55 protein-coding genes (2 of these 55 running past the window's edge) are annotated in these 56,567 nt (G+C 56.1%); 20 read left to right on the top strand and 35 right to left on the bottom strand.

Annotated elements, in window-relative coordinates:
• Positions 1 to 121: the start of a hypothetical protein gene (locus tag RQI55_RS18005; RefSeq protein WP_192066005.1), read on the bottom strand. 140 nt of this gene lie to the left of the window's left edge; only the first 121 of its 261 coding nucleotides appear in the window; its start codon is at positions 119 to 121; its stop codon lies beyond the left edge, outside the window.
• Positions 122 to 413: 292 nt separating this feature from the next.
• Positions 414 to 1,232 carry a DUF1206 domain-containing protein gene (locus RQI55_RS18000; protein WP_311273082.1) on the bottom strand — a complete coding sequence of 273 codons (819 nt, stop codon included), beginning with the start codon at positions 1,230 to 1,232 and terminating at the stop codon, positions 414 to 416.
• A 250-nt stretch (positions 1,233 to 1,482) separates the two neighbouring features.
• Between RQI55_RS18000 and RQI55_RS17995 the strand changes: the two genes are divergently transcribed.
• Complete coding sequence (locus RQI55_RS17995) at positions 1,483 to 2,844, top strand: enoyl-acyl carrier protein reductase FabMG (protein WP_311273081.1); 1,362 nt, start codon at positions 1,483 to 1,485, stop codon at positions 2,842 to 2,844.
• A 250-nt stretch (positions 2,845 to 3,094) separates the two neighbouring features.
• On the opposite strand, the gene RQI55_RS17990 is transcribed toward RQI55_RS17995, so the two are convergent.
• Together RQI55_RS17990 and RQI55_RS17985 are read right to left on the bottom strand one after the other, a co-directional pair.
• A complete protein-coding gene (locus tag RQI55_RS17990; protein ID WP_311273080.1) occupies positions 3,095 to 3,523 on the bottom strand; it encodes a glyoxalase superfamily protein in 429 nt (142 codons plus the stop codon).
• A complete protein-coding gene (locus tag RQI55_RS17985; protein WP_311273079.1) occupies positions 3,520 to 4,914 on the bottom strand; it encodes an MATE family efflux transporter in 1,395 nt (464 codons plus the stop codon). The genes RQI55_RS17990 and RQI55_RS17985 overlap by 4 nt, the downstream gene beginning before the upstream one ends.
• A gap of 482 nt (positions 4,915 to 5,396) precedes the next feature.
• Here RQI55_RS17985 and RQI55_RS17980 point away from each other — a divergent pair, with 482 nt between their 5' ends.
• The 3 genes from RQI55_RS17980 (at position 5,397) to RQI55_RS17970 (ending at position 8,142) form a co-directional block, all read left to right on the top strand.
• Complete coding sequence (locus RQI55_RS17980) at positions 5,397 to 6,233, top strand: alpha/beta hydrolase (protein ID WP_311273078.1); 837 nt, start codon at positions 5,397 to 5,399, stop codon at positions 6,231 to 6,233.
• 148 nt (positions 6,234 to 6,381) lie between these two features.
• Positions 6,382 to 6,564, top strand: coding sequence for a hypothetical protein (locus tag RQI55_RS17975; RefSeq protein WP_311273077.1), 183 nt, complete (start codon positions 6,382 to 6,384; stop codon positions 6,562 to 6,564).
• 396 nt (positions 6,565 to 6,960) lie between these two features.
• Positions 6,961 to 8,142 (top strand): EAL domain-containing protein, encoded by a 1,182-nt coding sequence (locus RQI55_RS17970; protein ID WP_311276920.1) that lies wholly within the window; start codon positions 6,961 to 6,963, stop codon positions 8,140 to 8,142.
• Positions 8,143 to 8,172: 30 nt separating this feature from the next.
• Here RQI55_RS17970 and RQI55_RS17965 read toward each other — a convergent pair whose 3' ends face one another.
• The 11 genes from RQI55_RS17965 to RQI55_RS17915 form a co-directional block, all read right to left on the bottom strand.
• Positions 8,173 to 8,697 carry a flavin reductase gene (locus RQI55_RS17965; RefSeq protein ID WP_311273076.1) on the bottom strand — a complete coding sequence of 175 codons (525 nt, stop codon included), beginning with the start codon at positions 8,695 to 8,697 and terminating at the stop codon, positions 8,173 to 8,175.
• A gap of 59 nt (positions 8,698 to 8,756) precedes the next feature.
• The gene (gene rutD, locus RQI55_RS17960; RefSeq protein WP_042616788.1) at positions 8,757 to 9,545 is read right to left on the bottom strand and encodes a pyrimidine utilization protein D; all 789 of its coding nucleotides are present in this window, start codon (positions 9,543 to 9,545) and stop codon (positions 8,757 to 8,759) included.
• Positions 9,546 to 9,560: 15 nt separating this feature from the next.
• Positions 9,561 to 9,947: a pyrimidine utilization protein C gene (gene rutC / locus RQI55_RS17955; RefSeq protein ID WP_042616789.1), complete on the bottom strand. Its 387-nt coding sequence runs from the start codon at positions 9,945 to 9,947 to the stop codon at positions 9,561 to 9,563.
• A 27-nt stretch (positions 9,948 to 9,974) separates the two neighbouring features.
• Positions 9,975 to 10,712, bottom strand: a complete 738-nt coding sequence (gene rutB / locus RQI55_RS17950) for a pyrimidine utilization protein B (protein WP_042616790.1) — start codon at positions 10,710 to 10,712, stop codon at positions 9,975 to 9,977.
• A complete protein-coding gene (gene rutA, locus RQI55_RS17945; protein ID WP_042616791.1) occupies positions 10,709 to 11,800 on the bottom strand; it encodes a pyrimidine utilization protein A in 1,092 nt (363 codons plus the stop codon). The genes rutB and rutA overlap by 4 nt, the downstream gene beginning before the upstream one ends.
• 255 nt (positions 11,801 to 12,055) lie before the next feature.
• A complete protein-coding gene (locus RQI55_RS17940) occupies positions 12,056 to 13,045 on the bottom strand; it encodes a tripartite tricarboxylate transporter substrate binding protein (protein WP_042616792.1) in 990 nt (329 codons plus the stop codon).
• Positions 13,046 to 13,143: 98 nt separating this feature from the next.
• Positions 13,144 to 13,758 (bottom strand): biliverdin-producing heme oxygenase, encoded by a 615-nt coding sequence (locus tag RQI55_RS17935; protein WP_082249839.1) that lies wholly within the window; start codon positions 13,756 to 13,758, stop codon positions 13,144 to 13,146.
• An 86-nt stretch (positions 13,759 to 13,844) separates the two neighbouring features.
• On the bottom strand, positions 13,845 to 15,113 hold the full coding sequence (gene repC / locus RQI55_RS17930) for a plasmid replication protein RepC (protein ID WP_042616794.1): 1,269 nt from the start codon (positions 15,111 to 15,113) through the stop codon (positions 13,845 to 13,847).
• A 194-nt stretch (positions 15,114 to 15,307) separates the two neighbouring features.
• The gene (gene repB / locus RQI55_RS17925; protein WP_042616795.1) at positions 15,308 to 16,321 is read right to left on the bottom strand and encodes a plasmid partitioning protein RepB; all 1,014 of its coding nucleotides are present in this window, start codon (positions 16,319 to 16,321) and stop codon (positions 15,308 to 15,310) included.
• The gene (gene repA, locus RQI55_RS17920; protein ID WP_082249824.1) at positions 16,318 to 17,532 is read right to left on the bottom strand and encodes a plasmid partitioning protein RepA; all 1,215 of its coding nucleotides are present in this window, start codon (positions 17,530 to 17,532) and stop codon (positions 16,318 to 16,320) included. The genes repB and repA overlap by 4 nt, the downstream gene beginning before the upstream one ends.
• Before the next feature lie 1,303 nt (positions 17,533 to 18,835).
• A complete protein-coding gene (locus tag RQI55_RS17915) occupies positions 18,836 to 20,170 on the bottom strand; it encodes an aspartate aminotransferase family protein (RefSeq protein WP_311273075.1) in 1,335 nt (444 codons plus the stop codon).
• A 145-nt stretch (positions 20,171 to 20,315) separates the two neighbouring features.
• Here RQI55_RS17915 and RQI55_RS17910 point away from each other — a divergent pair, with 145 nt between their 5' ends.
• The 4 genes from RQI55_RS17910 to RQI55_RS17895 all read left to right on the top strand — a co-directional run bounded on the left by RQI55_RS17910 (position 20,316) and on the right by RQI55_RS17895 (position 25,513).
• Positions 20,316 to 20,864 (top strand): cupin domain-containing protein, encoded by a 549-nt coding sequence (locus RQI55_RS17910; RefSeq protein WP_042616796.1) that lies wholly within the window; start codon positions 20,316 to 20,318, stop codon positions 20,862 to 20,864.
• Positions 20,865 to 21,174: 310 nt separating this feature from the next.
• Positions 21,175 to 23,247, top strand: coding sequence for a GumC family protein (locus tag RQI55_RS17905; protein ID WP_162196013.1), 2,073 nt, complete (start codon positions 21,175 to 21,177; stop codon positions 23,245 to 23,247).
• Positions 23,248 to 23,283: 36 nt separating this feature from the next.
• Entirely contained in the window at positions 23,284 to 24,549 is a 1,266-nt protein-coding gene (locus tag RQI55_RS17900; protein ID WP_155398750.1) for a lipopolysaccharide biosynthesis protein, read from the top strand.
• A 49-nt stretch (positions 24,550 to 24,598) separates the two neighbouring features.
• Complete coding sequence (locus RQI55_RS17895) at positions 24,599 to 25,513, top strand: ATP-grasp fold amidoligase family protein (RefSeq protein WP_052496767.1); 915 nt, start codon at positions 24,599 to 24,601, stop codon at positions 25,511 to 25,513.
• A 2-nt stretch (positions 25,514 to 25,515) separates the two neighbouring features.
• Here RQI55_RS17895 and RQI55_RS17890 read toward each other — a convergent pair whose 3' ends face one another.
• Entirely contained in the window at positions 25,516 to 26,814 is a 1,299-nt protein-coding gene (locus RQI55_RS17890) for an O-antigen polymerase (RefSeq protein WP_311273074.1), read from the bottom strand.
• Positions 26,815 to 26,943: 129 nt separating this feature from the next.
• Entirely contained in the window at positions 26,944 to 28,179 is a 1,236-nt protein-coding gene (locus tag RQI55_RS17885) for a glycosyltransferase (RefSeq protein ID WP_311273073.1), read from the bottom strand.
• A 287-nt stretch (positions 28,180 to 28,466) separates the two neighbouring features.
• Here RQI55_RS17885 and RQI55_RS17880 point away from each other — a divergent pair, with 287 nt between their 5' ends.
• From RQI55_RS17880 to RQI55_RS17865, 4 genes are all read left to right on the top strand, one after another.
• On the top strand, positions 28,467 to 29,573 hold the full coding sequence (locus RQI55_RS17880) for a glycosyltransferase family 4 protein (protein ID WP_042616801.1): 1,107 nt from the start codon (positions 28,467 to 28,469) through the stop codon (positions 29,571 to 29,573).
• Positions 29,570 to 30,646 carry a glycosyltransferase family 1 protein gene (locus tag RQI55_RS17875; protein WP_042616802.1) on the top strand — a complete coding sequence of 359 codons (1,077 nt, stop codon included), beginning with the start codon at positions 29,570 to 29,572 and terminating at the stop codon, positions 30,644 to 30,646. Before RQI55_RS17880 ends, RQI55_RS17875 begins: the two co-directional genes overlap by 4 nt.
• Positions 30,647 to 30,726: 80 nt before the next feature.
• The gene (locus RQI55_RS17870; protein WP_042616803.1) at positions 30,727 to 32,007 is read left to right on the top strand and encodes a glycosyltransferase; all 1,281 of its coding nucleotides are present in this window, start codon (positions 30,727 to 30,729) and stop codon (positions 32,005 to 32,007) included.
• An 81-nt stretch (positions 32,008 to 32,088) separates the two neighbouring features.
• Entirely contained in the window at positions 32,089 to 33,930 is a 1,842-nt protein-coding gene (locus RQI55_RS17865; protein ID WP_311273072.1) for an alpha/beta fold hydrolase, read from the top strand.
• A gap of 111 nt (positions 33,931 to 34,041) precedes the next feature.
• Here the strand turns inward: RQI55_RS17865 and RQI55_RS17860 are convergent, their stop codons facing one another.
• The 8 genes from RQI55_RS17860 to rpmB all read right to left on the bottom strand — a co-directional run bounded on the left by RQI55_RS17860 (position 34,042) and on the right by rpmB (position 39,994).
• Positions 34,042 to 34,278, bottom strand: coding sequence for a hypothetical protein (locus RQI55_RS17860; protein WP_042616805.1), 237 nt, complete (start codon positions 34,276 to 34,278; stop codon positions 34,042 to 34,044).
• A 115-nt stretch (positions 34,279 to 34,393) separates the two neighbouring features.
• Entirely contained in the window at positions 34,394 to 35,092 is a 699-nt protein-coding gene (locus RQI55_RS17855) for a TfuA-like protein (protein ID WP_042616806.1), read from the bottom strand.
• A complete protein-coding gene (locus tag RQI55_RS17850; RefSeq protein WP_311273070.1) occupies positions 35,092 to 36,270 on the bottom strand; it encodes a YcaO-like family protein in 1,179 nt (392 codons plus the stop codon). The genes RQI55_RS17855 and RQI55_RS17850 overlap by 1 nt, the downstream gene beginning before the upstream one ends.
• 2 nt (positions 36,271 to 36,272) lie before the next feature.
• Entirely contained in the window at positions 36,273 to 36,497 is a 225-nt protein-coding gene (locus tag RQI55_RS17845) for a hypothetical protein (RefSeq protein WP_311273069.1), read from the bottom strand.
• Positions 36,498 to 36,507: 10 nt separating this feature from the next.
• Positions 36,508 to 38,145, bottom strand: coding sequence for a hypothetical protein (locus RQI55_RS17840; RefSeq protein ID WP_311273068.1), 1,638 nt, complete (start codon positions 38,143 to 38,145; stop codon positions 36,508 to 36,510).
• A gap of 179 nt (positions 38,146 to 38,324) precedes the next feature.
• Positions 38,325 to 38,759, bottom strand: coding sequence for a helix-turn-helix domain-containing protein (locus tag RQI55_RS17835; protein ID WP_042616810.1), 435 nt, complete (start codon positions 38,757 to 38,759; stop codon positions 38,325 to 38,327).
• Between the two features lie 187 nt (positions 38,760 to 38,946).
• Positions 38,947 to 39,582, bottom strand: coding sequence for a queuosine precursor transporter (locus RQI55_RS17830; protein ID WP_042617009.1), 636 nt, complete (start codon positions 39,580 to 39,582; stop codon positions 38,947 to 38,949).
• A 109-nt stretch (positions 39,583 to 39,691) separates the two neighbouring features.
• Positions 39,692 to 39,994: a 50S ribosomal protein L28 gene (rpmB, locus tag RQI55_RS17825; protein ID WP_042616811.1), complete on the bottom strand. Its 303-nt coding sequence runs from the start codon at positions 39,992 to 39,994 to the stop codon at positions 39,692 to 39,694.
• A gap of 252 nt (positions 39,995 to 40,246) precedes the next feature.
• Here rpmB and RQI55_RS17820 point away from each other — a divergent pair, with 252 nt between their 5' ends.
• On the top strand, positions 40,247 to 41,020 hold the full coding sequence (locus tag RQI55_RS17820; RefSeq protein WP_311273067.1) for a DUF3108 domain-containing protein: 774 nt from the start codon (positions 40,247 to 40,249) through the stop codon (positions 41,018 to 41,020).
• Positions 41,021 to 41,032: 12 nt separating this feature from the next.
• Here the strand turns inward: RQI55_RS17820 and RQI55_RS17815 are convergent, their stop codons facing one another.
• On the bottom strand, positions 41,033 to 41,467 hold the full coding sequence (locus tag RQI55_RS17815) for a cupin domain-containing protein (protein WP_311273066.1): 435 nt from the start codon (positions 41,465 to 41,467) through the stop codon (positions 41,033 to 41,035).
• Positions 41,467 to 42,237 carry a hydroxyacylglutathione hydrolase gene (gloB, locus tag RQI55_RS17810; protein ID WP_042617010.1) on the bottom strand — a complete coding sequence of 257 codons (771 nt, stop codon included), beginning with the start codon at positions 42,235 to 42,237 and terminating at the stop codon, positions 41,467 to 41,469. Before gloB ends, RQI55_RS17815 begins: the two co-directional genes overlap by 1 nt.
• A 94-nt stretch (positions 42,238 to 42,331) precedes the next feature.
• Here gloB and RQI55_RS17805 point away from each other — a divergent pair, with 94 nt between their 5' ends.
• The 3 genes from RQI55_RS17805 (at position 42,332) to RQI55_RS17795 (ending at position 45,201) form a co-directional block, all read left to right on the top strand.
• Positions 42,332 to 43,093: a class I SAM-dependent methyltransferase gene (locus RQI55_RS17805; RefSeq protein WP_042616814.1), complete on the top strand. Its 762-nt coding sequence runs from the start codon at positions 42,332 to 42,334 to the stop codon at positions 43,091 to 43,093.
• A 72-nt stretch (positions 43,094 to 43,165) separates the two neighbouring features.
• The gene (hisC, locus tag RQI55_RS17800) at positions 43,166 to 44,275 is read left to right on the top strand and encodes a histidinol-phosphate transaminase (RefSeq protein WP_311273065.1); all 1,110 of its coding nucleotides are present in this window, start codon (positions 43,166 to 43,168) and stop codon (positions 44,273 to 44,275) included.
• Entirely contained in the window at positions 44,272 to 45,201 is a 930-nt protein-coding gene (locus RQI55_RS17795; protein ID WP_042616816.1) for a prephenate/arogenate dehydrogenase family protein, read from the top strand. Before hisC ends, RQI55_RS17795 begins: the two co-directional genes overlap by 4 nt.
• 61 nt (positions 45,202 to 45,262) lie before the next feature.
• Here RQI55_RS17795 and RQI55_RS17790 read toward each other — a convergent pair whose 3' ends face one another.
• Positions 45,263 to 46,264 (bottom strand): DUF2125 domain-containing protein, encoded by a 1,002-nt coding sequence (locus RQI55_RS17790; protein ID WP_311273064.1) that lies wholly within the window; start codon positions 46,262 to 46,264, stop codon positions 45,263 to 45,265.
• A 46-nt stretch (positions 46,265 to 46,310) separates the two neighbouring features.
• On the opposite strand from RQI55_RS17790, the gene RQI55_RS17785 reads away from it, so the two are divergent.
• Positions 46,311 to 46,847 carry a gamma-glutamylcyclotransferase gene (locus tag RQI55_RS17785; RefSeq protein ID WP_243257765.1) on the top strand — a complete coding sequence of 179 codons (537 nt, stop codon included), beginning with the start codon at positions 46,311 to 46,313 and terminating at the stop codon, positions 46,845 to 46,847.
• On the opposite strand, the gene RQI55_RS17780 is transcribed toward RQI55_RS17785, so the two are convergent.
• The 4 genes from RQI55_RS17780 to ftsE all read right to left on the bottom strand — a co-directional run bounded on the left by RQI55_RS17780 (position 46,826) and on the right by ftsE (position 50,170).
• Complete coding sequence (locus tag RQI55_RS17780; RefSeq protein WP_243257766.1) at positions 46,826 to 47,617, bottom strand: 1-acyl-sn-glycerol-3-phosphate acyltransferase; 792 nt, start codon at positions 47,615 to 47,617, stop codon at positions 46,826 to 46,828. The two genes, RQI55_RS17785 and RQI55_RS17780, sit on opposite strands and share 22 nt — an antisense overlap.
• Before the next feature lie 134 nt (positions 47,618 to 47,751).
• A complete protein-coding gene (locus RQI55_RS17775) occupies positions 47,752 to 48,453 on the bottom strand; it encodes a YdcF family protein (protein ID WP_311273063.1) in 702 nt (233 codons plus the stop codon).
• Between the two features lie 60 nt (positions 48,454 to 48,513).
• Entirely contained in the window at positions 48,514 to 49,518 is a 1,005-nt protein-coding gene (locus RQI55_RS17770; RefSeq protein ID WP_243257768.1) for an ABC transporter permease, read from the bottom strand.
• A complete protein-coding gene (gene ftsE / locus RQI55_RS17765) occupies positions 49,511 to 50,170 on the bottom strand; it encodes a cell division ATP-binding protein FtsE (protein WP_042616821.1) in 660 nt (219 codons plus the stop codon). Before ftsE ends, RQI55_RS17770 begins: the two co-directional genes overlap by 8 nt.
• A 198-nt stretch (positions 50,171 to 50,368) precedes the next feature.
• Between ftsE and RQI55_RS17760 the strand changes: the two genes are divergently transcribed.
• From RQI55_RS17760 to RQI55_RS17750, 3 genes are all read left to right on the top strand, one after another.
• Positions 50,369 to 51,037, top strand: coding sequence for a DUF3426 domain-containing protein (locus RQI55_RS17760; RefSeq protein ID WP_311273102.1), 669 nt, complete (start codon positions 50,369 to 50,371; stop codon positions 51,035 to 51,037).
• A gap of 78 nt (positions 51,038 to 51,115) precedes the next feature.
• Positions 51,116 to 51,661, top strand: a complete 546-nt coding sequence (gene hpt, locus RQI55_RS17755; protein WP_042616823.1) for a hypoxanthine phosphoribosyltransferase — start codon at positions 51,116 to 51,118, stop codon at positions 51,659 to 51,661.
• 56 nt (positions 51,662 to 51,717) lie between these two features.
• The gene (locus RQI55_RS17750; protein WP_311273062.1) at positions 51,718 to 52,566 is read left to right on the top strand and encodes a sugar phosphate isomerase/epimerase; all 849 of its coding nucleotides are present in this window, start codon (positions 51,718 to 51,720) and stop codon (positions 52,564 to 52,566) included.
• Positions 52,567 to 52,683: 117 nt separating this feature from the next.
• On the opposite strand, the gene RQI55_RS17745 is transcribed toward RQI55_RS17750, so the two are convergent.
• The 3 genes from RQI55_RS17745 to RQI55_RS17735 all read right to left on the bottom strand — a co-directional run.
• A complete protein-coding gene (locus tag RQI55_RS17745; protein ID WP_042616825.1) occupies positions 52,684 to 54,030 on the bottom strand; it encodes an SLC13 family permease in 1,347 nt (448 codons plus the stop codon).
• Positions 54,031 to 54,118: 88 nt separating this feature from the next.
• On the bottom strand, positions 54,119 to 55,633 hold the full coding sequence (locus tag RQI55_RS17740) for a malonyl-CoA synthase (protein WP_311273061.1): 1,515 nt from the start codon (positions 55,631 to 55,633) through the stop codon (positions 54,119 to 54,121).
• Positions 55,630 to 56,567, bottom strand: the 3' portion of a protein-coding gene (locus RQI55_RS17735) for a malonyl-CoA decarboxylase (RefSeq protein WP_311273060.1). It continues 478 nt past the right edge of the window; only the last 938 of its 1,416 coding nucleotides appear in the window; its start codon lies off the right edge, out of view — the gene reads right to left on this strand; it ends in the stop codon at positions 55,630 to 55,632. The genes RQI55_RS17740 and RQI55_RS17735 overlap by 4 nt, the downstream gene beginning before the upstream one ends.

The raw sequence follows: 56,567 nt of genomic DNA, 5'->3' as shown, positions 1-56,567 counted from the left end.
CCTCCAGCGTCCAGTCATTGTTGGTGCCGGCAGGGCGAAAAATATCGACCAGCACCGTCACGCCGTCATCCTCGAACTCTCCCGAAAATTCGGAATGTTCCAGTTTCTGTTTCTTTTCCATCGAACTCTCCGGTCAAAATGTGCCTGGTCTGGGCATGCAATGCCAAGGCGCCCCTGTTTTATCAAGGGTGATATTAGCGAATGGGTCAGGACTTTGTAAGAGACGACGGCGCATTCGACGATGCTTAGGTCGCTGGGCACGACGTCCAGCACGCCCTCAAGCGCCGCAGCTACATCAGCGTAGATTGTCTGCATTCAATCGCAAATAATGACCCGACACAGACATGCGGGAACCATCCATTGCGACAGTTTACTCAACGCCGATCCATTCACCGGCACCTTTGCTGAGGTTCTTAGCTGAACTGCTTTTGAACGCTTCGCTTCATTCCGGCCAGACTTGGGCCGCGCACGGTTCTGTAACGGGCGGCAACAAGATTGTATGTGCCAAATGCAGCCAGGCCAACAGCGATCACAACGAAAATGATAGCGCCGCCGGGCAGTTGGCGCAGCCACTCCATCGCGTCGCCCATTCCCCCCGCCTGGTCCGGGTTCACCTTAAAGCCCGCATAGGCAAACAAAAAGCCGACGACTGCAAAGACGACACCTCGCGCGGCAAGGCCGTAAATGCAGACATAAGTCAGCCAGCTGACATGGGCCGGGATCGTGATGTATTTCTCAAATTTGCGCATCACGCCCTTAAGAAGCGTAACTGCGCCACCGGCGATGAAGCCTAACCCGACAGCGATGGCGAGATAGGAACCAAATGGCTGGGACATGATCCATGCCGCCATCCCGCGTTCTCCCCCGCCCTCACTTGCGCCTCCAAACAAAGCCTGGCTGAGTGCATAGGCTCCAAGACCGATGTAGGTCACGGCACTTCCGAGCAGACTGGCTCTAATCAACAAAGCTTTGCCATCCGTTCCATGGCCGTCACTATCCGCGAGTGCTTGGGCAAAGCGCCACGCAACGAAGCAGAAAAGCCCAATTCCAATCAGTCCGACCCAGATCTTGCCGAAGGGTTGATCCAGCAACGACGAAATCGCAGATTTACTGTCCGGCTGGCCACCGACCACGCTGGAAAATAGCGCCAAACCAGCCACGAGCAGGAACACGATGCCGCGCGCAGCATAACCAAGCTTTGCAAGCATCTCAAAACGAAGTTCCTGTGGCACTGGCTGTCTCCCTTGGCTTCAATCTCAAGGTGCTAACGCCAGAGACGCAGAAAGGTTGTGCAGGCAGGCGAAATTACTGGCTTCTGACGTCTCGCCACAGGTCATTTCACCCATTGTTTCTGGCAAAACTCACGCTTTGAAACATTTGGTCACGTAAAATGACTTCCTATTTGGGTCAGGGCCGGGCATGTGATGATCAAAGCTCTCACGAGCATTCATACGACAACAGATGTAGCAAAGAGCTGACACCATGGAAAATCCGCTTGCACTGACGCAGCGTTCCGAAAACAGCCTTTTTCGCGAAGGCGATGTTTTCGTTCTATTCGGCGAATTGTTTGGCCGCGGTTACGCAACGGGCCAGATTGAGCAGGCCCGCGCCGCCGGAATGGACATTGTCGGAATTACCGTCGGTCGCCGTGACGAAAACAACAATTTGCGCCCACTGAACGCGGACGAGCTTGCAGAAGCCGAAGCGCGCCTTGGCGGCAAAATCATCAATGTGCCGCTGATGGCCGGTTTTGATCTCGATGCTCCAGCGGGCGGCCCGACACCAACAGATCTCGTGGCAAAGATGACGCTTGAGAGCTGGCAGAGTGACAAGCTGGATTGGGACTATATCGAGCAGTGCCGCCAGATTTCGACGACACGGTTCACGGATGCACTCACAGAGGTCATGTCCATTCTTGACGGGATGATTCCCGCTGGTCGCAATGTGCTGTTCGCGCATACCATGGCTGGTGGCATTCCAAAAGCCAAGGTTTTCCTCGCCATTGCCAACCGCATCTACAAGGGCCGCGGTGCACGTCACATGTCGTCGCAGACCTTGCTCGATAGCGATCTGGGCAAGCTCATCCTGCAGAATTTCGATGAGGTTTCGGCAAACACCTTCGGCCATCTGATCGAACATAGTGCATCGATTCGCGCCCGCGTCGAAGCCGGTGGCCATCAGGTGCGTTACACCGCCTATGGATATCACGGAACGGCGATCCTGATCGACGGGCAGTACCGTTGGCAGACCTACACCAATTACACGCAGGGCTATGCCAAGATGCGGTTGGAAAAGATCGCAACAGACGCATGGGCGGCTGGCGTCAAGGCAACCGTCTACAATTGCCCAGAAATTCGCACCAACTCCTCCGACGTCTTTACAGGCATCGAGCTGCCTTTGATTCCTTTGCTGCTTGCGCTGAAAAAGGAAAATGGTGGCGCCTGGGTTGAAGAGCAGTGGAAGGCTTGCGAAGCGCTTCTGGCCGATGGCTTCACGATGAATGACGTTCTGCAGAAGATCAAAGACATGCAGGCCAGCGACGTTATGCGCCCCTTCTATGATTTCACCGCATGGCCCATGCCCAACAGTCAGGCTCAGGCTGATCTCACGATCGGCACCTCGAATGAAATCACCCAGATGCACCGCGACAACAAGGCGATGATCAGCGATGTGCTGAGCAGTCTCGTTGTCGAAGCAACCGGCCAGCTGATTTTCGGAAATTCATCCGATCCGCGCGGTCCGGTGCAGTGGCTGAACCATGACATCGTTGCCCAGCAGCTGAACGCGACACGCGGTTACGCAAAGCCCTCAGCGACAGCGCCATCCCAGACAGAGATGGCCTGACGAAGCGCTGTTGCCGGTTGCGGCAACAGCCTCATCTATCTTCCCTAGCCTGCGCGGCCGCAATTTTGCGGCCTCATTGTTCTTGTCATTACGATCATCAACTCCTATCCGGCACAAAACCGTGGCAAGCACTGGTCTAAGCCATTCGAACATGGCGACCCCTGCCCCGCATCATTGTCTGGATTAAGCCCGAAGCGGCCATAGGCCGCCGCAGAAACCAAACGCGCCACGTCAATGCACGCACTGATCCTCACACTGCGCTGAGTATCAGATGTGGTGTGCCGTTCGATGTCTTGCGCACAGAATATCCTTTGAGATCGACCACACTTCTGACAACTCGCCGCATGTTGGAGAAGCTGTCGAAGGTCACCGTATCCACCGGCTCATCGAAACGTACCGTCACAGAATAGTGTGAGCCCGAGCACGACAATGCGGTGATTTCGCCCTTGAAGGCCTGCCCGAGATACCGCCCCTGCACCCGCTGCTGACAATGAAACGGAGCCGGAGCCGAATCCGACTTGGCCAGTCTGGCAGACAAGGTGTTCCAGTCGCGCGCGCCGTTCTGCCGGGCGACGAGCTCCAATGCCTGGGCGTGGCCTAAGACTGTACCGCCCTCGGCAAGGCCGCGCCTGAGAGATTTTGCCTGCGCCTTTGCCTCTTCGATGGTTCTGACTGTCATGACAACTTCTCCACGGCGTTGAGTCCAATACCTGAGGCTCCCCGCACCTTCAGCGCAGTGGCAAGCAGAAGAGCTGCGATGATTGCGGTTACCGCATCGGCAAGCGGAAAGGCGAACCAGATCGCATCCGCGCCCAAAATTGCCGCAGTGGCTGCGATCAGGACAGGCAAGAGCACAAAAGGTTTCATCATGGTCAAAATAGCAGCGCGGTCTGGTTGGCCAATGGCCTGAAAATAGAGGCCAAGCACGAGAACTGGTCCGGAGAAAAGATAGATCGCAGCCATCGGCCGAAGCATGCGACCCAATTCTTCGCTGACATGCGGATCGGCGACAAAGGCTGCTCCAACCACGCTACCCTCGCTCAACAGCAAAACCTCGACAGAAAGACAGTAAAGCAGTGCTGTCGCTGCGGCGATGCGCAGAACCGCATTCGAACGGGTGTAGAGACGCGCACCCACATTGTGGCCGACGATGCTCTGCATTGCCATAGCGATAGCCATGATTGGCAAGAAGGCAAAGCCGAATATACGTGTCACGATGCCATAGGCGGCAATGCTCGTGGCATAATCAGCGCTACCAGCAAGACGTAAGGTGAGAACCACGCTGGCCGACGAAAAGGCTATTCCGATAAATCCAAGGCTGACGGGCGCGCCCAGCGCAACAATATGCCTCCAACCGGCGGTCCATCGGTTCTGCCACAGGCTGTTGAGCGGCATCATGCCGGAGAGGAACGGGCGCAACCCCGCAAGAAGCGCCAGTCCCAGCGCCTGCGCCAGAACCGTGCCCGTGGCAGAACCGGCCACGCCGAGTTCCAGCACCACGACAAGGATGTAGTTCAGCAGAATGTTGATAAGCGTGACCCCGACCGATAGGAGCGCCATCGCCCCCGCCTTGCCTTCATTTCTCCAGGCATCGGCGTGAACACCCAACAGGAACTGGACCGGTGTTGCGCATAGGGTGATGGCCAGAAAGGTCCAGACCATGTCAGCCACCGGGCCATCGGAGCCGGAAATGTTCCGGGCGAAACTCAACCCGCAGGTGAGGAAGGCGACAATCAACATCGACGCGATCATTAATGCAAGTCCATGAGCGCTGGCAAAGGTGGCATTGGCTGCATCGCGGTCATTGGCACCGAGCTGTCGAGCCAGCAGGCTCGACATTCCACCGCTGACAAGGCTCGAAAGCGCGATTGTCAACATCAGGACCGGAAAGGCCATACCGACGGCCGCGATGGCTTGGGCACCGACAAAATGCCCCAGAAAGATAGCGTCGATGATACCCAGCATTCCGTTCATCACCATGATGGCGATCATAGGCAGTGCGGTGGCTACAAAAATCCTGCCTGGAGAGGCAGTTAGAAAACGGTTTTCGGGCGATGGTCGCAAAGACATCACTCACTCCTCCAAAGAGGCATTTCATGTGGGATGGGAGCCTGCATTGCCACCGACGAAATGCTTCGAGGGTGAGGACGATCTGTCGATACCGGGCTTCACCGTGACTTACGTCTGCAGGCGGCAGGTGCTCGGAACCTTCACGCTAAGAACCACCAGAGCCCAATCCTGTCAAGAGGAGCTGTTATCACTGCTGGCGGCCTGATCAAAGTAGTGATGAGATATTATTGCGATTACAGCAATAAATTGGAAACGATTGCTGCAATTGTCTTTATTGATGGACGCAAGCAATATCAGGATGTCACCGCAATACAGCATCCCCGATAGATACATTCCAGGAACCTAAATTGAACGAGAGCTTTTACCGTTAGCCTGCCACGGCACTGCTCTCAGCTAAGCGACCGCCAAAATCACCGTAATCATCAGGCAACAGGTAACTGTCGCCGCACCCCTCAACCCAGACAATCTCAGGAGTTCGTAAAATGGGCTACATCACCACCACAGACGGCGTCGACATCTTTTACAAAGACTGGGGTCCGAAGGACGCTCAGCCAATCGTATTCCACCATGGCTGGCCGCTGTCGTCAGACGATTGGGACGCGCAGATGCTGTTCTTCGTTTCCAAGGGCTACCGGGTGGTTGCCCATGACCGTCGCGGTCATGGACGCTCGGCCCAGGTATCCGAAGGCCACGACATGGACCATTACGCTGCTGACGCCTTTGCGGTGGCCGAACATCTGGATCTGAAAAACGCCGTCCATATCGGCCATTCCACAGGTGGCGGCGAAGTTGCCCGTTATGTTGCCAAGCACGGCGAACCCGCTGGCCGCGTCGCCAAGGCTGTTCTCGTCTCAGCCGTTCCACCGCTGATGCTGAAGACCGAAGGCAATCCTGAAGGTCTTCCCATGGAAGTCTTTGATGGTTTCCGCTCGGCGCTTGCCGCCAACCGCGCTCAGTTCTTCCGCGATGTTCCCGCAGGCCCGTTCTACGGCTTTAACCGGGATGGCGCGACGGTGCATGAAGGTGTCATCCAGAATTGGTGGCGTCAGGGCATGATGGGCGGCGCGAAAGCCCATTATGATGGCATCAAGGCATTTTCGGAAACTGACCAGACCGAAGATCTGAAGGCCATCAGCGTTCCGACACTGGTTCTGCATGGCGAAGACGACCAGATCGTTCCCATTGCTGACGCAGCCCACAAGGCCATCAAGCTTCTGAAGAACGGCACGATCAAGACCTACCCCGGCTTCTCGCACGGCATGCTGACTGTCAATGCCGATGTGTTGAACGCTGATCTTCTGGCCTTCATCAAGGGCTAACGCATCGATCCTGCGCGCTCCGTCTCCACCCCACGGTTTGGGGGCGGCAGACGCGCAGATGTCCTTATCCGCTCCACGCGTTAAAGGACCGGAACTTCGGTTCACCGCTGGCGTTTGCTTGTTGATGAAACCAAGCGGGATTACCCATATGACCAAAGACAATGCAGCCCAAGAATCCATCGAGGGAAAAGACGAAAAGAACCCTCCCGCGGCCGATAATCCGCCAGCGGGGCCCCACGCCAAGGAAAGCTTGACGGATAAGAGCAAAACACCGGGCGCAGGCTCGCTTCCGGAAGATGATGCCGACGAGGTCAGCCCCGGCGGAAGCTGAGGCGAATGCCACAATTTCGAGCCCTGCGGTTGATCATAACGCTGCGGGGCCCCGCCAAATTTTCGACAAAATTCCATTTTTCGACGCCCGAAGTGCGTCAATGCGATTGACCGCGTCAGTAACAAAATTTACAACATTGCTAACGCCTTTTTGACTATTTGCAAATTAGCGCAGCCAACGCTGTCGCTTAAACCGAATTTTTTGATAAGCTGTGCGAGATCAACGCAATAGCGAGCTACATTGTTAACGAATGCCAGAGCAGGTTCGATTGCGCGAACCAAGAAACAACAGCTTCAACACCTACAGTTCATCTGTCGTATAGCACTTCCAGTCGGTGTTTTCGTCAGTGGTCTGTGGCTAGTATTCTTTGCGTTCCTCGAAAACTGGCCGCTGGTCTTGGTTGAGGGGCTGCTTTTCGCCACCATCTCGGGTGGTTGGCTGGCGGCGCGCCAAGGTTACATGTCCTTGGGAATGCTCATATCCCAAGTCGCCTGCGTCCTGTTCATCTTTGGTTTTTCATTGTTGTTCGATGTGCCCAACGATGCGGCACCCCGCGTTTCGCATATCTATTTCCTCATCGTAGCGCTCGCAGGCTTCGTCAACCACCAGCTTGATCCCAGTCGCTTCCAGCTGGGCATTATCGCGACGTCGATTGCAGGGTTTATTCTGTTTTCCGCCTCCGCCCTGGATACAAATCTTGCAACGCCATTGCCGGATGATGTGCGAGCCATCACGTCGTGGGTGAACGCCGCAATGTCGGTACTGCTTTTGTGCGGTGGCCTCATGCTGGTCCAATACAAGCTTGGTCCCGAAAGCAGATATGTCCGCGAATTGCGCCACGCACTGGCAAAGAAGCAATTCGAGCTGTTCCTGCAGCCACAGGTCGACCACGCAGGTAATGTCATCGGCGCAGAGGCCTTGCTGCGATGGAAACATCCGCGTCTGGGCTACATTCCGCCTGACGAGTTTATTCCGGTCGCAGAGCGCGCAAGGCTGATGCCTGGCATTGGCGGGTGGGTGCTGGATACAAGTATCGAAACACTTCGCCAATGGCGTGACCGACCCGAGACAAGAGATCTCGCCCTGTCAGTCAATGTCAGCCCCGACCAACTGTTTCAGGAAGACTTCGTGCCGCGCGTCGTAGCAGCACTGTCCCAAGCCTGCGTCGAACCGCACTTGCTCAAGCTTGAATTGACGGAAACGATGTTCGTGAGCGAGGTGGATCAACTGATCAGCAAGATCAGGACGTTGAAACAGCACGGCATTAACATCGCCCTTGATGATTTCGGCACCGGCTATTCAAGCCTGAGCTACCTTCAGGAACTGCCGCTCCAACAGCTGAAGATCGACCGCAGCTTCGTTTGGGCTGTTTCGACAGAGCGCGGTGCCAGACTGGCACGCAACATCTGCAAGATGGGGCATGATCTCGGTCTTCAAATCCTGGCGGAAGGAATTGAGACCGAGGAACAATACAGGTTCATGCTGGACTGCGGCTGCAGCGCCTTTCAGGGCTATTACTTCGGCCGCCCGGTGGCGAGCGATGCGCTGACACGACAGGTACTTCTGTCAGCCAGCTAGATACAGATTTGAGCGCTTGCGGCGCACCCGTCAGAGCTGGCGATAGCCACGCTTGAAGTAGATCAACGCTTCTTCGCCGGCGCTGACGACCGTATCGATAACGTCACAAATCAGAATGTCATGTGTGCCGCCATCATGGATGGTGCGAATGCGGCAATCGAAGGAGCAAAGCGCACCAGCCAGCACCGGCGCGCCGGTTTGCAACGTGCTCCAATCTCCAGCAGCAAATCGGACATCCACAGGCGTCTTGCCGCCGAAAAGACTGCTCAATTGCTCCTGATCTGCCGCCAGCGTGTTGACGCAGATGACGCCGTTTCCGACGACGGATTTATAGGCCGATGAATTGCGGTTCAGGCACACCAGCACGGTGGGTGGACTGTCTGAAACGCTGCAAACGGCTGTCGCCGCAAAACCGGCTCTGCCTTCCGGGCCGTCGGTCGTTACGATATTAACCGCGCCTGCCAGTTGCGACATGGCATTGCGAAAATCCAGGCTGCGCTGCTCGGCAGTCTTCGTCTCCATTGTAGCTTCCTTATCCAGAGACAATGTCTGCATCTAAACAAACCTTCCTAACAAAACATCAAACGAAATCAAGCACATTGGAACGACCTTGATCAGGCCGCTGCCGGAGCGAGGAGAAATTTCTCGAGGCTAGCGTTAAAAAGCTCCGCGCAGGTAATGTTGACGGCATGGGCGCCTTCATCGAGCAGAACCAGCTCAGCATGTGGTATGCCGTCTGCAAGCCTTATAGAGCGCGTATAGGGCACAAGCAGGTCATCCCTAGCGGCAATGACCAATGTGCGGTTTTCGATCTCACCAAGACGCGCATCCACATCAAAGGCCCTGAGTGCCGCAATGCGGCGCAGCACATTGTCCTTGCCCTGGAAATGCGTGACCCCATGGGCATCATCCCGGGCAAGCCGCTCTGCATTTTCCGACATCCAGGCAGCCGGATAAAGAAACAGCGGCTGCGCCTTCACGAATGCCTCGACGCCGGAATTTTCCAGCAACGAGATACGCGCATCGAAACACCGCCCGGAGTGGGGATCGGCCTTGCTCCACGCATTGATCAAAACGAGCCGGTCGATGAAGCCGGGCCTGCGCAATGCGAGATCCAACCCGATCAGGCCACCCAGCGCATGGCCAACGAAGTGGCAACTCTTCAGATCAAGTTTGTCCGCGATCTCAATCACGTCGTCGGCCATGGCGGAAATACCATGACCCTGCGGCACCACACCGCCTGTTCTGCCGGTGCCCCTGTGGTCATAGACCACCACGCGGAAATGCCTTTGCAGCATCTCCATTTGCGGTTCGAAATAGGATGCGGAACCGCCCAGCCCCGAGGACAGAAAAATCGTCTCCGCCTCAGGCTCTTCGCGGCCGAGAACCTCGAAATACATCATTGTGCCGCCCAGCCCCTATGCGCCGATATGGGCGACGGTCGCAATCTCGATCAGTGCGTCTGGCTTGACCAGTCCGCACAGAATGCAATAGCGCGCCGGTTTGTCTCCCGGGAAGTATTCGGCATAGACGGCATTGACCGCCTGGTAATTCGCCCAATCCGTAATGAAAATGTGGTTCATGGTAACATCGTCCATGGTGCCGCCAGCGGTTTCGATCACCGATTTGATGGTTTCCAGAACGTGCCGGGTCTGCGCACCGGCGTCGCCCACATGCACAACGTCATTGTTCTTGTCGAATGGCAGCGTTCCAGAAACATAGACAACGCCATTGGCCAATGTGCCGGGCGAAAAGGGCGCGATGGGCTTGGATGTGCCTTCCGGCACGATGATGGTCTTTGGCATGATTTTGTTCTCCTCTGATGGAATGGATCAAGCGTCAATGGGTTCAGCTTGCGAGATCACGGCGCAGAAATCATTTGTCGTCGCAACCCAGCCGAAGAATTTCTCGACATTGTAGACCGTCGCCTGCTGAATGAAGTCTGGGCCCAGATGGTGGGTCGCGTCCTCCAGCATCACGCCGAAATATTCGAGATGAAACGCATCCCGCAGCGAGCTTTCCACGCAGACATTGGTCGCTATGCCAACGAAGACCAGATTTCTGATGCCTCTGGCACGCAGGACGCTGTCCATATTGGTGTTGAAGAAGCCGCTATAGCGGGTCTTCGGCACCACGATATCACCCGGCTGCGGTTGCAGCTCGTCCACGATGGCGTAATCCCAGGTACCCTTGGCCAGCAGCTTGCCCTGAAGCTCAGGGCGTGCTCGCATGGTTTTCAGCGCATTGGATTTGTGCCAGTTGGGGGAGCCCGGCCCCCCCGCCTCGACATAATCGCTATCCCAGCCATTCTGGAAATAGATGACCTGAACGCCCCCTGCCCTCGCCGCCTTCAGCGTTTTGTCGATATTGGCGATGGTCGATTTTGCGCCTGATATGTCAAACCCGGCAAGATCGACATAGCCACCTTCCGTGGAGTAGGCATTTTGCATATCCACCACCACAACCGCCGTCTCGCTCGCCTTCAGCGAGATTGGCTCAGGCCGCGCAGGCAGCGTTACGTTTTTCGAGCGGCTTTCCGGTGGCTCGTAGCCCGCAACCACAGAGCTCATTCAGCGGCCTCCAAAGCGTCGCAGATGTGCTTTCGGCTTTTCATAAGGGGCTGCACGAACTGACCGAATTTCTCAATACCTTCGACAAAGTCGTCAAAGGTGAGCATGACACCGCCGGTCCCTGGCACTTCGCTCATCTCGTCCAGCATGGCCGCCACCTCCTCATAGGAGCCGATGATCGTGCCCATATTGATGTTGACGGCGGAGACGGGGTTGGACATGTGGCGCACATTGGTATCCGCACCCGATTTTTTATCCGCCGAACTTTGCAGACCGAGCCATTTGATCGCCTCCTGATCTGCGCCCGCCTTATAGTGTTCCCACTTTGCCCAGGCATCCTCTGACTTTTCCTCGGCCAAAACCATGGTCAGCACGAAGGAGCGGACATCGCGACCCGTCTTTTGCGTGGCTGCCAACAGGCGTTCATTGGTAGGCGCGAAGGCTTTCGGCGTATTGACGCCAACGCCGAAGCAAAAGCTGTAATCGGCAAACTTCGCCGAAAATTCCATGCCCTTGTCGGAAGAACCGGCACAGATCAGCTTCACGTCTCCTTCCGGCACCGGCTTCATTCGGCAATCATCCATAGTGAAATATTTGCCCTTCAAATCCGATTGGCCTGTGGAAAGCAGGTCTTTCAGAACGGTGCTGTATTCGCTGAGATATTCGTAGCGGTCGCCGAAATAATCATCGCCGGGCCACAGGCCCATCTGGCTATATTCCGGCCTTTGCCATCCCGTGACCAGATTGATGCCAAAGCGGCCGCCTGAAATGGAATCGATGGTCGTGGCCATGCGGGCGACAATGGCGGGCGGCATGACCAGAGTGGCTGTCGTGCCGAATAGCTTGATCTTCGATGTAACGGCTGCAAGACCCGCCATCAGGGTAAAGGATTCGAGATTATAGTCCCAGAATTCGGTCTTCCCGCCAAAGCCCCGCAGCTTGATCATCGATAGCGCGAAATCGAAGCCATATTTCTCGGCGGCAAGTGTGATCTGCTTATTCAGCTCAAAGCTCGGCTTATATTGCGGAGCATTCTCCGACAAAAGCCAGCCATTGTTTCCGATTGGAATAAAAACACCTATTTCCATCACGACCTCCAGTTCGGTTTCTCATATTGAGTGTCGGAAAAGGAAAAGCAGTTTTCGTGCCAGTTTGTGATCTTCTATGAAATCAATGACTTGCTGGAAGGCTTGGGAGATGGTTTTATCAAATGATAAAAAATTTATCGGATGATAAATTTCCTGCTCATTTTGTCATCATTTCTGGCTAGCTGTTGATACCGGCCCACTTCGTGGGGCCGGCTGTGTATCGTCGATCTGTGTCGCTGCCAGGGATGGCTTCAATCAATCCATCTGAACATTGGCATTCTTGACGACCGGCGCCCATTTGGCGATCTCTTGCGAGACGTGGGTTTTCAGCTCATCTGGAGTCGAGCCGACAATTTTGGCGCTAAAGTCAGCCATGCGAGCGGCAACGCTTGGGTCTGCCAGGGCTTTTTTCGCAGCCGCATTCAATCTGTCGACCGCTTCCGCCGGTGTGCCTGCAGGCGCGAACAGAGCATTCCAGGTGTAGGTCTCATAGTTCGGCACCGTCTCTGCGATGGTCGGCACATCCGGGAAGGACGTTGCTCTTTCGGCTGTCGTAACACCTAGCGCCCGCAATGTGCCGGATTTGATGTGCCCCGATGATGAGGGAAGATTATCGAACATGATGGAAACCTGATTTCCAAGAAGATCGTTCAAGGCAGGACCGGAACCCTTGTAAGGCACATGCTGCATGCTGACGCCCGCCATGCTCTTGAACAGTTCTCCAGACAGGTGGAGCGGCGTTCCATTGCCGGAAGACGCATAGGCATATTTATCCGGCTCAGCCTTCAGCAAAGCCACCAGTTCGGCGACTGTATTGACGGGTAGCTGCGGATTGACGACCAGAACATTGGGAACGACGACGAGCAGCGAGATCGGCGCAAAATCCTTTTCAGGATCGTAGGGTTTTGTCTTGAGAATGAGCGGATTGAGGGCGTGGGTCGCGACCGTTCCCATAAGAACCGTATAGCCGTCAGGCTCTGCCCTTGCGACGCGGTCGGCGCCAAGATTGCCTCCGGCACCGGCGACGTTTTCGACCACGATCTGCTGGCCAAGATCATCGCCCATTTTCTGCGCGATGACGCGAGCAACCACATCCGTGGAGCCGCCCGCTGCGAAAGGAACAACAAGCGTTATCGATCTCTCGGGAAAGCTCTGGGCATGAGCTGCGCCACTCATGGCGAGAAGAGCGATTGCCGATGCAGTCAGTTTAAATGCTGCACGTCGTTTGATGTCTCGATATGTCATTGAACCTCCAAGGAATGGCCTCCCCGCCACTCTTGCATACTAGCTCAACGATATCTGAGGGCAAGCGATAGGATATGGGACGCTTGCCCGGCATGAGTTCAAGACATGATGCGCTTTGCGTGTTCATGCACCTTGCCGAATGCGGCTTTGGCGCCAGCGATCACACGGTCTTCTTCCTCTTGCGTCAGGTCAATGGCATCGAGAGCCGCGACGAAGGTGCGCCAGTGCAGTCCGCGCCCTTCAGGGGCCCCTGCCAGATGCCGTGCGCCGAATGTTTCGCCAAGTCCGAGTTTTGCAGCGTCCTTCAAAAGAAATGCGGCACCGAGGTTTGACCCTTCGACCACGTAAAGCCAGCCAAGAGCCTCGGGCAAGTCGAGGGTTTCCGCACTGTATTTGAAGTGTCGGTTCTCGATGTCAGGCTTGGCAAAGGTCAGATCCTCGAGATCCTGTTCGATGAGAGCCAGACGTCTGCGGCCTTTCAGGTCCGGCAGAAGTACATCGAGTGTCTCGTTGCCGAACAACGCATCCAATTCGCTGTGAAACAGATGCTGTGTCTGAACGAACTTGCCGAAATTTTCACGGTTCTCAAACGGCTTTGCCGACATGATGAAGCCGTCGAGTTCTTCGTGGGCAGCGCGTGTGGCAGCCTTCAAGCGCTTGGTGCGGCTTAGTTCAATCTCGTTGTTTTCCACCGTCGCGGCATGGGCGTTCATCGTCTGTCCTTTGGGATGAAGTATTATTTCAAGCGGCATAAAAATCTTTCATACCTGAGTCAAGTTTTATTCTAGAGGCTTAGTGCTTATGACATTGCGTATTGTGAGCTTGCGGGCGAGAGGCGGGCTCGCAACAGTGCCATCAGCATCGGTTTAATCGAAAACTGCTTCGAAAGAGCTTTTTCAGTCAAGTTTCGCAGGTAGCCGCCCGGAGATTGGATAGTTGCCGATTTCTCAAGAATACACGCTATGATTGTTGTCGCGACAGGTATTCCCATCGCCTTTTCCGCTTCATCATACGCAGATTGGCTGATGGACAGCATGGTTCTGACGACGCTCGTTGCCTGTTTCATCTCGTGCCAGCTCCTAATAGCGCCGTTTGGTCCATACAGTGCGATCTCTGGGCAGGCTTTGATAACGGTTTGCAGATCAAAACCCTCCGAAATTGCCTTTTCTGTCGTTTTTTCTCCGCAAGGTTTCTGTTCAACGTTCTCAGCTGCTTTCGGTTCTGCAGGTGGTGTTGGTTGCTTATGGCCTGTGTCATCAACAGCTGTAGTTTCAAATAGAGATTCGGATTCTGAACTCTGTATAAGCCGCTCATTTTGATAGGCATTGGCGCATATTTTTTGGTTTTCTATGTGATTTTCCAACCAGTTAGCCATTTCCTGGCGCATCTCGGTCAATGTATCAAGTACGAGCGTCAAATGTGTCGCTGTAGACTTCCTGTTCAAGGTCGATTTTAGCGCCAGATATCGTTGCTGCACCTGTTCCCAGTTACCTGCGGCCTGTTCCTCAATGGCGATTTCTGAAAATCTGATGATGTCGCGACGGCAGATGCTGATTTTGTCGCGCAGGCTTTGCAGGTACAAACGCTCTTCGATGACTTGTGTCGCGATCGACTGGATTTCATCTGCGCGATTGATCAAGGGTGCGAGAGAAAAACCATAGGCGTCGCTGATCGTTCCGGAACGGTCTTTTCGCGCATAACGTTTTCCGTTGGGACTGTCCTTGCGCAGGATTAGACCTGCATCGATGAGTGTGGCGAGATGTCGACGCAACGTCTGTTCCGGCATCCCATGGGCGCGGAGCGAAAGCTGCTGGTTTGAGGGAAAGACGACAAGGCCGTTTTCCTCACAAAGCTCAGCCTTTGGATAGAAGCTGATCAGGGCATTCAGCACAGCCAGTGACCGATCGGTAATACCCAGCATGGGACGTGCTTCGCAGATGGCGCGAAAAAGCTTCCACTTATCGATGCTACGATTCGGATTAACTGTTCTGGATGCGAACTGACTTGCGAGATGGCCAAGGGAACCCCTTCGCCGCCCGAAAGACGTCGTTACAATATCGCTATTCATGTCTTTCACCTTCAAAAAGGCAAAAGAAAATTGCTCACCGAAGAAATATCGATGCCAAGACTCTTGACTATGATTCGCGGAAATGAGATTCTTTGGGTGCTTAGATCAAAGAAAGGCTTCCGTGCGGCAACGTTCGGGGGCTTTTTTCTTTTTGGCCTGCTGCTCCTGTTCGGGGTTGATGGATAAGTGTTGGATTACTGCTTGGTGCGGTGCTCTTCATACAACGCTTGCAGATGTTCGAGAACGAAGTCTGCGAATTCCGGTGCCTGCCTGCGGTCGATGGAGATATCGACTCTCTGGTCAGTCTCGACGATTTTCGCCAGCTTTTGGCCGGTCATGCTCGAAAGCACACCGGTCTTCTTCGGTTCTGGTTTAGGCTTTAGAAACTCCAGAATGGATTTGAAGCGCTCTTCCGATGGAAGGTTGGCAACGTCCTCATCATTGAGATAGGCGCGTGCTGCGTCATTCACCTTGGAAGACGATAGCTGCTCGGCAAGATCCATCCAGTTGCGACGGCCGACGCCGGGGGCAGGGCCAATTGCATCGACGATATCATCGGGAATGCGACCGACAACCGAAAGCATATTCGACAGGTCGCCCTTGTAGAGGGACATCGCTGCCATGATCGTCTCACGCGAAAACCGCATTTGCAGCTTCTGTGCAAACCGTGCCTTTTCGATATAGCTCAGGTCACGGCGTTCGTTATTTTCTTGGCCCTGAGCAACGACGAGCTGCTCATCGGTGAGGTTACGGACAACCGCACGAACGGGAATGCCGATCTCAGCTACGGCGCGCAGACGGCGGTGACCGAATGCTACCTGATAGCGACCGGGATGTTCAGGGTGAGGGCGCACAAGGATAGGTACCTGCTGGCCCTGCTCTCTGATCGCCTCTATCAGACCGGCATCGGCTTCCAGAGAAGATGGCATGCGATCCGGAATGAAGGACGGATCAATGTCCTTCGCATCCAGCGAAACAATGGTGAGGCCCTCAGCCAGCTTGCGCTCAATCTCTTCAGCGCGCTTGGAACGTTCAGACACTTCGTTGAGTGACTGGCCAATCATGCCAACAGGCGAGTTGATCACATCGGTGACGAGTTCTGGCGAGCCAAGAATGGGGCGGATACGAGGACGCGCTCGCTCTGGCGAACCGTCAGACGCCTCCGTGCTCTTGCCACCGAGATTTGCAAAGATTTCTTTCCTGCTCATGCTGTTCTACCCCAGGCCTTTTTGATCAAGGCTTCTATTTCGCCGTTGACGTTCGTCATGGATTCCAGTGCCCGATCATAGGTCGACCGGGTAAACTGCGTCCGCTCTACTTCGAAGAGTGTCTGATTGGTTAGACCCGCATCGGATACCGCTGTCGTCTTCAACATTGGATGATTGAGCACATGCTCCCCGAAGATCGAACGCAGGAAGGCGACCATCTGGTTTTGTGGGCCGTCGCTTGGCTCAAACCGGGTGACGAGATAACGCATCCAGTGATAATCCGAACGAGCGCCTGCCCTTCCGATTTCTGCCAGAAGATCGCCCGTCATGGCGAGGAACTGGTTCATGGACATCACATCCAGCATCTGTGGATGGACGGTGACGAGAACAGATGTGGCAGCAGTCAGCGCTGACAGCGTGAGGTAGCCGAGCTGTGGCGGGCAATCGATGACGACGACATCATAGAAATTCTGCGCCTGTGCAATGGCCTGACCGATTCTGGCAAAAAACAAGGTGTCGCCGGGTGCACGCCGCATCAAGGCGCGTGGCGTATCATGCTCGAACTCCATCAGTTCAAGATTGCCCGGAATGATATGGAGGTCAGGAATATAGGTGCCGCGAACAATCTCAGCGATGGGGCGTTGTTCGCCGTCATAGCGGATCGCTCCATAAAGCGTTTCGTTCGGACCGACATCGAGTTCAGGCTGATGGCCGAACAGAGCCGAGAGACTGGCCTGTGGATCAAGATCGATGGCAAGCACGCGGTAGCCACGCAATGCGAGATATTGTGCAAGGTGGGCAGACGTGGTCGTCTTGCCGGATCCACCTTTAAAATTCATGACGGCGATAACCTGAAGGTCTTCGCCTTCACGACGATGGGGCAGGTACCGGCGGGTGCCTCGGGCACCCTGATCGAGAAACTTCCGGATCTCATGAATATCTTCGACAGAGTAACTGCGGCGCCCTCCGCTTTGCGAGGCGCTCAACTCCGGCTGCTCGGCAGCGATCTGGCGAAGGTAGGCTTCGCCGATGCCAATGAGCTTTGCCGTTTCTGATGGCGAGAAATTTCGCATGCTTTTTTCTGCAAGTGGTGCGAAGGTGTTTGCGTTGTGCGCTTGCAGCTGTGCCGACAGCGCGGCCGAATGCTGAAGGATAAGAGCCGTCAGGTCGGGCGCTTTCTCAGCAGATTTCATATCGGCGATTTGAGTCATTCGGCTTTTTCCACTTGCTAGATCAGTTGCGTTTTTTTCCGCTGAAATCGGTTTTTTCCGCAACTAGGATATAAGCGCCGATTCTCTTTTTCGCGCAATAGGCATTCGGAACGACTAAACATGAATCTTTTCAGCCGACTAACGACGGTTTTTCGGTTGAATTTGGAGAGGTGAGGGATTCAGCGATGGCCGTTGGCTCTCCTTTGTTATTGGTTAGCCGCGGCTAACCGATCCTTAGTGAGCCACGTCGGCCACGAGTTGCGCTCTTCCGATTGACGTCTGATATCATCAGTTTGCCGCGGCTAACTTTTGAACCACCTCTGGTTTCGATGGGATCGCAGAATTTTGGTGCACGCAACATCTGTCGTTGGAATGTGCAATCGAAGAGCGGCGCCTGTTGCGAGCTATTAGACATATCCCTCACGCAGAGCCTTCGCGGCTGGCGGCATCGAAGCAATCCTTAAGGACTGGCGATCACGGTTTCTCGCTACTCACTCCATGTCGAGTTCCGGTCAACGTCCTTTGAGTGCAGCCTTGGTCACATAGATAGCCTTCATTATTAGCGCCGGTCCATCCACGTAATGCTGCACCGGACCTAACCCTGCAGTTTCGCCTGTGCCTCAGTTGATGTTTGGTAGGCCGGAGTTCGTGATGTCCTCAGGCAAGCTTTTACTTTCGCGTTGGCGCTTTAGTAGTCTTTCTGACATGTAAGGATGTTTGCAGAAGACCGCTTGACAGGAGGTCTGTATTGCGAAATGAATGGGGTGCTAGCTCTAAAGCGGCACGCCGTAGATGCACAGCACTAGGCGAATTAGCCGACGACGCAGCGATAATAAAACCTCATAAATTGCCATACGAAGTATCGAAAGAGAAATGTCGATTAGCTTTGCTATGAGTGATTTTTACAAGCGAAATCAGGTCGCTAGGTTGAGCGCGATTTAAGTCTAACTGCTGCATATTTCGGTTGATCTAGGGGCGGACGCGCCGCGCTCAACTATCAGACCTCACGCGTTACCCGCCAACATTATTAGCGTGATATCAGTTCGTAGAAAAAAGGGGGCTTACGCCGTAGGTGGCGAGGTCTTGATGCGTTGGCGTGTGAGAGTGATAGGGAGGCGAGACCTACGATCGGTTTTCTTGGTGTTGCGCTAAGGGCGCTGAACCGCTTTGCTCGGCGCGATGAATGCGGGAGCCTATGCTTTGTCTGGCATGCCTGAGGCGGGGAGGGGGCAGGCCCGGTGGCGCTGTTGGCTAAGGCCGGGTTCCAGAGCGACCGGGTTGGCCGCTCTGGAGTTTTCAAACATCAGGCGGTGTGATGGATGACGTCGGTGATGATCGATACGATATCGTCGATCTGGCTCTCTTCGATAATCAGCGGAGGCGAGAGTGCGATAATGTCGCCGGTGACGCGCACGAGCAGGCCTCTCTTCAGGCACTCCACGAAAACATCATAAGCTCTGGTTCCAGGCGCACCGTCGCGGGTAGCGAGTTCGATGGCGCCGACGAGGCCAAGATTGCGAACGTCAACAACATGTGGCGCGCCCTTCAGGGAGTGAAGAGCATCCTGCCATGTTGTGGCAAGAGAGGCTGCTCGGGTCAGAAGGTTTTCGTCCTGATAAATTTCCAGCGTGGCGATGCCGGCGGCGCAGGCCACTGGATGGCCGGAATAGGTGTAGCCATGGAAAAGCTCGATCTGATTTTCCGGGCCGTGCATCAGTCCGTCGTAAACTGCACGCTTGGCAAAAACGGCTCCCATCGGAATTGCGCCGTTGGTAATGCCTTTCGCGGTGCAGACAAGATCGGGAACAACACCGAAATAATCCGTTGCAAAAGGTTTGCCGAGGCGACCGAAGCCGGTGATGACTTCATCGAAGATCAGAAGGATGCCGTGTTTATCGGCAATAGCGCGCAACCGCTGAAGATATCCCTCTGGTGGAAGGACGACGCCGGCTGAACCGGACAGGGGTTCGACGATGACGGCCGCAATGGTTTCTGCGCCGTGCAAGGCCACAAGACGCTCAAGGTCTTCAGCCAGTTCAATGCCATGCGCCGGAAGACCCTTGGAGAAGGCATTTCGATCCAGATCCAGCGTGTGGCGCATATGGTCCGCTGGGATTTGCGGGAAGACGCGGCGGTTGTTGACGAGGCCGCCAACGGAAATGCCGCCAAAACCAACGCCGTGATAGCCTTTTTCACGCCCGATGATCCGGCTGCGCGTTCCCTGCCCAATTGCGCGCTGATAGGCAATTGCGATTTTGAGCGCGGTATCGACAGATTCCGAGCCTGAGCCCGTGAAGAAGATTCGATCAAGCTGAGCGTCTGAGCCACCGGGGCCCATCGCGGCAAGCTTTTCGGCAAATTCAAACGCAATAGGATGACCCATCTGGAATGTGGGCGCGAAATCCAAAGTGGCGAGCTGACGTTCAACGGCTTGGCTAATGCGTCGGCGGCCATGACCGGCATTGACGCACCAGAGGCCGGCCGTTCCATCCAGAATTCTCTTCCCGTCGATATCGGTGTAATACATGCCTTCGGCACTGGCCAGAAGGCGCGGCGCGGCTTTGAACTGACGGTTTGCCGTGAACGGCATCCAGAAATTGGAGAGGTCAGGCGCGTTGGATTTGCTGTGGTCTTCCATTGGGGTCCCCATGTTGAAAGCACCACATTCCAGAACTTCGCATATCAGAACAAGTCCTTTTCTTGCATGTCTTAAGCCATTGATCTTTATGGCAGGTGATGCGAAGAATTGCGATATATCGAACACGTGCAATGAAAGATCCGAGATGGTCGTGGATATTGGCAACAGGTTGAGGCACTTGCGCTCTCTTCACAAGATGTCGCAGAGGGAACTGGCCAAGCGGGCCGGTGTCACCAACTCAACAATTTCCCTGATTGAATCGAATTCGACCAATCCATCGGTCGGGGCGTTGAAGCGCATCCTCGACGGCATTCCCATCGGTCTGGCCGAGTTCTTCGCGTTTGAGCCCGGCAAACCCAGCAAGGCTTTTTATGCTGCGGAAGAACTGGTCGAGATTGGCAAGGGGCCGATTTCCTATCGCCAGATCGGAGATAACCTGTTTGGCCGAAGCCTTCAGATTTTGAAAGAGTGCTACCAGCCGGGCGCGGGGACGGGGCGAGTGCCGCTGGTGCATGAGGGAGAGGAGGGCGGCATTGTTTTGTCTGGGCGGCTGGAAGTGACCATTGATGACGAGCGGCGAATCCTCGGTCCCGGTGACGCATATTATTTCGAAAGCCGCAGACCCCATTCCTTCAGGTGTGTCGGGCCGGTGCCGTGTGAAGTGATCAGCGCCTGCACACCGCCAAGTTTCTGATATCGGTAGCCGGGTAATTAAAATATTGTTTATGGGCGCTGGCTTGCGGCGCGCTGCGTCTCATTGATGAGCGCGGCGCAAATTGCGCCGAATGCCGTACGACATCTTCTGTCCATCCTGCGTGTGTTTCACATGATGTTCTTCGGAATACGGTATATTAACGGGTCGGCCCTAGTTTAACGGATGGTCCAATTTGGAACAGCTGTTTTGCTGATCGCAACGCAGCGATTGAACGTTCGAGAGCATGACGATGTCAGGAAACGGCCAAAAGCCAGGCAGCAAGAACATGGAATCGTAAAACGAAATGGCGATGAACGAGACCACGTCCTATGAGCCGCAATACCGCGAGCAGGCAGGTGAGCCCAATAATTTGCTCCGCCTTGCCGCATTGCTGTGGCGAAATGCCTTCTTTATCCTGCTGATCGGCATCCTGTGCGGGGCCCTTGCCTTCGGCGCGTCGCTACTGATCCCCAACTACTATGTCGCCACATCGCAGATCCTGCTTGACCCGGAAGGCTCTCGCGTTCTGGAAAGTGACCTGCCGGGCCAGCCAAGGGCTGTCGATTCCCACGTCCTCAACCAGCAATATATTATTACGTCGGCACAGGTCCTGTCGCGCATTGTAGAGAGTGAGAAGCTTTACGACGACCCGGACTTTGGCGCAGCCGCCCCCCGTTATCCTGACGAGGTCAGCCGCAGGAACCTCGCGCTTGATACGTTGCGTAAGGTGACTTCCGTCTCTGCCGTCGGCAAAAGCTTCATTGTTAATGTCTCTGTGAAGTCTGAGAGCCCGCAGCGGGCGGCCGATCTGGCAAACCTCATCGCGTCCACCTATTCACAGGTGCGGATGGAAATGAACAGCGACGTGCTCAAGCGCACCGGCGGCGGGTTATCGGCACAGCTGGATCAGCTTCGCACCGCTGTGGAAGATGGCGACCGCGCGGTTCAGGCCTACAGGGCAGAGCACAATCTGGCAGATATTCAGGGCAGACCCGATGTCGAGCAACGCATTGCTGACGCCAATACGGAAATTTCACGGTTACAGGCATCCGTTTCTGAAAACGAGGCTCTGGTCGCCGAACTCACACGCGCCAGAAACGACCGGCAATATTTGCGCTCCATTCCCGACACGTCTTTGACGCCTGCGATCATTTCGCTGCGCGCACGTTATCAGGAAAGCCGTGAAGAGGAGGCCGTTCAGGCAACGTCGCTCGGCGCCCAGCATCCGGCCTTGCAGGCGGCGCGTGCCCGCACACAATCGCTTGCCAATATCCTTGACGAGCAATTGCGCAATTTTGCTACGGCGACGTCGAGCAATCTGGCGCGGCTGAAGAACCAGTTGGCGCTGTCCACATCAAACGCCGATGCGCTGAAGACCAACCTGAACAGTGACGAGCAGACCATGGTGCGTCTGCGCGAATTGCAAAGAAAGCTGGAAAGCGACAGGGCGGTCTATGAAGCGTTCCTTTTGCGGACCAAGCAGCTATCGGAACAGCAGGGGACCTCGAACGAGAACCCGCAGATCATCTCCAGTGCGGAGCCACCTTTGCGCAAGGCCGGGCCTCCGCGCACCCTGATGCTTGCAGGCGGTGGTATTTTTGGTCTGATCCTGGGCGCAGGCATTCTCATTTTGCGCGATCAATTTCGTGGCCAGCCGCGCGAGTTGCGCATGGTCCGGACACCGGCAAATGCGCTTGGCTCAAGCAAAGAGACTGCACCGCCAGAGACAGCCTTGCTGCCAGCAGCAACGGAAAAACCTGTTGCAGCCGCCGCAACGCCCAAGCGGTCACGGCGCATGGTGCGCCAGCAGGAAGTCGAGGCGCTGAGTGCTGCTGACGATGAGGGGTTCGATGACCTCGCGCGTTTTGTTTCATCTGGCCTGACGCCTGCGGGCAAACATACGATACTGGTGGTATCGACGGGTCCAAAGAATCGGTCGCCCTACAGTGCTTTCAATCTGGCGGCTGAGGTTTCGCGGCTCGGGCAGCGCGTTCTTCTGTTGGATGCAGCCACCTATGATCCGCTGACAACCGCCATGCTTTTGCCAGACAGGGGCGAGGACACTGCGGCTTCGTCAGAATTCTACCATGTGGAAACACTTCCGCTCTTACGTTTTTCACCTGCGGGTGGGTTGAATGCGGGGGACACTCCGAAGGCTGTGGTGGATGAGGAAGGTGCTGCCTTTGATCTTATCGTCATTGATGGCGGTGTGGCGACAAAATCCCAGCTTGATGTCCCGACTCGTTCTGACGTCGATGAAGTCTTCCTCATGCAGCATGAAGACGATGCCGGCAGCGTCGTGATTGCGCTTGTGAGTTTGGAAGAGCGCGGCGTGGACAATATCAAGGTGGTGCGGATGACGCGCTCGGGCCTGCAATATTGAGAGCTGATTTTGGCTGAAAACAACAACAGGACAGCCATGCGCATCCCTTTCCTACAAGGTCGCTCCATCGGTGGGCTCAACGTTATTTTCAACATGGGGCTTCGTGGCTCCACGCTTGTCCTGCGTTTTGCGCTTTCCTTCTATATCGTCAAATTCATGGGCCTTGAGGCCGCCGGTATTTATGGGCTGGCGCTGGGTGTAGTGAATGCGGCACCGGCTGCTCTCGGCTGGGGCCTCAACTATTTCATTGCGCGGGATGTGAGCGGCAAAACATCGGGGATTGCCGGTGTCTATATGAAGACGCGTTTGCTGGTGACGGTGTCCTCGCTTGCGGCGATGACGGCAATCGCGCTTTTGGTTGCCTCTTTCATGGGCCACGCGGTCGTACCGCTCTATTTTCTCATTCTTCTTGTCGTCTGGCTGGAGACGATCTCCTGCGATATTCATGTGCCACTCATTGCACAGGAAATGTCCAGCCAGGCGAATGTGCTGTTTTTCCTGCGAACATCATCGTGGATATTGCCGGTTATCGGTCTCGGATTCCTGTTTGAGGGTTTCCGCAACATCGAAACCATCATGGTGGCGTGGAGCCTGGGTTACATCGTGATGTTCGTCGGCCTTGCTGCGTTTCTGCGGCAATGGCCGTTCCGGCGGATTTACCGCTCGCGCATGCGGTTGCGCTGGGTCAAAAAGCGCATGCGCAAGGCATGGCTGATCTATATCAGCGACATCAGCAATGTCGGACTTGTCTATGCCGACCGCTACATCGTCTCGCTTTTGCTCACGCTTTCGCTGACGGGCGTCTACACATTCTACTGGTCTCTGGCCAATGCCCTGCAGACGCTGATTTCAACTGCGGTGCTGCAGGTTGCCATCCCTGCCTTGTTCAAGGCTTACAATACCGGCTCCATGAAGGAATGGCGCTCGGTGATGATCTGGCAGTTCACCAAGACGGCCGCTGTCGCTTTTGGATTAGGCATTGCCATTTTCGTCAGCGGCAACATTCTCGTCCATCTCATGAACATGCCGGAACTGGGCGAGCATCAGGGCATGTTTGCGCTGTTGCTTTTAACCGCTGTCGTTCGCTCCTGCACGGACCTGATGGGTCTTGGCCTGAATAGTTTGCGCAAGGACGGCCATTATGCCTTCGTCAATCTCTCCAGCGTGCTTCTGTCGATCGGCATGAGTTTCGTCCTGATCAGCACCTTTGGCTTCATCGGCGCTGGCCTTTCCGCGTTTTTCACGGCTCTGGTCACTGCATCCATATCCAGTTCGTTGCTCTGGCGCGCTTCGAGATCATAAAGACAGACATTTCCGACGACTCATTTTCAGCAGGAAGGCGATTGAACTGATGGCATCCGATCAGCCCCAACATTCTCTGGGACGCCGCATTTTTAAGAAGCTTTACCACGCGGCCATTCATAGCTTGCCGATCAAGCAGGCGACGCAGCTGCAATATTATCGCTACCATAAGCTCTGGGCCAATCTCGATAACCCCAAGACCCTGAATGAGCACCTTGCTGCGCGCAAGATTGCATGGACTGGTCCGCACTCAGACCCGCGTCTCATTATGCTGAGCGACAAGATTGCCGTGAAAGATCATGTGGCACGGGTGCTGGGGCCGGAATGGGTTACGCCCACGCTCTGGCGTGGGAAAGACCTCAATGATTGCCCGCCGCTGCCATTTCCCTATGTGATCAAGGTCAATCATGGCTCGGATCGCAACATTTTCGTCTATGGGCCTGACGATCTGATCGGCGCGAAAGAACAATGCGATATCTGGCTTGCGGGGCGCACCGCCTGGCGCTTGGCGGAAGAATGGTACAACCACATCGACCCTGAAATCTTCATCGAACCCTTTATCGGTGATGATGGGCAGGCGCCGGTTGATTACAAACTGTTCTGCTTCGAGAACGACATTCCCTGCATTCAGATCGATACCGCACGCTTCACGGATCACCGCCGCTGCTTTTATGACGAGCGTTGGAAGAAGCTCGATTTCGGACATTATTATCCGCTCGAAACCGAGGAATTGCCGCGTCCACCCCATCTGGATCGGATTCTTGCTGCGGCCAGAACGCTGGCGCAGGGGTTCGAATTCGTTCGGATTGATTTCTACGACAAGCCGTCTGGCCCGTTGTTTGGCGAGATGACGTTTAGCCCCACATCCGGCTTCGGCGCGTTCAGGCCGCCATCGACCGATGCGTGGCTTGGGACGTTCTGGAAAGACCAGCCGAAAGGGCGCTTTCGCACCGGTGCGGAATGACCTTAGCTTTTGGCGGCTGCCGTTTTCTTCCACGGCAGCGGTGCATCGAGCAGGTATGACATCACGATGCCGCCCGTCAGCCATGCGACGACCACGTAGACATAGTAAAATCCGGGCGTGAAGACCGCGTTGAACAGAAACAGGAAGGCAATGTAGCCGCAGGCCACCTTCCGCAGGCCCAACCGGTTGGGCTGCAAATTGTCGTGGACCCACATTTGCAGCTTGCCGAAGTAAAAGCCAAACAGGGTCGCGATGAAAACGACGCCTGATATGCCGAAGTTGAGATAGGCTTCCCCAAACAAAGTCGGGCGGAGGCCAGCGTGAAACTGCGGATCCAGCCCCGCCAATGTGCTGGTGATGATGCCCATGCGGAAATCGTTTCGAAACTCGCTGATGAAGGACGGCACGAGCGCCATGTAGCCGGCGAGATAGGTCATGCCATGGTAGAAACGCCCGTCAAACCCGCTCAGAATCCAGGCATAATCGCGGAAATCGGAGAAGTTGTTGCCGAAGAAGATCTGAAAGGAAACGGTTTGCAGAATATCGACGCTGTTATCACCATCAGCTGTTGACCGCAAAATTCCGATGACGATGGCGACCGTTACAAATCCTGCGATGGAAAGGGTGAAGGCTGCGAGGTTCTTGTAGCGATAGGCAATGATGAGGCAGACCACGAAGATAAACAGCGTCTCAATGCTGGCGCCGCGTGTACCAATCATCAGGCCGAGGCCGCTGCACATCAATCCTGCGAACACAAAAAATCTGTTGTGGCCGAAACCATAGACCAGAAGACTGAGCGTTATCGTGGGCAGGATGACGGAATAGAGATTGATCGCAGGACGCAGCGAGGTGTTTTCAAACGAAAACTGCCGTCCTTCAAAGGGTCTGACACCCAGCGCGATCAGGCCCATGGTGGCAAAGATGATGACCACGAGCGAAATCCACACGCCGGGCTTTGTCTGCCAGAAGGCGTAGCCCTTCTCCACGAAGGTGAACATCGCGCTTTTTCCCGAGCTGAATGTTGCAAGCCCCATGCCCACCAGCACGAAGACGACGCCGAGAACAGAGAGGTAGAAGGCTTCGTTGATATAATCGCGGATGATGTAGATCGAATTGCCGACCGCTTCCATGTTTTGGTCCGAAGACGCGAAGGGCGACATGACCAGAATGGGCAGGACGTTGTAGCGAATCCAGAAATAGGATGAGAATGTCAGCACACCCCATTTGAAGAACGAGCTGACATAATAGAGCGTGAAAATCAGCCAGCCCAAAATGAAAATCAGCCAAGCGAGATGGGACATATCAAACCTTTTAGCCCACGCATGGTGCAGGATGCGGCAAGAAACCGGTGGAATGAGCGTCGCAGAAACCGGTTAAGAAGCTGTTAGCTATGTTCGACGCGGCGGGCCAAACGAGTGAGATGCCGTATGTCAGCGACCGGCAGCGGCCGCCAGAACCGTTTCCAGACGTGCGTAATATCCGGATTTCTCGGCTGTTCCTTTGAACCCGGCAAGCCCCTCAAAATGTTCGTTTCTTTTTTCCCACCATTGGGTCTGTCCCAATTCGAGTGCCTTTGACATAAGCTCAGCCAAGGCATCGGGCTTGTCCGGATCATAACTCCAGCCGGTCTGATGGTCGCGGATGATTTCGGTTGTGCCGCCACGCATGGTGCCGATGACGGGGATACCATAGACAGCCGCTTCGACCAGGATGCGGCTTTGCGGTTCATGCCAGCGGGATGGAACGATCATGGCGTCGGCAACGCGATAAACATCTTCAGGCCGCACGAACCCCTTGAATTCGATCGGCGCGCCCTGCGCCAGTTTTTTGAGACGTGCCACATCGCTTTCACGGCCTCTACCGGCGATAACAAGCCGCGCTCTGTCTCTGCCGGGCAAAGACTTGAATGCGCGGATAACATCATGCACGCCTTTTTCTTCCGCAAGGGCACCGAGATAGCCAAATGTGAAATCCGGCGCGTTCGGTTGTTCTCTGCCAACCAGCGTTGCGTCAAAGCTGTTTTCCGGCATGTTGGTGTTGTGCATCACATGCCAGTTGGCCTTGAGAAGCACCCCGTTGCGTATGAAGCTCTGGCGCAAGGCGTCGCTCACGGCAATCACCGTCATATTTTCGCCCGTTATCTCGCGCATCCGCCGGTTCAGGATCGAGCAATCGAAGCAAGGGCGCTCGCAATTGTCGCTGTTTCTGAACATGCTGGATCTGGGGCAGAGCAGGGCATAATCGCGCAGATGCAGACAGATCGGCACATTGGCCCTTTGCGCCGCATAAAATAGAGCGGGCTGCATATAGGCCGAATTTTGCGCATAGATCAGATCGAATTTCTCGCTGATCAGGAACTGCGTCAATTGGTCCGCACAGATTGCGCCCATGGCGGTGCGCAGATGCCAGCTTGCCTTGTGCAGCAAGCCAGCGGATGATTTTCGCGGCATCGGTAGATAGCTGTTGTTCCAGGGCAGGCGAACGACACGAATGCCGCCTTGCAGACGGGCTTCACCGGGCGGGGCGATGGCATCGCCTTCCTTGCCAAGGGCGAGTACGGTGACATCGTGCCGCTGGCCAAGCTCCATCGCGCCAAGGCGAGCGGAGATTTCCGCGCCGCCCTCTTCTTGTGGAGCAAAAATTTGCGATACGATGCAGATTTTCAAATCCGCTGACCTCTAGTCGCGATACCCGTGGTTACTGACATATTGGCAGTAATGGGTCACAACGATTGAGATATATTGAACAGCGCCGCCTCAGATTTTCTCTTTTCCTCGCCCAACACAATAAAATGATCAGCCGTTGTGTTCGGGAAACGTTTACCGCAATCATCAGTGGAGTGATGCGAATGCTTTTTCCCCGGCGATATTTTGTCTTGATTAAGAAAATTGCGCTTTAAGTCTCTGGGATAGGGCAGGACATCTTTGATCCGATGCCGTTGAAGAGGTGGATCATGAGGATTCTGCATGTTTTTGAGACCCTGCCGGGTGGACCTGCGACCTATTTTAACGAGATAGCCCCCAAGCAGATCAAAGCGCTGGGCGCTCATAATGTGCGGGCTCTTGTGCCCGATGACCACAGCAGCTTTCTCCGTGACATTCCGCAGGCCTGCGTGGCCACCTTCGCGCGACAAAGCCGGTCAACCGTTTTGCCGGGCCTGGCGCGCGCCGTGTGGAATGAGGTCAAGACATTTCAGCCTGACATCATTCACGCGCACTCCACGCTGGCAGGTGGCGTCGTGCGCCTGCTCACCTTATTACCGGGCAAATTTCCACCTGTCGTCTATTGTCCGCATGGCTGGGCATTTGAAATGGAAACGCCATTCTATATGCGCCACCCCGTTCGCTGGGCAGAGCGGCTTCTGTCACCTCTGGCAAAAGTGATCGTCGCCATTTCAGGCCATGAATATCGGCAGGGCATTGAAGCCGGTATTCCTGCCGCGCGAATGCAGGTGGTTGAAAACGGGATATCGACAAAAATTCCTGTCGCAACGCCAGTAGAATGGAGCGATGCGCGCATAAGAGTGCTGTTTATCGGCCGGCTGGACCGGCAAAAGGGTGTCGATATCCTGTTGAAAGCGGCTGCATCCCTGAAAGACAAGGCCGTGTTTCGGGTGATCGGGTCGCATGTCACGACCAAAAACGACCTCACCACCTCCATGCCGCCGAATGTCGAGTTTCTGGGCTGGAAATCTGCGGAAGACATCGCCGGTCATCTGGCCGTTTGCGACGTTGTCGCCATGCCATCGCGGTGGGAAGGTTTCGGACTTGTGGCTCTGGAGGCAATGCGCTCTCGAAAACCCGTCATCGCTTCGGCTGTCGGCGGGCTGCAAACCGTTGTCAGCCACGGTGAAACCGGGGTTCTTTTTCCGGCAGGTAACGATGAGGCACTGGCCGTCGCCATCCTGTCTCGCGACAAGGATGAGTGGGCGCAGATGGGCGAGGCTGGTCACGTCCGCTTTCTCGACCGTTACCGAAGCGAGCGTACCAACAGGGAGCTGATGGAGGTTTACCAGCGCATCATGGATGATTTGCCCGCTGAAAGACGCAGGATCGCATGACGACATTTATCAATGGTCGGTTCCTGACCCAAAAAACCAGCGGTGTACAGCGTTTCGCACGCGAGATCGTCAAGGCGCTCGATCGGCATCTGGCAAGCCAGAAAGCTTCCGAAGACTGGGTTTTGCTTGCGCCAGAGAATGCACCTCGCGATCTCGACCTTTCGGTTGTCAGGCAGCAAAACACTGGTGGGCTTTCCGGTCACATCTGGGAACAGACCCAGCTCTATGCCGCATCTCGGCGGGGACGTCTGATCAATCTGTGCAATAGCGGGCCTGTGCTGCATGGCAGAAGTCTCACCGTTATTCACGATGCCATGATATTTCGCACGCCCGAGAATTTCTCGCAGCCCTATCGGGCCGTGCACGGAACACTCGGACACGTTCTTTCCCGGCGCGGGCGTATCGCAACCGTTTCGGAATTTTCAAAACGGGAACTGGCGGAGACGATCGGCGCAAAAAAAGTCTCGGTCATTCCCAACAGCTGTGAACATCTGGCTTCTATCCAGCCTGATGAGACGGTGTTGAACCGCTTGGAGATCGTACCGAACACCTACCTCCTTTTTGTCGGGTCGCCGACACCGAACAAGAATATTCACCGTGCCGTTGAGGCCATCGGCAGCATGGGTGGCGAGGCACCTCAATTTGTGGTGGTCGGTGCCGCGGCATCGAGCGTTTTCAACGGGGATGCGCAGGATGCAAGCAACAGCCCCGGAACTGACCGCGTCATCTTTACTGGACGCCTGACCGATGAAGAAATTGTCGCACTCTACGCAAATGCCGCAGCACTGCTTTTTCCAAGCCTATATGAAGGGTTTGGCATTCCGCCGCTTGAAGCGATGCTTCTCGGATGCCCGGTCCTGTCATCCAGCATAGAGCCTGCCCAGGAAGTGTGCGGGCGCGCCGCATTGTATTTCGATCCGCACAACGCCCATGATATTGTGCGGGCGATAAGGGATCTGACAACGAATCCGCAATTGCGGAGTGACATGATTGCGCAGGGTCACCTGCGTGCCGCAGAGTTTTCCTGGGATCGGAGCGCAAACTCCCTTCTCAAAGCGATTTCAGGTCTTTGATGCTATGTTTACTCCTGCTGAAATAAAGTGGCATCCAATATCTTGGCGGTGATATCTGCCGAATGGAGACAATGCGAAGCATGAAAATCTGTATCGTCGCACAGACATTTGCACCCCAGGAGGAGGGGGGAGCCGAGATCGTGGCTCGCATGTGCGCTTTGGAGCTTTCGCGCTACCATGAGGTTTTCATTCTTTCGCTTGGGCTGGAAGGCGACGATATCGCGCCGCCCGGCGAGAGCACCAATGCCGATGGCATCCGGGTTGTGCGGGTCAACTGGAACAACTCCTATCTTCCCGGCCCGCGCAAGCCATCGGTTGGAAAGCTGACCAAACTGGCCTGGCATATTCGCAGCGCGCTGGGTGCGACCTCTGCCAACGAGGTCAAGGCGTTGCTGGAGCGTGAGAAGGTCGATCTCGTCTACGCGCATAATTCTGCACGAATGCAGCCTGCCATCTTTGAGGCCACCAGCACGCTGGGCATTCCGCTTTGCCTGCATCTGCACGATTATGCCTTGCTCTGCCCCAAATCGAGCATGTTTCGAAGCACTGGCAACTGTGAAAAACCCTGCATCGAATGCCGCATTCTGACCGCGCGCATCAAATCCAGCAAGGGCGAGGGCGTCACGGCGATTTCCGTCAGCGATGCCCTGCGCCGGAGATTTGTGCGCAATGACGTTCTACCCCAGGCGGATTGGCATGTTCTTTTGAATGCCAACCGCAGCAAAACCCTGTTTGATGCAGGGCTGATGGGCCGAAGGACTGGCAACAGTGACATCTTCACCTTTGGATATCTGGGCGCGCTTGCGGAAGAAAAAGGTATTGAAGACCTGATCAAGGCGTTTCTGCAGCTTCCCCAGAATGAGCCCGCCACCCTGCTGGTTGCCGGAAGGGGCAGGCAGGATTATGAGCAGCACCTCAAATCGCTTGTGGGCAACGCACCCATCAAGTTTCTCGGCTTTGTCGCCCCGGAAGAGGTTTACAAGCGGGCCGATGTCGTTGTTCTGCCATCGCGCTGGCACGAACCGCAAAGTCTTATCCTGATGGAGGCGGCATCCTATGGTGTGCCGGTGATCGGAACCGAGCGAGGCGGCACGCCTGAAATCCTGCGGGATATGGGAACGGGCTGGTGCTATGATCCTGACCATGGGGATGCGTTGATCCAGACCATGGGGCGTGCGCTTGCAATCGGGCGTGCGCATTGGTGGGATGAGAGGGATACGCATTTTCCCGGAATTAATGATTTTCCCGGAACATCTGAAGTATCGGGATATTATCATAAGCTCAATGATATCCTCATGGCAGCAAAAGCTAAAAGCCTGACAGCGAAAACTAACGCAAAACTTGCGTTGGGGGAGAAGTAACGTCCCGTTGCAAGCATTGTTTAACGCCAATAGGCGCATGGTGCGCCGCTGTTGCTTGAGAAAACTGCTTGGGGGTGGGACATGAATGCCGGTTTTAAACTGCTGAACGAGAAGGGTGACACCGCGCAGGTTTCTGCCGATTACCCCGTCGCGTTTGCAGAAACGATTGGTCTGTTCCGGCCTGCCGATGCATGGGTGCACAACAAATCATCTGCGAGTGAGGGGCCTGCAACCGTTGCGGATACGGCTGTTCTCTTCGTCGGCTCCTGGGGGTTCGAGGAGCTTTGTGCGCGAAAATTTTGGCAGAAGCTGGCGGTCGAGCTATCGAAGCGCGGACTTGCTAGCATGCGTTTCGATTATCCCGGCACGGGTGATGCACTTGATCACGCGGATTACGCGGCGGGTCTGGATGTGTGGCTCGACACCATCATTGCCGCTGGCAAAACGTTGAAGGATCTTTCCGGCGCAAAGCGCTTGCTGCTGGTGGGACACTGTATAGGTGGCGCGCTTTCCTGGCGCGCAGCGGAAAAGCTGAACGATGTTTCGGGTCTGGTTCTTGCGGCGCCTGCTCTTTCGGGTCGCCACTGGTTGCGTGAATTCGTGGCATTGAGCCGCATCGCCAACCAGGGTGCTATTGCGACCAGCACTGCGGCAAGTGGCCCTGCAATGGGTGAGCAGGTCATACCTCGGACAGTAACGGAAGGGTTGAAGACGCTCAACATCGCGTCTGCTACCTCTGCACCCGTCGCAGATATTCTTTTGCTCCAGCAGGAAAACCGTCCTGCTGACTCGGCCTTTGCCGAGCATCTTCAGACATTGGGGCTGAATGTTCAGGCCCAGCTGTTTGAGGGCTATGATCGCTTTATTCGAGATGTGCTGTTTTCGGTGCCGCCAACGGCTTCCATCAACACCATCGCTGAATGGGCAAGCGGCATGTCGACCAGGGTTGCTGTCGGTGCTGATGGGAGTGCCGCCTGGCCTGCGGCTTTGCCATCGTGTCAGAAGGGCGATGGTTTTACCGAAACGCCTGTCCGGTTTGGCGATTGCGACAGGCTTTACGGGATTGTTTGCGAGCCGGAGGGCCCCCGCCGGGGTGCTACGGTTCTTGTGTTGCCAACGGGTTATGAGCGCGCATCTGGCTGGGGCCGCATATCCGCCAATCTGTGCCGGGATCTTGCGCGCAGCGGCATTGCGAGCCTTCGCTTCGACATGGCCAATATTGCTGACAGCCCGGCGGTGCCTGGTCGTCCGGATCAGATCATCTATGGCGACGGTCAGCTTGCAGATGTCGATGCTGCGATGGATTTTCTCACAGAGAAGAAGCTTCTGCCCGTCGTCGTGACGGGGCGTTGCAGCGGCGGATGGGCAGCGTTTCGAAGCGGCGTGCGCGACAGGCGGTTCAGCGGCGTGGTGCCCGTCAACGTGTTCGACTTCTACATTCCGCCGGACGCGGATGTTGAGGCGCTGCTGATTTCATCGCGGCAACCGCTTGCCAGCTACGGGGCAAAGCTTCTGCGCGGCAGCTTTTGGCGCAGGGTCTTGAAGGGAGAGGTTCGGGTCCGAAACGGCATCGTCAATCTCTGGGCCATGATTATGGGCAAGGCCCTGTCCTTTGCGACACCCATCATGGTGCGCTTCCCGTTTCTGTCAGCGCGATTCCATCAATTGTCGCAGGATTTCAACGCCATCGCGGCGAATGACACACGGATGTCGATTGTTTTCACTGAGGGCGATATTGGTGCGGCCATGCTGGAAACGAACTTCGGGCCGCGTGGACGCCTTTTGACGTCTCGATACGGCAGCCCCCGCATCGCTTTCATCGAGAATGCTGACCACAATCTGACGACGGCGGAAGCTCGTCACGCTTGGGCCGATGAGGTCAGAGCCATCGCGCTGCAGTTTTCTCCTGCGCTCACTCCCTGATAAAATTGCGTGGCAGCGGCTGTGTAGGGCCGATTTCATTTGATCAAAAAAAACCAGAACAAGAGGGATTCTCTTGTTCTGGTGCTGGAGGCTTGTCTTGAACGCTTCGAACTAGCAGTGGCCTGCGCGGACCGATGCCAGATTGATGATCTCGGCATTTGTCATGTCGACTTCGATTTCGCTTTGCAGGGCCGATTGCAACGCCTGTTTTGCAACATCGATGTACCAGCTTGCAGAGGGCGCGCCCAATGTCTCGGCAACACCTTCTGCGTAGGTCAACATGTTGATGAGAGTGAGAAAATCTTCCTGGCGTTCATTGATCTCGGCGTCAGTTCTGAAGGATGTCATCATTGAGCTCATCTGGTATGGATTGCGATGATCCACCTTACGAAGTGCAGACGCAATGTGCGCGTTGCAAAACCGTTGCACACGCAGTGCTTGATTTCGTGCAGAGTTACTCATCTTAGTAACCGGTCAGATACATCTTTCGAAACAGTGGCGTCGCGTTGAAGTCCCAGTCTCTGGGCGCCATCTCGGGCACGTTGTTTTCAATCGCTGATATGAGCGCCATGGCATCGAGTTTCTTCTGATCGACCCAACACGCTTTGAGCGCTGCATCGAGCGTTTCAACCGCGATGCCAGAAAGTGCAGCAATAGCTTTCCACGTCCTGTCCTTGAAGAAAAGACGTTGCGCGGCTGTACGGAGCGCCTCACATTGCTCGGCATTCACCCCGCCCTCCCTCAACATATTGCTGATTGTGGCTTCTGCATTGACAAGGGGAATGCTGAGGGGTGGATAGCCGAGTTCGGCGGGCCCATAGATCAAGGCGACATCCGCATCGTCGACGCGCGCACCGGATGCATAGTCCTCGTAGATCTGGCCGATGCCAATCATGCCGAAAGCAGCACATTCCGCTGCCCGCAGCGCACCCATGCTGGCCGCGCCGAAAACAGGAATGCCTTTCGAGAGCGCAAACAGCAATTCCTTGTGCCAGACCGGTGCCGCCGTTGCGAACTGACCATCGATCAAGCCGATGGAAGTCGCCCCGTCTTGCAACGCTTGCATCACATCCCCCTGGCATGCAGGCGGGCGGATCTCGATGCCTGTTGGGGCAAGGTCGCGTGCGTTTGGCAGGCTTGGTCCGACGAAGACAAGTTTCATCACAATGCTTTCGAAAGTGCGCGGGGGCCGAAACGCCGGTGCCGCTCGCCATCCGGGTTTTCCAACTGCGGTGCAAAGACCTTGACGACCGCAGCGGGAAGCCATTCCGGATTGAGATCAACGGCAAACAGCTGGTCTATGCCGGCATTTTCGAGCCGCTGGAGCACGATATCAAGCGACTGTTCGGTTGATGTCGTACCGAGAGACGGCAGGTCTTCTAATCGCTTTCGCGGAGGTGTACCTAGCGCATCCAGCATGGTTGCATCCGCCTGCCGGGAGAAGGTAGCCGGCAAAAGATCATCACGCGCGCCGGCAGTGAATGTCATCCGCGACTGTACAGCTTCGGTGATGGCCCGCATCGCGGCAACTGCTGGAGAGGTGGCGGCTCCTGCGCCATAGGTCAAATCCACATGGCGAACGGCGCGGGGCGGCGTTCTCTTCCTGGGGCCAAGCAAGGCGACGACACAGGGAATGGCCAGATCGGTGGTGATATCGAACAATGCGATATCGAGATCCGCCTGCGCAATTTTTGAGAGCACATCCTGAAAAGCGGGTTCGACGACCGCCTTCATATCGATGGCGGACTGGTAGCGCCGGGATGCCGGGGTCATTTGCCACAGGGTCAGGGCATCGCGTTCTATGCGCTCCAGCGTAGCATGGAGAATGGCTTCGTTGCGGGTATTCCCGGATGCAAGGCCGTCAGAAGATTGCCAATAGCGAGGTCCCTCGATGGTGCGGTCAAGGTGAACAGCGGCGAAAGGAAGCCAGAGGCGTTCGCCGGTCAAGAGATGATGGGCGCGGGTCCATTCTATCTCCTCGGCAGCCGCAACGGGCGGCGCATGCGGTGAAAGCAGAATATCGAGCGTATTGACGTGATCCTCCGCTCCCTCCAGCTTTTCGCGGCTGGTGATGATGCGTTCACAGGCGGGATTGGTCGCCACGGCCCTTTCTATGGCTTCCATTGCTGCCGAAGTCTGGGCGGCCTTGTCATCAATGCCCTTGCCCTGGGCGATCACGATGGCCTTGGCATTGGGCGCAAAGGCGCACCACACGGCAATGCCGATGTTATCCAGGCCCGTTTGGCGTGCGAGCCTCGTAATGCCCAGCCTAGAGAGAAAAGGCGAAACCCTTGTCAGGGTTTCGCCAGGAGAGCAGGCCCGATAATTGTCGAGCTGCAAGATTAGTCGTTACCTTCGTGGATGCCGGTGGCGGGCAATTCCGACGTAGAGATTGCGATAGCCAGATCAACGCCTTTGGTCAGGGAAACGCCCGCGCCGCGCAGGAATGCTGCATTGGCAAGCTCACCTGAGAGTTGTCCATTGACTGGCGTGATGGTTCCCGACTGCAAATCGGCAACCCAGAGGCCGGCTTCACCTGTAATGCCAAGAATAACTGTTTTTGCCATAAATTCCTGCCTAAAATCCGGCCCTCTCGAGGCCTTTGCGATATAATTCAGTCTGCCACGGCTCCTTATGCGGGAGGACCGCTAGCCAACGCTCCAAATCAAAACTTGGGTTGTCTTCAAAGACCTTTGCCCGAAAAGCGCGAGCTCTGTCAATATCGCCGAGCATGCCATGACAAGCCGCTGTCAACCTTGCTGCGGGTCGCTTGTGGGCCATGCGATTGAGGTATTCGAGCGCAAGTTCGAACTCATGAAGAAAGTAGCTGGCACCGGCTGCAACCCAGTAATAAAGATCGGGAGCCATGGGATTGAGGGCAATGGCCTGCTTGATCTTGATCATCGCATTGGCAGGATCGCTTCCATGGATCAGGCTATCGGACAGGCTGCACAGCACATCGGCATATTGCGGACTGAGGTTTTCAGCCTGAGTGAGCGCATCGAGGCTTTCATCGATCCTGCCCATGAACATTCGGCTGACGCCCAGTTCCTTAAAGCCGCTGGCGGAAACCTCGCTGGCTTTTATGGCGGTGCTGGCGAAGCCTTCCGCCTTGGTCAGAAGTTCGGTGTCGCCACGGGCCGTCAGTACCCACTCCATGCTGAGCGTTCGCGACATGCCAGCAAGAGCCTCGGGGAAATCATTCCCATGATCAAGCGCTTCCTTGAAATATTTTCTGGCGCGCCGGATGGATGGCAGGTTGATGCTGGAGAGAGACTGCAAGCCCTTGAGATAAAGGAAGTATGCCTCTGGCCGACTGGAGAAGTCACCGAAGGCGTTCTGGTGCATGCCGATCTGCGACATCACAGCCCCCTGAACCGCAGACGCGATTTCGACGCGGTGGGCAGCAATGGAAAAGGGCGATAGTTCAAACCGCTCAGCCCAGATGATTTCCTCGGTAGGAGTAAAGATCAGCTGCAGGAAGAGGTGCGTATCGGTTCTTCGGCTATCCAGCGCGTAGACGACATTATGTTTTTCAAGCACTGCCGCTTTGTCTTTGGATGCTTGAATGCGCTCGGACGTGTAAGGCGCAACGACGGAAACAGTGCGGCTGCTGCAAAGGCCGATCGTCAAATCCTCGATCAGGGCGTTTGCAATCGATCCGTCCTTATTGGCTTCTTTCGATGTCAGAGGAGGAAGAAGCGCAATGCGAGGATGTGCGGTGAGCTTCCCAGCGACAAACGGTGTCTGTTCGGGTTCTTCGTGCGATATTGGTGCGGCAGGCAGTGGTGTTGCCGGTGCATTGGTGAGGCCAGAGGCCACAATGCGCCTGATGTCATGATCGTTAGGGTCTGCTTCCAGAAGCAGGACGGCGGCACGTCTGAGGAGCGGATTGATGTCTGCGTTGGAGCCCTGCGATCCAGCGCCTTGCATGAAGAGAGACCGAAGGATGCCGAGAAGCCTTGAACGGACATCGCGAACCCAGACATCGAAAGGCGTTTTACCCGCTCCGCTCAACGGCAGGAACTGCATGGCAACGGCACTGCACGCTGCCTCCAGCCTTTCCGCTGGTGTCGGCAGGGCCATCACATCAAGATCACAGCTGACCACCTCGCGGTTGAGAGAGACGGTGGTGGCGTCGATGCTCATCAAAGGTGATGGTGATTGCCCGGTCGCAAGCTGAAACCGGCGCAATGTCGATCGTAAATTCGTCAATGCGACTTCAGCGTTGCCCGGCCAGAGAAAATTGGCGACGTCGCGACGCTGAACTGGCCTTCCCATATCGAACAAGTAAGCGGCGAGCAGCAGGGACTGAGTGGGTACGCTAATGACGTTCCCACTCTCGTCTTCAAGATTGCATCGCCCCAAAGTCGCTAAGCGGAAGGCCATATCTCTCAGTGAGCTATAGAGGCAGAGGTCTCTGTCGTCTTCTGGGCATCCGTCACATTTGCGGTGCTCAAGGACTGAACCAGCTCAAGCACCCTGCGGCGTACGCGGCTGTCTTCAATGCCTGCAAAAGCCTTGGCAAGCGAAATGCCTTCCTTGGAATTCAGGAACTGCGACAAGATGCTGGGAGGTGACACCGGTCGATCTTCAGCCGCGTCAGGTGTTCCCTCGAAAAAATAGGAAATATGCACATCCAGAAGTTCTGAAATATGCTGCAGGCGGCTAGCGCCGACGCGGTTCGTGCCTTTTTCATACTTCTGAACCTGCTGGAACGTGATGCCGAGGCCATCGCCCAGCTTCTCCTGGCTCAGGCCCAACATAACGCGGCGCAACCGTATGCGTGAGCCGACGTGTATATCTGTTGCGTTGGGTGACTTCTTCATGATGTCGTGAACTCCAAATCCTGTAATTGTGACGAGATTGCCGGAAAATTGAACTGTTCGCAACTGGGTGACAGTGCAATTATGGCGAGTATTTATGCATAAGCTTAAAGAAAAGAATGAATATCGACAAAACCAGCAAGATTAAGGCCGATATGCTTGCAAAGTGGCGCTGGCGCGCCAGCTTTTTCTATCGCATTTTTTCAAGGGGCATCGGTTTGAGGCTGCTCATCAATGCGCCGTAGGGCAGCAGCATGATGACGCCGATGAGCACCTTCACGGCGAGGTCTCCGAGTGCCCAGGAGATCCAGCGTGGCGCTTCCCATGCGAAGAGACCCAGAACTGGTGCCTGCTCGATTGCGAAAACATCATTGGGACCGATGAGTGCGAAGGTGGTCGCAAAGGCAATCGAGAAGAACAGTGCTGTATCCAACATGGAGCCGAGCACGGAGCCTGCCAGTGGCGCGCGCCACCAGCTTTGACGCCGCAACCGGTTGAACACTGAAATATCGAGCAACTGCCCGACAAGATAGGCCGTCCCTGACGCAACGGCTATGCGGGGCATGGATGTCCAGAAGGACAGGGTCACGCCAACGACGAAGCCAGCAAGCACGACGCGCCGGGCAACGGAGGGCCCGAACTGCCGGTTGGTCAGATCAGTGATCAGGAAGGCGATGGGATAGGTAAATGCGCCCCAGGTCAGGAGATCAGCGAGGTTGATTCCAAACAGGTTACCCGAGAGCGGGTATTGGACGAGGACATTGGACGCGACGACAACGAGTGTCATCAGTGCCACGTAAACAAACATAGATCTGAGATTGGGCATTTTTTTATCCTGGGTGATGCCACCAGTTGGAGCGATAGGAAACAAGCAAAAGGCTTGAGCGGCAATTGCCATTCAAGCCTTCTGAAAGTTCGTTATGCTGACGTTGCTATTAAGCAGCGGCAACAGCTGTTTCAACGGTCTTCTTGGCGATCTGGCGACGCAGCAAACGAGCGCGCATCGAAAGGTCGCTTTCGCTGGACTTCAGAAGGAACAGGTCAAGACCACCACGGTGCTCAACAGAGCGCAGAGCAGCAGCAGAAACGCGCAAACGGAAGCGCTGGCCAAGAGAATCGGAGATCAACGTAACCTGGCAGAGGTTCGGAAGGAACCGGCGCTTGGTACGGTTGTTGGCGTGGCTGACGTTATTGCCCGTCTGGACGCCCTTGCCGGTCAATTCGCATACACGGGACATGGGTACACCTATTTGTTATCGTCTGTTTCACCAGTGGCTCACTATCCGGCAAAATCCGGTAAGCAATCCAACTGGCAATGATTGGAAAGTTGCGGTTCTATAGTCAGACAGGGACTTCCAGTCAAGCCGCTCGCTCTTATTTGTGAGCGATTTCGCTGGTTTTCCACGTCACTCCGCTTTTTTATTGCCATAAGTAGGGGTATATGATCGGCGCAGAGCACGACTTTCCCGGCTCGTCGAGGTGTTACCTGAATGAATGTGAAGACACAAAGGTTTTTCGCAGCCGCTGCATTTGCATTGGTAAGCCTGTCCCCTGCATTGGCTGCGGAAACGCAGCACGATAGCGAATACAGCATCAATCTCGGCATTTTGCCGATTGCCAAGGCAAACTTCTCCACACGCATGAACGGCTCGACCTATTCGATCTCAGGCTCGTTCAACTCGGCAGGCATTGCCAGTGTGCTGAAGGATATTTCCGGCCGTACCGTCGTATCCGGTGCCAAGCGTGGAAACCGCATGCAGGCCAACGAATATTCGCTGGTTTACAAGGACGGGAAGCGGACGCGCACCTATGATGTGCAATACCGCAATGGCAATGTGACCTCCACGACGGTAAAGCCCGAGCCGAAGCAACGCCCCGACAATTGGGTCGATGTGAAGGATCGCGACCTGCGCTCGGTGCTGGACCCTATTTCAGGGCTTATCTTTCCCGTCGGAGGACGCATCTGCCCGAGCCGTCTGCCGATTTATGACGGCGAGTCGCGGCTGGATCTGGTGTTGAGTTCCGGCGGCACCAAGCCGTTTGCAACCGACGGCTTTAGCGGCGACGCAATCGTGTGCAATGCACGCTATGTACCGAAATCGGGCTTTCGCAAGGGACGCAAGGATATCGAATATTTGAAATCGATTTCCATGGAGATCTGGTTTGCGAAGGCCAGCAACATGGATGTCTATGCGCCGGTTTATGCACGCATACCCACCAAGGTCGGCCAGGTTTACATCACCGCCACCAAATACGGACGCTAATGCTCATCCCGCTTAGCCCGGCTCCCAGCCGGGCTCTGCCATGACGAAGCTGTCGAATGTGAAGCCCGGCGAGACGGTGCAGCCGACAAGCGTGAAATCGCCAAGGCTTTCGGCTGATTGCCAGCCATTGGCGGGAACGATGGCTTGGGGTCTTTCACCTGTCAGCACCGAGGCACCAAGGATGACCGTTTCTGTCGTCTTTCCATCTGTGCTGATATGAAGCGCGAGCGGCGCGCCGGAATAATAGTGCCAGACCTCTGCCGCATCCGTCACGCGGTGCCAGTGGGAGCGTTGGCCTTTTTCCAGCAGATAGTAGATGGCCGTCGAGTGCCCTCTGTCGTCGCCAGTGCCATCGCGAAATGTCTGTCGATAAAATCCGCCTTCTGGATGCGGCTTGAGGTCAAGTTCTTTAATAATGGCCGCTGCAGAGACTGGTTCACGGTTCATCAGAAGTTGTCCTTCCGCGTTCTGATCTCTGCAAACACGTCCGCGTCGCTTGCATCCACCATGCCGAGATGCGCGCGGATATTCTTGTCTGCGACGCGCATATAGGGATTTGTCTGTTTCTCCATTCCGATAGTGGTGGGAATGGTGAACTCGCCCTTGCTGCGGATGGCTTCCACATCGCTGGCGAGCTGTTTGAGGACCGCGTTATCGGGGTCGACGGTCAGCGCAAAGCGCGCATTGGCCAGCGTATATTCATGGCCGAAATAGACGCTGACATTATCGGGCAGCGCCATCAGTTTCTGGAAGGAGTGCCACATGTCGGCAGCCGGGCGTTCGAACAGGCGGCCGCATCCCATGGGAAACAGCGTATCGGCTGCAAACAGAAGGGCGTCGTCCGGGAAGTAATAGCAAATATGGCCGGCGGTATGGCCAGGCGTTGCAATGACCTTTACGCGGCGACCGGCAAATTCGAACTCATCGCCATCGGATGCCGACTGGTCGAGGCCGGGTATGGCAATGGCTTCATCCAGCGGCCCGCGAATTTCACAGTCAAACCGTTCCTTCAGCGCCAGATTGGCCTCGACGTGGTCCTGATGGTGGTGCGTGGTGAAGATATGCGTGAGCTTCCAGCCGCGCCGGTTGAGTGCTTCAAGGATGGGCGCTTCTTCCGGTGCGTCGATTGAAACAGTGGCACCGGTCTCGCTATCATGCAGCAAAACACCGAAATTATCGCTGCGGCACAAAAAGACCTCTATCTCCAAAGGCTTCATGTTTTTCTCCATCATTGCTGCGCTATCGACCATAGGTTCCCCAATGTAGGCCACCACGCCTTGAAGTCCAACCGGGGACTGCTACATTCTGACAATGAATACTGACATTGTCGATCTGCGCGAATTCTACCATTCCCCGCTTGGCCGGTCTGCCGAGCAGGCCATCACCATGGCGCTATCGACGCTGTGGCCGCCACTGCCGGACGAGCGGTTGGTAGGTGTTGGTTATGCCGTGCCTTTTCTGGATCGCTTTCGTCACGATACGGAGCGGACATTTGCCTTCATGCCCGCTGGCCAGGGGGCGGTAAACTGGCCCGCAGGCGAGGTATCTTCGACGGCGCTGGTGTTCGATGAAGAGCTGCCATTGCCCGATTCCTCCATCGACCGGGTGTTGATGGTGCATTCACTGGAATTTGCTGAAAACCCGCGTGAAACGCTGAAGGAACTCTGGCGCGTTCTGGCGCCCGGCGGGCGGCTGGTGATCGTTGTTCCCAACCGGCGTGGTGTCTGGGCACGCGTGGAGCACACGCCATTCGGCTCGGGTCGCCCCTATTCGCGTGGGCAATTGACGACACTGTTGCGGGAAACGAATTTTACCCCGGGTGCCTCGGCTGAAGCCCTGTTCTTTCCGCCGACGAAAGTCCGGTCTGTGTTGAAATTTCGCCGCTATCTCGAAAGCATCGGGCGCAAGCTCTGGCCGGTTTTTTCAGGGGTTATCGTCGTTGAGGCACAAAAACGCCTCTATCAGGGCTTGCCTGTGAGCCAACGGTCGTCGAGACGCGTTTTCGTTCCGGTGCTTGCGCCGCAGGGCATGCCAACGACACGCACGTCGCAAGGCCCCGTAAAGCCACAGTGACCCTCGACAAAAGGACATTTCCTGTCTAATGCCTTCGGCATTGTATTTGCGGTGTTTTCAAAGGTCGATCAAATGAGTGTAGAGCTTAGCCAACCTGTTCCACGTCCGGGCATTCTGGATATTGCCGCCTATGTTCCCGGTAAGGAGCATGCGGAGGGCGTGGCGAAGGTTTATAAGCTCTCATCCAACGAAACCCCGCTTGGCGCAAGCCCCAAGGCCATCGAGGCCTTCAAGGCTGCTGCTTCCAATCTCGAAATCTATCCCGATGGTCAGGCAACGGCTTTGCGTCAGGCCATTGCAGATGTGCACGGATTGAACCCTGCCAACATCATGTGCGGTAACGGCTCTGATGAATTGCTGGGCCTGCTCTGCCACGTTTATCTGGGCGCGGGTGATGAGGCCATCATCACCGAGCACGGCTTTCTCGTCTATCGCATCCAGATCATGGGTGCGGGGGCAACGCCGGTTACCGTCAAGGAAACCAACTGCGCTGTCGATGTGGATGCCATTCTGAGCGCCGTCACCGAAAAGACCAAGATGGTCTTCATCGCCAATCCGGGCAATCCGACCGGCACCTATGTTCCTGTGTCTGAAATTCGTCGCCTGCAGGCAGGTCTGCCCGCGCATGTGATGCTGGTTCTGGATGCGGCCTATGCGGAATATGTTCGCAAGAACGACTACGAGGCGGGTCTGGAGCTTGTTTCCGGCAGCAAGAATGTTGTCATGACCCGTACCTTTTCCAAGGTATACGGGCTGGCCGCGCTGCGCGTTGGCTGGATGTATGGACCAGCGGCCATTATCGACGCGCTGAACCGTGTGCGCGGGCCGTTCAATATGAATGCGCCTGCCATTGCCGCCGGTGCGGCTGCCATCCGCGATCAGGCCTTCATGCAGCAGGCTTTGGCGCATAATCTGGAATGGATGGAAACGCTGACCAAGGCGTTCAGCGAACTGGGCCTCGAGTTTACGCCATCGGTTACCAATTTCATTCTCATCCATTTCCCTGATGTGGATGGAAAGCGTGCAGCCGATGCCGATGAATTCCTGACACGTCGCGGTTACATCCTGCGGGCCGTGCGCGGTTACGGCTTTGCCAATGCACTTCGCATGACGGTGGGATCGGCCGAGGCAAATCTCGGCGTGATTGCTGCGCTCAAGGACTTTATGGGCCAGGGAAAATGAGCGACATTCTGTTTGAACGGATCGCGCTGATCGGCATTGGCCTGATCGGCTCGTCCATAGCACGCGATATCAAGGAACTCGGCCTTGCAGGCGAAGTGGTGATTTCCACGCGCAGTGAAGAGACCCTGAAACGAGCCGAAGAGCTGGAACTCGGCACAGCCTATACGACCTCCCCAGCCAAAGCGGTCGAAGGTGCTGATCTTGTCATCGTGTCGGTGCCGGTTGGCGCGTCGGAAATGGTTGCACAACAGATCGCACCCCATTTGAAAGCGGGCGCAATCGTCACCGATGTGGGTTCCACAAAGGCGTCCGTGATCGCGCAAATGGCGCCTCATATGCCGGATCATGTTCACTTCATCCCCGGACATCCATTGGCGGGCACGGAAAAGTCCGGTCCCGACGCCGGCTTCTCCGGCCTGTTTCGCGATCGCTGGTGCATCTTCACGCCCTTGGCTGACACCGACCCTCAGGCCCTCGCAGCGCTCAGACAGTTCTGGGAGAAGCTGGGTTCCCGGATCGATGAGATGGACCCGGAACATCACGACAAGGTTCTGGCCATCGTGTCGCACCTTCCGCATATCATCGCCTACAACATTGTAGGCACGGCAGACGATCTGGGTACGGTGACGGAATCGGAAGTCATCAAATATTCCGCATCCGGTTTCCGCGATTTTACCCGTCTTGCGGCGTCGGATCCCACCATGTGGCGCGATGTGTGCCTGCACAACAAGGATGCGATCCTGGAAATGCTGGCACGTTTTTCCGAGGATCTGGCCTATCTGCAGCGCGCCATTCGCTGGGGCGAGGGCGACAAGCTCTTTGAGCTGTTCAGCCGCACCCGCAATATTCGCCGCTCCATCGTGCAGGCCGGACAGGATGTGGACACGCCCGATTTCGGACGCCACACGCTGGACCAGAAAAAATAATCGAAATGGAATAGATGGACCGGAAAAGCTGACGTTTTCCGGTCCATTTCACATCAGGTCGTCAGATCGGTGGGATTTTTCCAAGGGGTATGAACCCGCTCACGGTCGCGCGGCCACGGTCCACCACCAGATCGACCGACGCCTTGTCCCCGCCACCGGCCAAGGCGCCGAGCAGCTTGCGGGCTGTATCGATGGTGGATTGCAGTTGCGGAAACGCTTGTTTGGCATTGTTGGCCCAATCGCCGAGCTTTTCAATTTCCAATTTGAACTGGCCGGAGAGGTAGCCCTGTTCGTCAAAGGAGAATGGACCGCTGATGCGCATGGTGCGGCCATCGCCAATATCCAGCATCACCCGGCGAAGCTGACCGCTCGCGCCATAAAGCCCGGTGGCATCGCTGCCGTCGATCATGCCAGCCTTGCCCGAAAGCGTGACGTCTGCAATGGCGTTCAGCCGTGGCAAAAGCTGGGGCCAGTCCTTGATGACGGTTGCGGCGTCCGTCAGGGTAATGGCGCCGTCGAGATCGGGGCCGTTTTGACGGAGGTAGACTTCTGTTTTGGCCGCATCGAAATCAATGGTCTGGGATGTGACGGATGAAACCGCCTGCGCTTTCAAGTTGTCGATCACCAGCGAGGTGCGATCAATGCCCTTGAGTTTCGTGGTGAGGCTGGATTGGAGATTGGCCCATTGCGCCGTCACCGCGAGGCCGTGGCCGGTCTGGATCGAAGCGGGCCCGTCCAGCTCCCAGACGATGTGGCCGGGAGCATAGATCTGCGCTGCCGAGCGCAGGGCACCGAAGGATGCCGTGACGTCGTTGCGCGTGTCCTTTACCTCGACCTTGGAGCAGAAAAGGCCGATCCGGAATGGATAGCCGCGCAGCGCGATATCGCTGCATTCGCCGGAAACGCTTGCGGCACCGCCGGGTGCCAGCGTGCGGATAACGGTTTCCTCAAGCCGCTGCGCGGCGTAAAACCAGCCCGCAGTGTACAAGGCAACGAAAACTATTATCCCTAGCCCGAGAAAAAGGAATTTTCTTCCGCTACGGGATTGGCTTGACGCTGCCATGATGATCTCCAATGTTACACATAGGTGATTTGATTTGGCTTGCGATATGGACGATTTTTGGGTCTTTGGCTACGGTTCGTTGATGTGGAACCCCGGCTTCCCGTTTGAGGAGCGACAACAGGCGCGTCTGCACGGCTACCGCCGCTCGCTCTGCATTCGCTCGAATGTCTATCGGGGAACGGACGCCAATCCCGGGCTTGTGCTGGGTCTGGAGCGGGGAGGCTCCTGCCATGGCGTTGCATTTCGTATTGCGGACGCCGAGCGGGACAGCGTGCTCCACTACTTGAGGGAGCGGGAGCTGATCAACAATGTTTACAAGGAGCGCGTCATTGCCGTTGCATTGGCGGATGGCAGGCGGCAACCGGCCTTGACCTATGTGGCAGACCCTGCGCATGCGCAATTTGCCGGTGGTCTGGCGCTTAACGAGGCGGCAACCATCGTCTGCCACGCATCAGGCCAGTCGGGTCCCAATGTCGATTATGTTTTCAACACGGTTCGGCATCTGCAGGAGATGGGCATTCGGGATGCCGGTCTGGAAAAGGTCGCGGCAAGCGTGGAGGCTCAGTCTGCGGGCTTGCTCTGAAGCTCAGCCAGACGCTTCAGCGCGGTCGGTGGCATTGGAAGTGAAGGATTATCGCGCGCAGCTTCCAGCAACAGCTCGTCGCTTGCCTTTTCCGTCACTTCGATCAGCTGCTTGAAAAACACATCAGGATCGAGACCGGGCTGGATGGGCGGCAGAATGCGAACCTTGAAATGTCCCGGATATCGCAGGGTCGATCTGCGTGGCCAGAACAGGCCGGGATGCATGGCAACCGGCACCACGGGAACCTTAAGGTCGCGGTAGAGCCTTGCAATACCGTAGCGATATTCCGGCTCAGCACCGGGCGGACGGCGTGTGCCTTCCGGGTAGATGATGAGTTCGCGGCCCTTGGCCATTTCTTCCCGGGCGCGAACCATGACCTTGAGCATGACTTTTCCGCGAGCAGCACGGTTGACCGGTATCATCCGCTGCTTGGCGACATACCAGCCGAACAGCGGAATCCACATCAATTCCCGTTTCAGAATATAGACAGGGTCCTTGAGGTTCGGCAGCAGCGCATAGGTATCCCAGAAGGATTGATGCTTGGGCGCGAAGATGCAGCCCGTTTCAGGAATGTTCTCCAGCCCCTCGATTTCAAAGGTGGTCCCGACGATCTTTTCCATCAGCCAGTGATTGGATCTGGCCCAGGCCTTGGGTATTTCGAAAGCCAGCTTACGCGGTACGATGAAGTAGATCGGCGTCAGCAACAGCATGCGCAATATGAGGTTCATATAGAATGCGGTGTTGAACAGGATTGAACGCAGTCTGAGCATGAAAAAAGCTTCTCCCGGCGCATCCGTATCATCGACAGGAAGCAATCTTCTGTGCCGTGCGCAGGGCTGAACGCCTACACGAAAACAGGGTGTTTCAGCAAGACCCCGCCGCGCTGCTATCCATAGGTAGTGGATTAGCTGCCTGAGACGCTACTGCGCAAGCCGTTACCCTTGCCAAGGCCGGTCAGATCCCGTGCGGCAACGGCGACAAATTTGATATATTCATAGATCATAATCCGCACCACATCCGGGTTGGAAAACCAGTTGGTCCGGGCAAGATCCGAGTTGATGACGGGATAGGCGATAAAATTGGTATCGGGGCTGGAGCTTCTAAGCTCGTGCAGGCTGCGGTGCATGTGGTAATTGTTCGTCACCACCACGACAGACGCATAGCCCTTGTCCTTGATCCACTGCGCCGCCTCATTGGCGTTGCCAATCGTATCGACGGCGCGGTACCCCATATCCACGCAGCAGGCGAAGAGATCAGCAGAACTTTGTGTCGTCTTGCGGATCTGAGCCCGCGTGGTGGCAGGGTTGACGCCTGATATGAGCAGACGTTTGCCAACACCGTCCCGCAACAGGCCCACCGCCTGTTCGATCCTGAGGTAGCCGCCGGTCAATACTATGATGGCATCGGCCTTGGCTCCAGATGGCGGGCGCATGGATGCCACAGAATCTGCAAACCACAGAAAGCCACCGAAGACAGCGCCCATAACGACGAGGCTGATGAAAAGTGTACCGCGCACCAGCCTGCGCAAACGTCCACGCCGCGAAAGCAAACCTTTGCTCAGCGTGTGGGACGATTGGTCATCAGGGTCGGTTCGACTCATTATCATCAGATACCGATAAGCGCGGATTAAGGCAAGGAACGGGCAGTTTATGCCAGAATGAGGCGCTCAGACACCCTCGCTTTTTGAGGGGTCCGAACGGACGCGGTCGATGTCATCGATGGTGCGGATCACAGTCAGGCGGGCGGTCACCGTCGTCAGCAATGCGATGATGATCATCGTTGCGAAAATGCCGAGATATCCTTCAATGCCGACAGAAAAGGTGCCGAACAGGGCGCTGGCCTGATCGCTCTGGGGTGTTGCAAGCGTATGGCTTTGCCAGAAACCTGCCGCCAGAAACACGCCAGCTGCCAGCGCGCTGCCTGCGCCGGAACCCTTGAGGCTGATTTTCAGGAAGTGCTTCTGGAATTCCCGCGCCACAAAACTGCTTTCTGCACCGACGAAATGCAGCACTTCGACAATATGGCGGTTGCCGGAAAGAGCGCCGCGCGTTGCAAAGACGACGGTGAGCACCATTGCGCTGAAGACGAGGATGAGAATGCCAAGGCCGATCATGACCGTGGTGTGGGCCATGGAAACCAGTCGATCCACCCAGGTGCGGTGGTCATCGAGCGTCGCCTGAGGAATCTCGGCTTTCAGCATGGACCGCAAGGCTTCGAAATCGGGTGGATTGTTTTCATCGATCGTAATGATGACAAGACGCGGGACGGGCAGTTCCGACAGGTCCAGCCCAGCGCCCAGCCATGGTTCCAGCAGGCGGCTCGTTGCCGCCTCATCCATGATCGTGCCTTCCTTTGTGCCAACGAATTTCAGGGCCAGATTGCGCGCCTTGTTCAATGCCGCAGCCATATCCAAACCCTCTTCCGGCTTGATCTGGATGGTGACTTCGCGAGAAATCTGGCTTTGCCATGTCGATGCGGTTGCCCTGACCATGCTGACGCCGCCAAGCGTGAGACAGGCCAGAAACGCCATGATGGCAATGACGACGATCAGGGCATTGCCCTGAATGTTGGAGGGCGGCAGGATGGGTGCCATCGGCCGGATGCGCATTTGCGGCAGTTTGCGCGCTGGCTGCTGTTCAGGCTTAAGCGTCTTTCGGTTTACTTCATTCATAAACGTCGAGCCGCCCTTCCGTCAGGATCATGCGCCGCGCATCCACCTGATCCATCAGTCCAAAGTCGTGCGTTGCGATGACAACGGCAGTGCCGAGCCGGTTCAGCTCCAGAAACAGATTGAGGAGACGCTTGGCCATTGGCGGATCGACGTTACCCGTTGGCTCGTCGGCCAGCAGAATTTCCGGCTGGTCCATCAGCGCGCGCGCAATCGCCGCACGCTGTTTCTCGCCGCCTGAGAGAATGGCTGGCGGAACATTGATGCGCTCTCCAAGCCCCACCCACTTCAAAAGCTCGATGACGTCGTTGCGGTAGGCGCTCTCTTCCTTGCCCCGGACGCGAAGCGGAAGTGCCACATTTTCATAAGTTGTCAGATGGTCCAGCAGGCGGAAGTCCTGAAACACGATGCCGACGCGGCGGCGCAGCAGCGGTAACTCACTGCGTGGAATGCGCGACACATCCCGGCTGAACATGCGAATATGGCCACGGGTTGGCTGCAACGACATGAGAAGCAAACGCAAAAGGGTTGTCTTTCCGGCACCGGATGGGCCGGTCAGGAACTGAAATGAGCCTTTGGGAATGTCAAAGGTCATGTCCCGCAAAATTTCCGGGCCCATGCCGTACCGCAACCCGACATTTTCAAAATGGATCAACGAACTTCCAGTCTTTTGTTTCTCGTCTTGAGAAGTGTGCGGCATTGCCGGGCTTTCGCCCCGTGGACAGGCCTGTCGAGAATGTTAAGCCCACAATCTTTGCGAAGCATTAACCAATTAAATTTACGACTATGCAGGATTTCATTCAATGCCCAAGTTTCTTGAGGCTGAAACTCTGACCGAGGGAACTTCATGGGTATGTTCCGTTCATCCCGCCGGCACGCAACACTTGATCTCGACCTTTTGATGCCTGAAGCGCCTCTTCGCAAAACAGCGCGCACACGTCATGATTCCGATATCATAGACGCCGAGTTTGTCACGATAAAGGAAACGCCTTTTCGTGACTACGGAAACGACAACAGGCGTCGGGTTTTTCAACAGCCAAGGCCGCAACGCGTATCGACGCTGGGTGCAGTACGCTCCCTGATCGACCGGGTTGACCGGAAACTGTCTGGCCTGTCTGTCGATGGCTACTCGGCCATCGTCGCGGCGGCTGTCGTTGGCGTGTTCTTCATATCAGGCGGATTTACCATGGTGCTTCACCAGAGTGCGGCCACGGCAGCGCCTGCTGATCCACTGGCCATCACCCATATCTCGATTGCCCCGCAGGATGCGGGCGGCATGGGCGTGCTGGTCATCAACGGTGTCATAGAGAACAACAGCGCCGAGCCGCAAACGGTGCCGGCAATCCGTGCCGATCTGTTCGCCTCCAAGGGAGAAAAGGTCGCAAGCATGCTGATCGAGCCTCCTGTTCTAGAAATGAAGGCCGGTCGGCAGTACGGATTTTCGGCAAGATTGCGCCATCCCGGTGGAAAAACGCCAGATATCAAGCTTTCTTTTGCAGGCGCGGGTGTTTCCGAGCACTGATTGTGCTACCGGACGCCCTTCGTTTCGATCCGAGCGATAGTCTGAAGGGCTACATATCGGAAAAGCGCAGGAGAGAACATGCCCGTCGTTCGTGGAAAAAATATCGAGCCGCTTTACACCGCCGAGCAGATTGCAGAGCGCAATCGCGATATGGCCAAGCGCATTGCAACTGGGCCAACCAATGACCTGCTTGTCATTGCGGTGCTCAAAGGCTCCTTCATTTTCGCAGCCGATCTCATCCGCGCTCTGCACGACAGCGGCTTGGCACCTGAGGTCGAGTTCATCACCCTGTCCAGCTATGGCGCGGGTACGGTTTCGCAAGGTGTGCGCATCGTAAAGGACATCGATAGCGACGTTAAAGATCGTGACGTGCTTCTGATCGATGACATTTTGGAATCCGGTCGCACGCTTCTTTTCGCAAAAGAGCTTCTTTACGAGCGCGGCGCGCGCAACGTTTCCATCGCGGTGCTGCTGGACAAGAAGGTCAAGCGCAAGGAGCAGCTTGAGGCTGATTACGTCGGCTTCGAATGCCCCGATTACTTCGTCGTCGGCTATGGAATGGATGTCGCATACGCGTTCCGCGAACTTCCCTTTGTGGGAGTTGTGACCGGCGACGCCGAGTAAACTTCTATTTCCGCGACTGGTCGGATTACGTTACTCCCGCAAAAGGAACACATAAGGTGCTAGCTTTTGGAATTCATGGGGCCATGTGGACCATGGTCTGGGACCATGCCGGTGCAGAGCGCGCTATCGCTGGAGCTGCCAGTTACGGACAGGACCTGATCGAGATACCTCTGGTCGATCCAAAGGCCGCCGATGGGAAACACACCCGCAGCCTGCTCGAAAAGCATAAGCTTCGAGCTGCCTGCTCGCTGGTGTTACCGGAGCCAGCCTGGGCGTCTGTACGCCCCGATGCGGCCATCGCCCACCTTACTACTGCGCTGGATAAGGCCGCCGAAATGGGAGCCGAGGCGCTGACAGGCGTGACCTATGGCGGCACAAACGAGCGAACCGGCTTCCCACCCACGCAGGCCGAGTACGACAATGTAACCCGCGCGATGAGCGCCGTTGCTCGCCATGCGAAATCGCTGGGATTGCAGTTCGGTATCGAGGCCGTCAACCGGTACGAAAGCCATCTGATCAATTCCGCTGAGCAGGCGGTTGCCCTTGTCGAGCGCATTGGCATGGACAATGTTTTCGTCCATCTCGATACGTTTCATATGAATATTGAAGAAAAGGGTCTGGCCAACGGCATTCTCGCGGCGCGTGACCACCTCAAATACATGCATATGTCCGAGAGTGACCGAGGCACGCCGGGCTATGGCAACATAGCGTGGGACGCGATCTTCTCTTCTCTCGCGGCCATTGACTTCAAGGGTGCCCTTACGCTGGAAAGTTTTGCTGGCATGCCAGCCCATATGGCGGGCGCAATTTCCACATGGCGGCCCGTGGCCCGGGATGCGGATGAGGTCTTCGATAACGGAGTGTCGTTCCTGCGCAACAAGGCTATACAATACGGGCTCGCATAAGTCCGGTTCGCAGGACGACCGCTGCGTGACTGAGGCGGACTCGCAAAAAACTCCACAAAAAGTAACAGGCCGGGAAATCCCGGCCTGTATCGTCTCTGGTCTGAGGTGTTTCGGGTGTTAGACGATGCCTGACACAACGAAGACGAGCCATGCAATGACGGGCCCGATGATGGCGATGAGCGCGCTGTAGATCAGGAGTTGGCGCAGCACCATGGGCCGTTCACTATCGGGCGCATTGGCAACGACGAGTGCACCATTTGTCGAAAATGGGCTCGTATCGACAATGGTGGTGGAAATCGCGATGGCTGCGACAACGCCGATTGCGCTGATATGCCCTTGCAGCAGAAACGGAACCGCAAGCGGGATGATGGCGCCGAGCAGGGCTGTCGAGGATGCGAATGCCGAAACGATTGCGCCGGTGAAGCACAACAGAAGTGCCACAAGAAGCGGCATGCCAAGGCTAGAAATCGCATCGGCCACATAGGTTACCGTGCCAGCCTTTTCCATGACGCCGACATAGGTGATGATACCTGCGATCAACAGCACGGTTGACCAACTCACCTTGTCGATGGCGGCTTTCTGCGTTTCTGGCGATAGCAGGGCCAGAACGACGGCCACTGTCATTGCAACAAGACCCACATTGAACTTGAAGACCAGAGCGCCGACACCCAGAGCGATGAGGCCGACGAGGGTCGTGATGCGCTTACTGTTCAGATGTAGCTTGGGTGCGGTATCGGCAGCGGTTCCGTAAGCATGTTCGCGTGTGGGTGAAGCAGGTGTGCCGCCATGGCCTCTGATGGCAGCCGTTACGCCCTCTGGATGCAGTTCTGGTAGGAAGTCGGACGGGGCAGCGCCCTGGCTCTTCACCTTTGCGCCGCCGAAAACGAAGAAGACCAGTACAGCAATGGCAAGGTTGAAGAAGAAGCTGGAGAGAAACAGCGATGTCGGAGCGAAAGGCAACCCCGCCTTTTCAACGATCTGGTTGGTGATGCCCCCGTAAATGCTGATGGGCGAGAACCCGCCCGCCTGTGCGCCGTGGATGACCATGAGGCCCATCATGACAGGGTGGATTCGGTACTGGACGGCAAAGCTCAATGCGACAGGGGCAAGGATAGCGACGGCTGCAGGCCCGAGAGCGCCGAAGCCAGTGATAACGGCGGCAATCAGGAACATCATCCAGGGGATGAGGCCAACCCGCCCGCGAACCATGCGAACGGCACCTTCGACAAGCCAGTCAATCGTGCCGTTAATTTGCGCAATCGCGAAAAGATAGGTGACGGCCACCAGCGTCAAAAACAGATCGCTAGGAAAGCCTGCAAAAATATCGCTGGTTTTCATGCCGATGACGAGAGTGCCGAGAACGAACGCACCGGCGAATGCCAGCGCACCCATGTTGATGGGCTGTATCGTTGCAATGATGAACATGGCAACGAGCAGTCCTATAGACAGAATTTCAATACCCATAATTCCCCCCGACGACGCCTCCCGCGTCGTCTCGTTTTAAAATCAGATAGACGGTTTCATGTGCTCATCATGCTGAACGCCTTGCTCCTCAGCCTTTGGCGTAAAGCTCTGCATAGTTTTGCCTGAGCACGTTCTTCTGGACTTTACCCATGGTGTTTCGCGGCAGGTCATCGACGAAAACAACGCGTTTGGGCTGTTTGTAGCGGGCAAGACGGTCACTCAACGCACCGATAATCGCTTTTTCATCTACCGTCGCGCCGGGTTTGCGCACGACGATGGCTGTGACTCCCTCGCCAAAATCGGGGTGTGGGACGCCAATCACAGCGCTCTCGACAACACCGTCGATTGCATCAATTTCGCCTTCGACCTCTTTGGGGTAAATGTTGTAGCCACCTGAAATGACGAGGTCCTTGCCGCGTCCGATGATGTGCACATACCCCTCGGCATCCATCTTTCCGAGGTCGCCACTGATGAAGAAGCCGTCTGCCGTGAACTCGGCTGCGGTCTTTTCCGGCATGCGCCAGTAGCCCTTGAAAACATTCGGCCCCTTGATCTCGATCATGCCGGTTTCGCCGGTGGGCAGCTCGGTTCCGGTTGCAGGGTCGGTTACGCGCACGCTGACACCGGGCAGGGGGAAACCGACCGTTCCGGCGATACGCTTGCCATCATAGGGGTTGGAGGTGTTCATATTGGTTTCGGTCATGCCGTAGCGCTCCAATATCGCGTGTCCGGTGCGGGCGTGGAACTCATTATGGGTTTCGGCAAGCAATGGCGCCGAACCGGAGATGAACAGGCGAATATTGGAGACAGCGTCCTTGTTGAGGTGCGGGCTCTGCAAAAGTCGGACGTAGAAGGTTGGCACACCCATCATCAGAGTGGAATGCGGCATCAGCGACAGAACCTCTTCCGGATCGAACTTCGTCAGCAGATGCATGGATGCGCCTGAAAGCAGCGTCACATTGGTGGCGACGAAAAGGCCGTGCGTGTGAAAAATCGGCAAGGCGTGGATCAGCCGATCGTCTGCCGTAACCCGCCAGACGTCCTTCAAGGTCAGCGCATTGGACAAGAGGTTGTCGTGGGTCAGCATTGCGCCCTTGGACCGCCCTGTGGTGCCCGATGTGTAGAGGATGGCCGCCAGATCATCGGGAGCGCGCGGAGTATCGGCAAAGTCAGCGGGCGCATCGCGGGCCAGATCGAGCAGCGAACCGCTTCCATCGGCGTCCAGCGTTTCGACCATCGCGCCATATTTTTTGGCAATGGTCTCGACACCGTCGCGGGCGGAAGAGGCGACGACCACAAGCCGTGGCTCCGCATCGCCGACGAAATAATCGAGCTCGGCCAGCGTATAGGCGGTGTTGAGTGGCAGATAGACCGCACCGGCCCGCACACAGGCGAGATAAAGGATGAGCGCCTCGGCACTCTTTTCCACCTGCACGGCCACCCGGTCGCCGGGTTGAATGCCCAATCTGTCCATTGCGCTGGCAAAGCGGCCCGACAGGGCAATCGCGTCACCATAGGCCCATGTGTGGTCTTTGCCGACGCGGATGAAAGATGCGTCTTCCTGCGCCGCAGATCTGATTGCGTCGAATAGATGGTTGCTCACTTGCGCGCTCCTCCAAGCGTTGAGTTCATGATCTGGGCGAATGGCCCTTGTTGGCTGGCCTTCGTCCGACCGTCTTCGATGTGATTGAGAAAGCCTTTGACGTCCGCTGAAGCAATCACCTCGCCGCGCTGCGCCATGGCTTCATGGTTTGCGATGATATCGTCCAGCTTGTAGAGATAGTTGACCATCAGCCCATGCGCCTGCTGCATGGCCTTGGCAGAACGGTCTCCAAGAAAATTCAACTGTTCAAGCCGCGCTCCATTGCCCAGATGGAAACGGGCAACCGGGTCCACCGGTCGGCCCTCTGGGGTGCGCTCGGTGAGGAAGTAACGTGCTGCGAGCGGCAAAAGCACGCGCTCCAACTCTGCGGTGGCGGCTGCGTTTTCGTCCCAGCCGGGTTCATCCATCACCGTCAGGGTCTTGCGGACTGTTTCGGGCAGCGCGGCTTGTGCCGTTTCTGCGCGCAGCCTGGACAGCCAGCGGGCAAAGCCCGGCACAGGAGACAGCGTCACGAAATTCTTCAGGCCCGGCAGGTCCTTTCGCAGATCATCCACCACCTGTTTAATCAGGAAGTTGCCGAATGAAATGCCACGCAGTCCGTCCTGACAGTTGGAAATCGAATAGAAGACCGCCGTTGTTGCCTCATCCGCACGGATATGCTCGCGGCCCTCATCCAGCACATCTGCGATGGCGCGGGGCACGGACCGGGTGAGCGCGACCTCGACAAACACCAGGGGTTCGTCTACAAGGCGAGGGTGGAAGAATGCAAAGCAGCGGCGGTCGGCAGGGGCCAGACGGCGGCGTAGCTCTTCCCACCCTGCTATCTCGTGGACGGCCTCATATTTGATAATTTTTTCAAGGATATAGGCAGGTGTTGACCAGTCAATGGGCCTCAAGGTCAGGAAGCCGCGATTGAACCAGGAGCCGAACAGAT

Source organism: Rhizobium sp. WCS2018Hpa-16 (assembly GCF_031843705.1).
GTDB classification, from domain to species: domain Bacteria; phylum Pseudomonadota; class Alphaproteobacteria; order Rhizobiales; family Rhizobiaceae; genus Agrobacterium; species Agrobacterium tumefaciens_C.
Note: the sequence above shows the minus strand (reverse complement) of the source record. Positions and strands in the feature narration are given on the sequence as shown.

Bases quoted from the DNA above. Each gene is read 5' to 3' on its own strand.
- RQI55_RS17910 (WP_042616796.1), top strand. From the start codon at position 20,316: ATGGTCGTGGATATTGGCAACAGGTTGAGGCACTTGCGCTCTCTTCAC.
- RQI55_RS17990 (WP_311273080.1), bottom strand. From the start codon at position 3,523: ATGACAGTCAGAACCATCGAAGAGGCAAAGGCGCAGGCAAAATCTCTC.
- repC (WP_042616794.1), bottom strand. From the start codon at position 15,113: ATGAATAGCGATATTGTAACGACGTCTTTCGGGCGGCGAAGGGGTTCC.
- rpmB (WP_042616811.1), bottom strand. From the start codon at position 39,994: ATGTCCCGTGTATGCGAATTGACCGGCAAGGGCGTCCAGACGGGCAAT.
- RQI55_RS17830 (WP_042617009.1), bottom strand. From the start codon at position 39,582: ATGCCCAATCTCAGATCTATGTTTGTTTACGTGGCACTGATGACACTC.
- RQI55_RS17995 (WP_311273081.1), top strand. From the start codon at position 1,483: ATGGAAAATCCGCTTGCACTGACGCAGCGTTCCGAAAACAGCCTTTTT.
- rutD (WP_042616788.1), bottom strand. From the start codon at position 9,545: ATGATGTATTTCGAGGTTCTCGGCCGCGAAGAGCCTGAGGCGGAGACG.
- hisC (WP_311273065.1), top strand. From the start codon at position 43,166: ATGAGTGTAGAGCTTAGCCAACCTGTTCCACGTCCGGGCATTCTGGAT.
- RQI55_RS17815 (WP_311273066.1), bottom strand. From the start codon at position 41,467: ATGAACCGTGAACCAGTCTCTGCAGCGGCCATTATTAAAGAACTTGAC.
- rutB (WP_042616790.1), bottom strand. From the start codon at position 10,712: ATGAGCTCTGTGGTTGCGGGCTACGAGCCACCGGAAAGCCGCTCGAAA.
- RQI55_RS17845 (WP_311273069.1), bottom strand. From the start codon at position 36,497: ATGGCAAAAACAGTTATTCTTGGCATTACAGGTGAAGCCGGCCTCTGG.
- gloB (WP_042617010.1), bottom strand. From the start codon at position 42,237: ATGAAGCCTTTGGAGATAGAGGTCTTTTTGTGCCGCAGCGATAATTTC.
- RQI55_RS17780 (WP_243257766.1), bottom strand. From the start codon at position 47,617: ATGCTCAGACTGCGTTCAATCCTGTTCAACACCGCATTCTATATGAAC.
- RQI55_RS17890 (WP_311273074.1), bottom strand. From the start codon at position 26,814: ATGTCCCATCTCGCTTGGCTGATTTTCATTTTGGGCTGGCTGATTTTC.
- RQI55_RS17940 (WP_042616792.1), bottom strand. From the start codon at position 13,045: ATGACATATCGAGACATCAAACGACGTGCAGCATTTAAACTGACTGCA.
- rutC (WP_042616789.1), bottom strand. From the start codon at position 9,947: ATGCCAAAGACCATCATCGTGCCGGAAGGCACATCCAAGCCCATCGCG.
- hpt (WP_042616823.1), top strand. From the start codon at position 51,116: ATGCCCGTCGTTCGTGGAAAAAATATCGAGCCGCTTTACACCGCCGAG.
- rutA (WP_042616791.1), bottom strand. From the start codon at position 11,800: ATGGAAATAGGTGTTTTTATTCCAATCGGAAACAATGGCTGGCTTTTG.
- RQI55_RS17965 (WP_311273076.1), bottom strand. From the start codon at position 8,697: ATGCAGACATTGTCTCTGGATAAGGAAGCTACAATGGAGACGAAGACT.
- RQI55_RS17880 (WP_042616801.1), top strand. From the start codon at position 28,467: ATGAGGATTCTGCATGTTTTTGAGACCCTGCCGGGTGGACCTGCGACC.
- RQI55_RS17820 (WP_311273067.1), top strand. From the start codon at position 40,247: ATGAATGTGAAGACACAAAGGTTTTTCGCAGCCGCTGCATTTGCATTG.
- RQI55_RS17855 (WP_042616806.1), bottom strand. From the start codon at position 35,092: ATGAAACTTGTCTTCGTCGGACCAAGCCTGCCAAACGCACGCGACCTT.
- RQI55_RS17790 (WP_311273064.1), bottom strand. From the start codon at position 46,264: ATGGCAGCGTCAAGCCAATCCCGTAGCGGAAGAAAATTCCTTTTTCTC.
- RQI55_RS17985 (WP_311273079.1), bottom strand. From the start codon at position 4,914: ATGTCTTTGCGACCATCGCCCGAAAACCGTTTTCTAACTGCCTCTCCA.
- RQI55_RS17935 (WP_082249839.1), bottom strand. From the start codon at position 13,758: ATGAACGCCCATGCCGCGACGGTGGAAAACAACGAGATTGAACTAAGC.
- RQI55_RS17980 (WP_311273078.1), top strand. From the start codon at position 5,397: ATGGGCTACATCACCACCACAGACGGCGTCGACATCTTTTACAAAGAC.
- RQI55_RS17805 (WP_042616814.1), top strand. From the start codon at position 42,332: ATGAATACTGACATTGTCGATCTGCGCGAATTCTACCATTCCCCGCTT.
- RQI55_RS17795 (WP_042616816.1), top strand. From the start codon at position 44,272: ATGAGCGACATTCTGTTTGAACGGATCGCGCTGATCGGCATTGGCCTG.
- RQI55_RS17835 (WP_042616810.1), bottom strand. From the start codon at position 38,759: ATGAAGAAGTCACCCAACGCAACAGATATACACGTCGGCTCACGCATA.
- RQI55_RS17865 (WP_311273072.1), top strand. From the start codon at position 32,089: ATGAATGCCGGTTTTAAACTGCTGAACGAGAAGGGTGACACCGCGCAG.
- RQI55_RS17975 (WP_311273077.1), top strand. From the start codon at position 6,382: ATGACCAAAGACAATGCAGCCCAAGAATCCATCGAGGGAAAAGACGAA.
- RQI55_RS17875 (WP_042616802.1), top strand. From the start codon at position 29,570: ATGACGACATTTATCAATGGTCGGTTCCTGACCCAAAAAACCAGCGGT.
- RQI55_RS17900 (WP_155398750.1), top strand. From the start codon at position 23,284: ATGCGCATCCCTTTCCTACAAGGTCGCTCCATCGGTGGGCTCAACGTT.
- RQI55_RS17775 (WP_311273063.1), bottom strand. From the start codon at position 48,453: ATGATAATGAGTCGAACCGACCCTGATGACCAATCGTCCCACACGCTG.
- RQI55_RS17905 (WP_162196013.1), top strand. From the start codon at position 21,175: ATGAACGAGACCACGTCCTATGAGCCGCAATACCGCGAGCAGGCAGGT.
- RQI55_RS17870 (WP_042616803.1), top strand. From the start codon at position 30,727: ATGAAAATCTGTATCGTCGCACAGACATTTGCACCCCAGGAGGAGGGG.
- RQI55_RS17895 (WP_052496767.1), top strand. From the start codon at position 24,599: ATGGCATCCGATCAGCCCCAACATTCTCTGGGACGCCGCATTTTTAAG.
- repB (WP_042616795.1), bottom strand. From the start codon at position 16,321: ATGAGCAGGAAAGAAATCTTTGCAAATCTCGGTGGCAAGAGCACGGAG.
- RQI55_RS17745 (WP_042616825.1), bottom strand. From the start codon at position 54,030: ATGGGTATTGAAATTCTGTCTATAGGACTGCTCGTTGCCATGTTCATC.
- repA (WP_082249824.1), bottom strand. From the start codon at position 17,532: ATGACTCAAATCGCCGATATGAAATCTGCTGAGAAAGCGCCCGACCTG.
- RQI55_RS17785 (WP_243257765.1), top strand. From the start codon at position 46,311: ATGGACGATTTTTGGGTCTTTGGCTACGGTTCGTTGATGTGGAACCCC.
- RQI55_RS17860 (WP_042616805.1), bottom strand. From the start codon at position 34,278: ATGACATCCTTCAGAACTGACGCCGAGATCAATGAACGCCAGGAAGAT.
- RQI55_RS17770 (WP_243257768.1), bottom strand. From the start codon at position 49,518: ATGAATGAAGTAAACCGAAAGACGCTTAAGCCTGAACAGCAGCCAGCG.
- RQI55_RS17760 (WP_311273102.1), top strand. From the start codon at position 50,369: ATGTTCCGTTCATCCCGCCGGCACGCAACACTTGATCTCGACCTTTTG.
- RQI55_RS17915 (WP_311273075.1), bottom strand. From the start codon at position 20,170: ATGGAAGACCACAGCAAATCCAACGCGCCTGACCTCTCCAATTTCTGG.